Origin of the sequence: Scopulibacillus darangshiensis (genome assembly GCF_004341035.1) — a bacterium.
GTDB lineage: Bacteria > Bacillota > Bacilli > Bacillales > Sporolactobacillaceae > Scopulibacillus > Scopulibacillus darangshiensis.
Genome location: NZ_SLXK01000011.1, coordinates 1 through 57671, shown reverse-complemented (window position 1 = coordinate 57671; position 57671 = coordinate 1). Strand labels below are relative to the sequence as shown.

Below are 57671 nucleotides of genomic sequence, written 5' to 3'. Positions count from 1 at the left end.
CATACATTCAAGGCTATTCCTGAAAAAGATCATGAGCAAACTGTCGTCGTCTTTTCAGCGCACAGCCTTCCGGAGAAGATTATTTCTACAGGTGATCCATATCCCAATCAATTAGAGGAAACAGCAAAGTTGATCAGCGAGGCTGCAAATCTTCAGCATGACGCCATCGGCTGGCAAAGCGCCGGAAATACGCCTGATCCATGGATTGGCCCTGATGTACAAGATTTGACGAGGGACCTGTATGAACAAGAAGGTTACCGGTCATTCATTTATTGTCCTGTTGGTTTTGTCGCTGAACATCTCGAGGTTTTATATGATAATGACTTTGAATGTAAAGTGATTACAGATGAATTAGGTGCGGCTTATTACAGACCTGATATGCCAAATGCGAATCCGGAATTTATTGATTGTCTCACCAATGTTGTGCTTAAGACATTATCCGAGAAAAGCGGCAAGGTCAATGGCTAAGCATGTTGCTGTTATCGGCGGCGGGATTACAGGACTAACCGCAGCTTTTTATCTTCAAAAGCTTGCTGCAAGCAGCCATCTTGATCTTCATGTCACAGTCATCGAGACAAAAGACCAGTTTGGCGGTAAAGTCGAGACGGTACATCGGGACGGTTTTACAATTGAAAGAGGGCCGGATTCCTTTTTGAAGCGAAAAAAGGAAGCGCTCGAGCTTGTGGAAGCTCTTGGACTGGGTGATCAAGTCGTTTCTAACCATACCGGGAAGTCTTATATTCTAAAAAGCGGTGAGCTTCATCCTATTCCCGAAGGCTCAGTAATGGGTGTGCCAACACAATTGAAACCGATGCTGGATTCCGGCCTGCTTTCGGAAGACGGCAAAGCGAGAGCATTAAATGATTTGATCCTGCCGCAGCTGCCGGAGTACGAGGATATGTCTGTTGGTGACTTTTTCTCCGCCCGTCTTGGTGAGGAAATGGTTGACCATATTATCAGTCCGCTTCTCTCTGGAATTTATGCAGGGAACATCTATAAATTAAGCTTAGCTGCAACCCAGCCCCAATTCATTAATGTCGAAAGGGATGCAGGCAGTTTGATCTTGGGTTTCAACGGAAAACAGCCAAAAAAGAAAACGAGTCAGTTTGCGACACTCACAAGCGGATTAGGAACATTAATTGAGCGGCTTGTGGACTCGTTAGATGCCCGTCTGTTGCGGGGGGTCACTGTCAGCCGAATTAAACGTGAAAATCATAAATATGAACTTATACTTAATAATAATGAAAAAATAACCGCTGATATGGTTGTATCCGCTGTTCCAAACGATATTTCCGCTAACCTTTTTTCTGATGCCGCATACCTTAAGAGGGAAAATGCCGATCCGAATACATCAGTTGCAACGGTTGCAATGGCCTTTGATAAAGATGACGTGACACTCGAAAAGGAAGGCACGGGATTCGTCGTATCCCGGAAGGAACCGATCGCGATCACAGCATCGACTTGGACACACCTCAAATGGCCGCATACAGTGCCAGAAGGAAAGGCCTTGGTAAGATGCTATGTTGGAAAAGCCGGTGATGATGCCATCATTGAACAATCCGATGAGGAGCTTATTGCCACATCGCTGCAAAATTTAAGCGGCGTCGTTGATTTCAAGAAGGATCCCCACTTTTCTGTCGTCACCCGGTGGCGGGAAGCGATGCCCCAATATCCTGTCGGCCATAAGCTGTGGCTTGCTGAAATACAAGACAAGCTGCCTCATGATTATCCAGGGGTCTATTTAGCTGGCGCTTCATATGATGGTGTCGGACTGCCCGACTGTATCCGCCAAGGAAAAGGAGCTGCACAAAAAATAATAGAACGTATCAAAACCGGAACTTGAAAACGTTCCGGTTTTTTTAATAGGAAATTTAATTATCCAATCACCTTGCAAACCTAGCTTGTTCAATGGTATATTAATTCTTGTAAAACAATATGACTGAAATGTTCAATTGGTCAAAAACAGGAGATTGCCAATGAGTTTGGATAGAAAAACAAGCATACTTAAGGCAGCAGAGGAGTCCTTTGCCCTTTTTGGCTATAAGGCAACGACAATGGATCAAGTGGCGAGAATCGCCAACGTCGGCAAAGGCACCATATATACATTTTTTAAGAACAAAGAGGAATTATTTGATGACATCATTGAGAAATTAATTCATCAAGCTAAGGACATAGCAACAACAGCCATCCGTCCCGAAGACTCCTTTTTTGATAATCTTCATCGGGCTTTGTACGGCATATTAGCCTTTAGGAAAGAACACCAATTGACGATTAAATTGTCTCAAGAAGTTCGGGAGATCGGGACGCTGCCCGCGAAGAACGCCCTGACAAAATTAGAGGATGCCATTTTGCATTTCATTGAAGGGCACATTAAGACAGCAATGAATAAAGGCGAACTAAAGACATGTGATCCGGCTATGACGGCTTTTATTATGCTTAAACTTTATGTTGCTTTAGTCTTTGAATGGGAACAGCGTCACCAGCCATTAGAAAAGGAGGAAATTGCTCATTTATTTGATCTTTACCTTGTTAAGGGACTTATGAAAAGGTAAAAGATAGCTGCTTGCAAGCGGCTTTTTTTATGTGGTAACTTGACCGTTTGACCAAGATGGTCATTAATTACTAAAGAAAAGAAAGGTGACGTCATGTGAATGCTTTGCGCTTATTTTTCTCAGAAATGGCATCAATCACAAAGAGTCCTAAAGCGATTATTCAAATGATAGGTGTTATGGCGATTCCGGTACTGTATTGCGGCATGTTTCTTTATGCTTTCTGGAATCCTTACGATAAAACCGGCGAGCTCCCGGTAGCGGTTGTTAACCAGGATAAAGGGGCTGTTCTTTCGGGCCAAAAAGTTAAAGTAGGCAATGATTTAGTAGATAATTTAAAGAAGAATGATAGTTTCGATTGGGAGTTCGTATCTGAAAAACAAGCTGAAAAAGGCATGGAAGAAAATAAGTATTTTATGACAATCATGATTCCCAAGGGTTTTTCCAAGGATGCAACAACTATAAAGGATGAAAAAATAACAAAACCTCCCTTATCATACAAACTAAATCGGGGCTACAATTATACCGCGTCAAAAATGAGCGAAACTGGAGTAAAAGAAGTTAAGAATAAAGTCGCAAATGAAATAACGAAATCGTATGTGAAAGCGATGTACGATAAATTGGATCAGCTGACAGATGGTTTGAAAAAAGCTGCGGGCGGAGCAGGCGATCTTTCAGATGGCAGCAATAAAGAATACAATGGGCTGATTGAACTTAAAAAGCATTTCGGGGATCTTATGACCGCAAGCGCAGCCTTAACGAATGGGTCAGTTCAACTCGCCCAAGGCTCTGCTAAGCTGGAAAATGGGCTTGGTGATTTAAATGACGGGACACAAAAGCTTTATAACCAAACCAGTTCCAAAACAGATGATATTGCAAAGCTTGCAACGGGAGCGAATAAGCTTGCCGATAAACTAGATGAACTTAATAAAGGTGTAACGAAAATTTCTAAGGCAAACGGAAAAGTTGTTAATGGAGCCGAGGAAATACAAGCCAACATTAATAAAGCCCTGGATGATGTCAGGGAAAAAATAAATGAATTTGATCAGCTGGAGAAAAAGATCGAAAGCTTTAAACCATTGCTTAATGATCTAACAAATAATACTGATCAACTTGAAAAGGCTCTTACTGATCTAAATGCGGTTATCGATGTCGTTGATCAAAATCAGCCGCAGCTAGATGCCGCCGTGAATCAATTTGTTAAGGAGCATCCCGAGGTAAAGAACGATGAAAATTTCAAAAAGATTATAGAAAAGAAAAATAACATGGATGAGATTCACAATGATTTGAAACACATTCGTTCGGAAATCGGTGATCCAGAGCAAGCAGCAGCGGCTGCCAAAGCACTGACACAAAAATTGGATCAATATTCGAGTATAAAAAATAAGGCATTAACCCAATTTAATCAACTTGAGAACGCAGAAAACCGATTAGTCGGCGGCATGGAGCAGCTTCAAAAGCAAATTGATAAATTGCCGAATGCAACGGCGGCGCTGAAGGAAGGGGCTGACCGGCTTGCAGAAGGAACAGAATCGCTGAATAAAAGCTGGCCGACTCTTATAGGCGGCATCGAACAGCTTGACAATGGCAGCGAAAAGCTGCTTGCCGGCAGTAAGGAACTTAATACGAATATGCAAAAGCTTGCCGACGGGATGGGACAGTTTAGCGATGGCGCGAGCAAAATGAATAGCGGTGTGTCCGAACTCAAGGATGGGGCTGGCAAACTCTATGACGGAAGTTCGGAGCTCGCTGGAAAGCTTCATAATGCGCATGATGAGGCAGCGAAAACACCGACAGATGATGACCATGCGGATATGTTCGCAAAGCCAGTCAGGTTAACGGATGCAACACACACAAATGTTAACAATAACGGCACCGGTTTTACGCCATATTTCTTGTCGCTAGGCTTATTTGTCGGAGCGCTCATGTTGACCGTCATTTATGATTTGAGGGAATCACAGAGACCGCCTCGATCCGGCATAGGACTCGGACTCAGCAAATATATGGTGATGGCTGTGATGGGTATATGTCAGGCCGTGATTGCAGACTTGGTTATATTATTCGGCCTTGGGCTCATGGTTAATAATCCAATGCTGTTTGTTCTGTTCAGTATATTAACAAGCTTGACCTTTATGGCATTAATCCAGTTCTTTGGGGCTGCACTCGGCAATCCGGGGCGTTTCATTGTCGTGATCATTCTTATACTTCAGCTGACAACAAGCGGCGGGTCATACCCGGTGCAATTGATTCCAGAGCCTTTGCAAAGTGTGCCTAAATGGTTGCCAATGACTTACAGTATAGAAGGATTCAGGAATATCATTGCAGGTAATCAGCTGGATATGTTAAAGTCACACGCTTTAGTATTGGCCTGTTTCCTCATAGGTTTTATGATATGTACCATGATATTCTATATTTTCTTTTTCAAAAAAAATAAAGACAATATGGTCAGACATGAGGAGTCCTTGACCGAATAAAAAAAGAGCCTTTCCGCTGATGCGGGAAGGCTCTTTAAGGATAAAAGGTGTGATTTGTCATGCATAAAATCCTGTGGGAGTGCATAAAACCGGGGACCATTTGCCCCCGGTTTTCATATCTGCTTAAGCAAGTTCATTATCCAAAAATTCATCGTTGCCTTTTTTAATATCATCAGTTTCCCAACCGCTGTGGACGCCCCAGTAATAAAAGACGAGGGCGGATATCGCGATGACCAGGAAGTCCCAGCCGAAAGGAATAATATTCAAGCCGCCGAATTTTTCACTGCCGATGAAGGATAAGAAGACCATCCATAGCAGGTGACAAATCATCCAAGCGCCGGCTTTAAAATCGCGCTTAAAGTTTTTAAAATTATATTTAAATTGGTAAAAGAAATAGATAGGCAAACCGATAATCATAATGATCATAACTTTACCAGTCAACGGCCAAGCGCCCCAGTAATAAATCATAGAGGCCGCAATAAAACCAAGCGGAGCAATAATGCGCATGCCTTTGATTCTGAATGGCTTTTTCAAATGTTCACTATGTCTTCGGAACACCATGACAGAGATTGGTCCTGTCATATAAGAAATCAGTGTTGCAATAGAAATAATTGATGATAATTGTCCCCAGCCGCGGAATAGAAACAGAAATACAAAGGACACGACAAGGTTGAACCACATTGCCGGACGTGGAATGCCTGATTTTGCATCGACCGTTCCAAATATTTTTGGGAAATAGCCGTTTTGTTCCAACCCATAAATCATTCTTGCTGTTGTTGCTGTGTATGTGATCCCTGTTCCAGACGGGGATATAAAGGCATCCGCAAATAATAGCAGAACCAACCAGTTAAGGCCCCATGCAAATGCAAGATCTGCGAAAGGTGAACTTAGATTAATGTGTGCCCACCCTGATTTTATAATATCCGGTGTAATAGTTCCGATAAAGGTGATCTGCAGTAGAACATAGATGACACCCGCAATTAATATCGAAGCCACAACACCAAATGGCACTGAGAATTTTGGATTCTTTGCTTCTCCGGCCATGTTAATCGGGCTTTGAAAGCCGTTAAAGGCAAAAACGATACCTGAAATGGAAACCGCTGTAAGAACACCTGACCATCCGTTTGGCATAAATCCGCCATACTGCGTAAAGTTGTCACTGTTATAACCCGAAACTAATAGGCCGATAATGACTAAACCGGGGATGATAAATTTAAAGACAGTAATCGCGGTGTTCACACGTGCAAAGAGTTGAACCGTGAAGTAGTTTACAAAAAAGTAGACAACCACAAGGGCAGCTGAAATCAGTAAACCCGCTGTTGATAATTCTTTGCCGTTAAAGATTGTATGTGCCCAAGCAAAGGGCCAGGAACTCATGTATTGAGCAGAGGCTTCCGCTTCCACGGGAATAACTGACACAATGGCAATCCAGTTTGCCCAGCCTGATAAATAACCGACAAACGAGCCGTGGGAAAATTGGCCGTATCGCACCATCCCGCCCGCTTCGGGAAACATGCCTCCAAGTTCGGCAAAAGTAAGGCCGATTAATAATATAAGAATTGTTCCAAGAATCCAGGCGTAAATGGCGGCAGGTCCGGCAATTTTTGCTGCTTTCCAAGCACCAAATAACCAACCGGAGCCAATAATTGAACCTATGCCGGTCATTGTTAACGCAAAGGTTCCGATATTTCTTTTCATATTATTTTGCATAGTCTCACCTCTTGATGTAATTGTCGAAAATTGCCGAAAAACAAGGACTAATGAACAGTTTATCACGTATTGAAAACGCTGTCTGTAATTACGACTAATGTTAAAAAACTCAAAATAGGTCCATATTTCATAAATCTATCTGAACAAGCCGTCTAATCTGTGGTGTGCATTTCTGTATTATTATCTGGTAAAATAAAGGAATACTATTCATTCATTGTTTGAACTGGAGGATAAATAAGTTGAAATATATTAATAATCAAGGCATCATGGATCCGGCTATCAATTTAGCTATAGAGGAGTACGCTTTAACCGAACTGGATATTAATGAGACATATCTTTTGTTTTACAGCATGAATCCCACAGTGATTGTGGGGAAAAATCAAAATACCGTGGAAGAAATCAATATGGATTATATAAGGGAGCAGGAGGTCAATGTCACACGCCGGCTCTCTGGGGGCGGTGCTGTTTATAACGATGAAGGAGATCTAAGTTTTAGCTTTATTACGAAGGACGATGGCAACAGCTTTCATAACTATAAAAAGTTTACGGAACCAGTCGTCAGGGCGCTGCATCAAATGGGTGTCAAAGCGGAATTACTCGGAAGAAATGACCTTTTGGTAGGCGGGAAGAAAATTTCGGGCAATGCGCAGTTTTCAACGAAAGGGCGGATGTTCAGCCATGGGACATTGCTTTTCGATGTCAACCTTGAAAATGTAGCACGTGCTTTAAACCCCGATGCCGAGAAATACTTATCGAAAGGTATTAAATCAGTCCGAAGCCGTGTCACGAACATAAGAGAGCATTTAGATGTGGATATGGACATTGATCAGTTCAGGCAAATGTTGTTGAAATATGTCTTCGAAACCAACTTCGATGTGCCGGAATACAAACTAAGTGAGCGAGACTGGGGTAACATCCGACAGATCGCGGAGGAAAGATATCGTAATTGGGATTGGGTTTATGGCAAATCCCCCAAATTTAATATGAAGTACTCCCATCGCTTTCCAGGAGCGGGAGGGATAGATATCCGTCTTGATGTGAAGAAAGGTGTTATACAGAACGCCGCCATTTTTGGCGATTTCTTTGGTGTTGGGGATATAACGGATATCGAAAAACTCTTAATTGGAGCCAAATATGAGCGTGATGTGATTGAAGCTAAGCTCTCGGATATTAATTCAGGCCACTACTTTGGAAAAATAAGCAAAGGGGACATTTTAACAATGTTGTTTTAAGAAAGTAGAAACCTCACCTAATCACGGGTGAGGCTTTTTTTTATCTCTCTCGTTCTTAAATATTCAGAACATGTTGACAGTTGCGTCTAAAAAGGATTATCATTTAGATAACATGACACAAATTAATAATATCGATTTTTTTACGTTATATAAAAAGGGATGGGGTGTAAGCATGATCTATAATGCTGAAGTTGAATCAATGTCTCGCGAGGAGATGAAAGCGCTTCAACTGAAAAGATTGAAAGAAACTGCTCAGAGGGTTTATAACAATGTTGCCTTTTACCAGGAAGCTTTTGAAAAGAACCATGTCACGCCGGCTGACATTCAATCATTAGAGGATATCACTCAGCTTCCCTTTACAGTAAAAAAGGACTTGAGAAATCATTATCCATTCGGGTTATTTGCTGCTGGACAGAAAGACATTGTGCGGCTGCACGCGTCCTCGGGAACCAGTGGGAAACCAACTGTTGTCGGTTATACTCGCTCTGACATTGAGGTATGGTCGGAGATCGTCGCAAGAGCAATTGCCGCCGCTGGGGGAAAACCAGGTGAGGTTCTCCATAATGCCTATGGCTATGGGCTTTTCACAGGGGGACTTGGCCTTCATTACGGTTCTGAAAAACTTGGCATGGCAACAGTGCCTGTCTCAGGCGGGAACACCGAAAGGCAGATTCTCCTTATTGAAGATTTCAAACCAACTGTGATCTCCGGTACCCCATCATATATTTTAAATATCATTGAAACAATGGAGCGCCTTGGCAAAGATCCGCGGAAAACAAGTCTTAAATACGGTATTTTTGGTGCTGAGCCATGGTCCTTAGAAATGAGAGCAGAGCTTGAGGAACGTCTTGGCATTAAAGCGGTTGATATTTATGGATTGAGTGAGGTCATGGGACCGGGCGTCGCGATCGAGTGTCATCAAGCTCAGAACGGGCTTCATATTGCCGATGATCACTTTATTGTTGAGGTGATAGACCCTGGTTCGCTGGAACCGCTGCCAGAAGGTCAGGAGGGTGAGCTGGTATTTACTAGTCTTACAAAAGAGGCGACGCCAGTCATCCGTTACCGTACAGGAGATATCGCATCGATAACAACAGAGGCATGTTCATGCGGGAGAACAACGATAAGAATGTCCAGGGTAAAAGGAAGAATTGATGACATGATGATCATTCGCGGTGTCAATGTTTTTCCGTCTGAAATAGAAAACACATTGCTGCAAATCGAAGAGCTTGTCCCGCATTTCCAGATTTCTTTATCAAGAAAGGGCCCGCTCGATATTGCAGAGTTGATGGTCGAAATCGATCCAGCATTTTTTGCGGCGGTTGGAGAGGATTTAGCTCACGAACAAGTCATCCGGTTGAAACATAGAATCATGCACGGATTGAAAAGCCAGTGCCTTGTCAGCATGAATGTGAATATAATGAATCCAGGTTCTATTCCTCGTTCTGAAGGGAAAGCAGTACGAATTATCGATTCCAGAAAGAAGCCGAAAGATAAGGTTCTGTAAATAGGGTTTGTATTTTATATAACGTTATAATATAATTGCGTTAATAATACGTCATATAATGGAGAGTGGATAAAACATGTTGGATCATTTAACATTTGATCAATTAAGTGAAGAGCAAAAATATGACCACTTTATGGACCGGATAAACCGCGATGAAAAAATTGAAGCAGATGATTGGATGCCTGATGACTATCGTATAGCACTTATCCGTTTGATTTCAATGCACGGGATCAGTGAAATAATGGGTGCGCTTCCGGAAAAGGAATGGGTTCCAAAGGCCCCGACACTTCATCGCAAGCTTGCGATCATGGCTAAAGTCCAGGACGAGATGGGACATGGTCAATTGCTGCTTCGTGTTGCTGAAGATTTAATGAAGCCCCTTGGGAAAAACCGTGACAATATTATGAGCGATCTTTTCACCAAACGTCTAAAGTTCCACAATGTCTTTCACATGGCATCACCAACTTGGGGTGATGCGGCTATTATCGCTTGGCTTGTTGACGGAGCTGCGATTATGTCTCAGACGATGATGCTTGATACATCGTACGGACCATACGGCCGTGCGCTGAAGCGCATTTGTCAGGAGGAATCCTTTCATGCAAAGCACGGAGAAAGCCTTGTCCTCTCACTTGCCGAAGGAACCGATCGGCAAAAACAAATGCTTCAGGATGCATTGAACCGCTGGTGGGATGCTTTATTAATGTTTTTTGGTCCCAAATCAAAGCAAGAAACAGGCCATACCAATGTTGATAAAAATATTAAATACAAACTTCGCACGAAAACAAATGAACAATTGAGACAGGAGTTCTTTACAAAATACATTCCAAAGATTGAATTGATCGGGCTCAAGGTACCTGATAAAACGGTTCGTTTTGATGAAGAGTCGAACACATGGCATTATCAGGATCCTGACTGGAATGAATTCAAACAAATCGTATCAGGCAACGGGCCGAAATCTGATGACCGCATACGTTTGAGACAATCATCCTATGAAAATACTGAATGGGTGAGAGAGGCCCTAGGGCACGTCAAAACAGCAGTTGTTTAAGGGGGATAATTAGAATGGATGAACAAAAGAATGGGTTGAATCCTTTCTATGAAGAATTTGAAGTGTTCAGCAAAAAGAAAGAGGATGGACCCTTGCAATATCAGTTCAGTCTCCTAGCACCGAATGAAGAAATGGCAATCGTCTTGGCAAAAGAAAACTTCTTTCGCCGTGAAAAAGCCGTTGATATTTGGGTAGTTAGACGCAACGCCATAAGGAAACTTTCCCAAAGCGAGAAAGAATCGCTGAAAAAGCTTGATAAACATTACCGGGAAACGAAAGGTTATGCTGACCTTAATCAACGATGGCGTAATTTTAAAGAAAAGCAGGATAACGGAACAGATGAGAAGAAGGTGGAAAAGGCATGAGCATTGAATCGAACAAACAAGAATTAACTGAACTGATATATCAGCTTGCAGATGACGATTTTATCCACGCCCATCGCGGCTCTGAATGGCTTGGTCTGGCCCCGCACATTGAGGAGGATGTCGCCTTTTCTTCCATTAATCAAGACACCATGGGACACGCAACAATGTATTATAGAATCCTTTCTGAGCTTGGGGAAGGCAAAGCTGATGATTTATCGCATTTAAGGAAGAAAGAGCAGTTTCGCAATGCCATTATTTTAGAAGAAAAAAACGGTACGGGGGAATATCTTGATTCTCCGAATTACGATTGGGCGTTCACAGTGATCCGCCACCTGTTCTATGATGTGGCAAAAAAGATTCGCCTTGAATCATTAAAACAATCATCCTATGAACCCTTGGCTGATGCTGCAAGAAAAATGTTAACAGAACAATATTATCATCTTTTGCATTGGAAGATTTGGTTCAAACAGCTGATGACAAGTACTGAAGAGGCAAGGGATCGGATGGAAACGGCTATCAAGAGAGTCTGGAAGGATTTCGGGGGAGTGCTCACACTTGGACCGCATGCCGAAAAAATGGTATCGGCGGGGCTTATTGAGGATGAAGCAGCCCTTAGGGAAAGATTTATTGATCAAATCCAAGAGCTGTTCAACGAAGTCAATTATTCGATTGATAACGAACCACTGATGATCCGTGGTGACGGACGAAATGGTGAACATACGGAAGACCTGGAGCATGCTCTGAAAACATTGAGTGAAGTCTACGTGTCAGACCCTCAAGCAACAGGCTGGTAAGGATCATCTTAGAGAAGGAAGGTGTGTTCATGACTTCAACACAAGATCAAGACAGCAGTGACGTTTTGAAAGCGCAGGTCCATCATGTGTTACAGGAAGTGAAAGATCCCGAATTGCCTTCAATCAGTATTGTTGAGCTCGGCATGCTTGAAAGCATTTCAATTGATGGCTATGATGTCACGATCAATCTATTGCCTACCTTTAGCGGCTGTCCGGCGCTTGACTTGATCGAAAAGGATGTCAGGAAGGCTATCAGCGATATTGAAAATATCGGTAAGACGACAATTAGTTTTATATTCAACCCGCCGTGGACGACAGACCGAATTAGCCCCGAAGGCCGTGAAAAGCTAAAAGAATACGGTGTCTCCCCTCCGCCCGCTCATCATATAGAGGGCGAGCCCTGGAAGATAGATTGTCCTTATTGCGGTTCAACATATGTTACAATGGAAAACATTTTTGGCCCTACGGCATGCCGGAGTATTCTCTATTGCAAAAGCTGCAAGAATCCATTTGAAGCAATGAAGCCGGTGGCAACCCTAAATTAAAATCATGATAAAGAGAGGTTGATAGTTTTGATTAAAATGATCGCGCTTTACAAGCAGCCGAAAGATCAAGCAGCATTCGATGAACATTATAAAAATGTTCATACACCGATCACTGAGAAAATTCCTGGACTAAAGAAGATGGAAGTCACAAAAATTATCGGTTCTCCAATGGGAAAAAGCGAATATTACCTGCTTTGTGAAATGTATTACGAAAGCCAGGATGCTTTCAAAGCTGCAATGAAATCTGACGAAGCCAAAGCTTCAGGAAAAGACGTAATGTCTTTCGCCGGTGACATCGTAACGATGATGATCGGCGAGGAAGTCAATGAGTAATCATAAATTTATTAGGGTATGGGAGGAAAACGGCATTGGCCGGATCGAACTTAACCGCACTAAGGTATTAAATGCGATCAACAGGCCGATGGTTACGGAGATCATAACGGCCCTGGAACAGTTTGACCGGGATCACGACGTCTCAGCTATTGTCATAAATGGGGGCGGCCGCGCTTTTGCCGCTGGCGCTGATATTGACGAGATGGCAGGCGACACTCCGGTTTCACTTGAACTCCTTAATCAGTTTGCTGAATGGGACCGTATACAAGGGATTAAGAAGCCAATCATTGCCGCTGTTCATGGCTTTGCCCTAGGCGGGGGCTTTGAACTTGTACTTAGCTGTGATGTGGTTTTTGCCGCAGAAGATGCCAAATTCGGCTTCCCTGAAGTCAAGCTGGGTGTCATGCCTGGTGCTGGCGGCACAGTCAAACTTACGAAGGCGATGGGCAAAGCAAAAGCACTCGAATGGCTTTGGACGGGTGATTCAATGGATGCAGCTGTTGCTGAACGTCATGGATTAATTACTCGGCTAGTGGCGCCCGAAGTCTTACTTGAGGAAGCGCTCGCTTTTGCTGCCAGGTTAGTTCAGCAAGCACCGCTTTCATTGCGCTTGATCAAGGATACGGTGAACAAAGCCATTGATTATAGTGTCTACGAAGGGATGCAGGCTGAACGCAAGAACTTTTACCTACTCTTTGCCTCAAGAGACCAAAAGGAAGGCATGAAGGCTTTTATTGAAAAAAGACCGCCCGAATTTCGCGGTGAATAACTGGGAGGAATGACGCTTGGAGACAGTTGCTTTTGAAGTGGAAAATCATGTTGCATGGGTCACACTGGATCGTCCAGATCGTTTGAATGCATTTAATGACCAAATGAATCGGGACATCATTGCAGCCATTAAGCGTGCGGAAAAGGATGATGACATTCGCGCGGTTGTTATTACAGGTGCAGGCCGTGCGTTCTGTTCAGGTGAAGATCTTAGCGGTGTTCAAGAGGATGCCAATTTTGGCGATATTCTTCGCAAACGCTACAATCCCATGGTACAGCGCCTTGCTAAGTTTGAAAAGCCGTTGATTGCGGCGGTGAATGGCACGGCAGCAGGTGCAGGTATGAGTCTGGCACTCGCTTGTGACTTCCGTTTGGCATCCGAAAAAGCATCTTTTATAGAAGCCTTTATCCATGTGGGGCTTGTTCCGGATTCAGGCAATCTTTATTATTTGCCGCGCCTGGTCGGCTACGCCAAGGCGCTTGAGCTTGCAGTTCTTGGGGAAAAGGTGAGCGCGGAAGAAGCATTGAACCTTGGACTCGTCACCAAAGTTCTTCCTCATGATGACTATAATGCGAGCGTCCAGGCATTCGCGGAAAAGTTAGCGGGCATGCCAACCAAAGCGATCGGATTGATCAAACGATATATGAGACAAAGCTTTGAAACAAATCTCGATCAGATGCTTGAAAACGAAGCATTTGCCCAAAGAACCGCAGGTCAGACAGCAGATCACCAAGCAGGCATCCAGGCCTTTTTATCAAAATCCAAACCCGCATTTACTGGGAAATAAATCACATCTTATGATTAACAAAGGAGCGAATCGATATTATGAGTCAAGCGGTAAAAGAGACATCACATTTTCCGACAGAAATGAAGAGACAAGCCTATAAAATGGTCATAAATGGTGAGGCAGTTGAGGCAGGATCAAAAGACACCATTACAGTATACAACCCTGCAACTGGCGAGGCGATCGCTTCCGTTCCGAAGGCTGACAAAGCCGATGTGGACCGCGCAGTTGAGGCTGCAAGACAAGCATTTGACCACGGGAAGTGGAAGAAGTCCCCGGTTGGCAAGCGATCCCGAGTCCTCAATAAGATTGCTGCTATTATGCGCAAACGTTTCAATGAACTGGTTGAGCTTGAAATTTTGAACAGCGGAAAAACGCTGATGGCGGCGCAAGGTCAAGTTATGCAAGCAATTGAAGACTTTGAATTTTACGCCGGTGCCATTGTGGGCCATCGGGGTGCGGTCAATAACGTCCCAGGACCGTTCTTTAACTACACACAAAAAGAACCGATCGGTGTTGCCGGACAAATTATTCCGTGGAATTACCCAATTATGATGGCGGCATGGAAGATTGCACCTGCGATTGCAACAGGCTGCTCAGTTGTTTTAAAGCCAGCAAGCCTGACACCAATTACCGCAATTATCCTAACTGAAATTTGCCATGAAGCGGGAGTGCCGGCAGGTGTTGTGAACGTGATCACAGGACCTGGTGCCAAAATTGGAACTTACCTTGTTGAGCACGAAGGCATTGACAAAATTGCCTTTACTGGTGAAACAACAACAGGCAAGGACATCATGGCGAAGGCGTCGCAAACACTTAAGCGCGTCACTTTAGAACTTGGCGGTAAATCACCTAACCTTGTTTTTCCTGATGCAGACCTTGACGGTGCGGTTGACGGCTCATTATTCGGTATTTTTTATAACACAGGGCAATCTTGTGAGGCACGCTCGCGTTTGTTTGTTCATGAAAGCATTTATGATCAATTCATGGAAAAATTCATTGGAAAAACGAAAAAGCTGACACTTGGCGATCCAATGTCACAATCAACACATGTCGGTTCGATCATCAGCCAAGCCCAAGTGGATGCCATTCACGATTACGTTGAATCAGCAAAGGCTGAAGGTGCAACGGTTGCAGCCGGCGGCGACCAAGTTAAGGTGGAAGGGTATGAAAATGGTTATTGGTATGCTCCAACCATTATCACAGGTGTGACGAACGACATGAAAGTTGCACAGGAAGAAATTTTCGGCCCCGTCGTTGTGGTCATGAGCTTTAAGGACGAAAAAGAAGCGGTAAAGCTTGCGAATGATACAAAATATGGTTTGGCTGCAGCGATTTGGGCCAAGGACCAAGGTCTTATTAAGCGGGTTTCAGACAAAATCCAAGCGGGGATTATTATGGTTAATACACCATTCTCAGCCTTCCCGGGTACACCATTTGGCGGTTATAAGCAGTCAGGTTTTGGCCGTGAATTAAGCATTGAAAGTCTTGATCTTTATACTGAAACAAAAAGTGTGCTTTCCTATATTGGCGGCAAGCCGCTTAACCCATTTAACCTATAGAGAAAAAATATCAGGGGGGTCAGACTTTACATAGGGGTCTGACCCCAAATGATCATGGAGGGATTAGGCGTGGAAGAGAAACTAGTGGTAGTCGGATCAGGTGTCATGGGCAGGGGTATCGCATATGCCGCGGCAGTCGGCGGATATCATGTGACATTGGTAGATATAGCTGAAGAACCTTTAAACCATGCTAAAGAAGAAATTGATTTGATTTTTCAAAAGGGTATTAATAGGGGAAAAATAAATAAGGAAGCAGCAGCAGAAGCTATGGAAAGGCTGTGTTACCAAACAGATTTGGCTTCATCGGTTCAGGACGCAAACCTAGTCATCGAGGCTGTCCCTGAAAAGATAGAAATAAAGAAATCCGTCTTTGAAACGATAGATAGCAATGCCCCTGAATCATGTTTTCTGGCAACGAACACCTCTACAATGAGTCCGACCGAAATTGGTTCATTTACAAAAAGGCCTCAAGCCGTGATTGCCATGCACTTTTTCAACCCGGTTCATAAAATGCCGTTGGTGGAAATAATTAGGGGTCTGGAAACAAGTGACGAAACGGCTTCATTTGCCCGAGCAGCTGCCAAAAAAATGGGCAAAGAAACCGTTGTTGTTAATGAGTTTCCCGGGTTCGTGACGAGCAGAATCAGCGCTCTTGTCGGGAATGAAGCCTTTTATATGCTGCAGGAAGGTGTTGGCACGCCTGAGGAAATCGATAAGGCAATAAAGCTTGGACTAAATTATCCAATGGGACCATTTGAACTTGTTGATCTTGTCGGATTGGACGCCCGCCTGAATAACCTCCGATATCTGCACCAGACACTAGGTGATAAATACCGTCCGGCGCCGCTCCTCGAAAAGTATGTTAAAGCTGGCAGGTTGGGGAGGAAGACAGGCAAGGGTGTCTATGATTACAGTGAAGGGGTGCGTTCATAATGAATGATGTTGTTATTGTTGACGCTGTTAGAACACCAATCGGCCGATACCGCGGGGCGCTAAAATCCGTTCGCCCCGATGATTTGGCCGCAACAGTTATAAAGGGCTTAATTAGCCGCCAGCCAAAATTGCCAGTGGAAGCTATTGAGGAAGTGATTATGGGAAACGCCAATGGCGCCGGTGAAGAAAACCGAAATGTTGGCAGAATGGCTGCACTCTTGGCGGGACTTCCCGTAAATGTCGCAGGATCAACTGTTAATAGATTGTGCGCTTCCGGACTTGACGCTGTTAATATAGCGGCTAGAGCAATTATGGTCGGAGACGGTGAAATCTATATTGCCGGAGGGACAGAAAGCATGACACGCGCACCGTATGTTATGGCCAAACCGGATGTCGATTTTCCCCGTGGGAATCAAGAGCTTTTTGATACAACAATCGGCTGGCGTTTTGTTAACCACAAACTTCATGATATGTATGGGACGGACAGCATGCCGCAAACAGCTGAAAATGTGGCGAAGCGCTATAATATTTCCCGCGAAGAGCAGGATAAGTTTTCTCTTAACAGTCAAATGAAGGCAAAGGCCGCCATGGAGGAAAACCGCTTTGTAGATGAAATTGTACCTGTTACCTATCAGGATCGCAAAGGGAATCACTTTACAGTGAAAACCGACGAACATCCGCGTGCCAGTACAACCATGGAAAAGCTGGCAAAGTTAAAGCCTTTATTCGAAGGTGGTACGATTACAGCGGGCAATGCCTCAGGGGTAAATGATGGGGCAGCAGCGGTTTTACTCATGAGTGCTGACAAGGCCGACGAATTGGGGATTAAACCGTTAGCACGGTATGTAGCAAGTGCCGCCGCTGCTCTTGAACCTGAAGTGATGGGGCTTGGTCCGATTGGGGCAACACGGAAAGCGTTAAAACGGGCAGGGCTTCATGTAAATGAAATTGATCTCATTGAACTTAACGAAGCGTTCGCCTCACAATCGCTTGAATGTATAAAACAGCTCATGCTTAACCCTGAAAAGGTCAATGTTAGCGGCGGTGCGATTGCTTTCGGCCATCCTCTTGGGGCGAGCGGAGCACGGATCTTGACCACCCTCATTCATGGGATGAAAAAACAAAAAGTACGGCGCGGGTTGGCGACAATGTGTGTCGGTGTCGGCCAAGGCGTTGCGACAATTGTAGAAACCATATAGAATCTGAAAGGGGATCATTATGCCGTCAATTACATTTGAGATAAATAACCATTTAGCCTATGTTACGCTGGATCGTCCAGAAGTATTAAATTGCTTTGATTATTCAACATTATTGGAACTAGAAGAAGTTGTACAAACACTGCACACATCTAAGGATGCTAGAGTGGTCGTCTTCACAGGTGCCGGCGAAAAAGCTTTTAGCGCCGGTGCTGATCTAAAAGAAAGAAAGCAATTAAATGAACAAGAGGTCAGACGCAACGTTAAGAAAATCGGTGATGTCTTCTCACAGATTGCATCATTACCACAGCCGACCATTGCGGCAGTGAATGGTTATGCCTTCGGAGGCGGTTTTGAATTGGCATTAGCCTGTGATTTCCGCATTGCCAGCTCTCATGCTAAATTAGGCCTCACAGAGACAAGCTGGGCAATCATTCCAGGAGCAGGCGGAACACAGCGTTTGCCAAGACTTATAGGCCAGGCTAAGGCTATGGAGCTTGTTTTGACAGCAAGAAAACTATCAGCCGATAAGGCCAAGGATTATGGTATTCTTAATGAGGTTGTTGACAAAGCTGAGTTAATGTCAGCATGCACCCGCTTGGCGGAGGAAATGATGCAAAATGGTCCGATTGCCCTCCAACAGGCGAAATTCGCGATTCGAAATGGCATGAATGTTGATTTGCAAACGGGTTTGCAAATCGAATCCAAAGCATACGAGATGACTATACCGACAAAGGACCGCGTTGAAGCATTAACAGCCTTCAACGAAAAGCGCCCTGCTCAATTTAAAGGGGAATAAAGTATAAAACGTCCGGATAAAAGGATGACATTTGATGAGAAATAGTTTAAATACACGTTCAATGATCTTTACACTATATGGCGATTACATTAGACATTACGGAAGCGAAATTTGGATCGGCAGCTTAATTCGTTTGCTTGAACCTTTTGGACATAACGAGCAATCCGTTCGTGCGGCCATTTCGAGAATGAACAAACAAGGGTGGGTAACCGCAAGAAAAATAGGGAATAAATCGTTTTATTCTTTAACAGACCGGGGGGTCAAGAGAATGGACGAAGCGGCCCACCGTATTTTTAAGCTTAAGCCAGAAAAATGGGATGGACAATGGCGGATGTTCATGTACACCATTCCTGAGGAAAAAAGGAATATTCGTGATGAGCTCCGAAAAGAGCTTGTATGGAGCGGTTTCGGTATGCTGTCAAGCAGCTGTTGGATAACGCCGAATATATTAGATAAACAAGTTGAGGATATCATTCAGAAATATGATATCAACCGGTATGTTCATATATTCACTGCTGAAAATAAAGGACCTCAGAATAATAAGCAGCTTGTCCATGACTGCTGGGATATCGAAGACATTAATAAACGCTATGATCAGTTTATAAAATTTTATAGTGAAAAATATGTCGTTGATAAAAATAAAATTGAAAAAGGCGTTATGAGCGACAAAGAATGCTTTGTTGAAAGAACGAAGCTTGTCCACGAATATCGTAAATTCCTGTTTGTCGACCCGGGGCTTCCTTTGGACTTATTGCCGGAGAAATGGCTGGGGGAATACGCTGGTGCACTGTTCGGTGATTATTACCGGGCGCTGGCTAAGCCTGCTAACCGTTTTTTTGAGCATATTTTTGTCGGAAATAACGGTAAAGCTAAGCGAAGCAAGGAATATGATGTCATGGACCATCCGCTGATTATTGATTGAAAATAATAGGCTGCCGGCAAACATGCAGGCAGCCTAACAATTATTTTTGACTGGCTTTAAATTCTTTTGCCTTTTTCATATAAGTATCAATAGTCAGCTGAATAAGATCAAAGTCCTTGTCATTAAGCTCCCGGACAACTTGACCAGGGGAGCCCATCACCATGGTTCTAGGCGGGATCTTTTTGCCTGGGGGAATCAAGGTGTTTGCCGCAATAAAGGCTTGTTCACCAATCTCAGCCCCATCCAGCACAACTGCACCCATGCCGACTAAAGCGCCGCAGCCGATTTTACAGCCGTGCAGGATAACGTTGTGCCCAATTGAGACCCGGTCTTCTAGAATCAACGGTTGATCTTCATAGAGGTGAAGCGTGCAGTTATCTTGAATATTGCACTGACAGCCGATCGTGATAGGGGCTTCATCGCCGCGAATGACGGTATTGAACCAGACACTGGAATCTTCCCCAATTGTCACGTCACCAATCACCTTGGCACCTTCAGCAATGTACACACTTTCATCAACCGTTGGATGTTTTGAGCGATATGGAATTAACAAGATTAAGAGCCTCCTTTAGGTTGAATAAATTGGTTTGACTAGCTTCAGCTTTTCTTTGATTATAACATGCAAGGATGTGTTTGTATGACAAACCGCATGACGGATATATTAGGTATTCAATACCCTATCTTTCAAGGCGGAATGGGCAACATCAGCGATGCTATACTCGCCGCGGCGGTTTCTAATGCCGGTGCGCTTGGAACGATCGGGGTCGGAACAATGCCTTTGGAAGAAATAAGGGTGAAACTTGCGGCGATGACGAGTCAGACTGTTAAGCCATGGTGTGTCAATATTCCATTGTCCGTTCATCCCAAGACAAGGGCAGTCATTAATATGGTCATTGAGAAGAAAGTTCCGATTGTCTCACTTTCTGCAGGAAATCCCAAGCCTTATATTCCCTTATTCCATGAGAATGGAATCAAGGTGATCTGTGTGACAGCTTCAGTCAGACAAGCCGTGAAAGCTGAAGCAGCAGGGGCAGACATTATCGTGTGTGAAGGATATGAGGCAGCGGGGATTAATTCAAATCTTGAAACAACAACAATGACCCTGGTTCCGCAAATTGCTGATGCTGTGGATGTTCCTGTTGTTGCCGCAGGCGGGATAGCCGACGGCCGAGGGTTAGCCGCTGCCCTTGCTCTAGGGGCAGAGGGTGTCCAAATGGGCACACGTTTTATTGCAACCAAAGAAGCTCCTTATCATGATGCTTATAAGTCCTCGATCCTCACCGCTGAAGATGACGCCACGACTATTGTTGGTCGAAGGTATAAGAGAATCAGGCGGATCATGAAAAACGATTATGCCGATATTTTAATAGACATGGAAAAGAGCGGAACAACCCTTGACATATATGCCGAAAAAACAAATGAGCGGCACCATGTGATCGGTGCCATTGAAGGCAATTTAAAAGAAGGCTTTATTAACAGCGGCCAGATTGCGGGTATGATCCATGATGTGCCATCTGTAAGGGAACTAATAACAGGCATGGTGTCAAGAGCCAAGGAAATATTAAGTCAAAAAAATAATATGCTTTAATCGCCGCTTTACCGCTTAAAAGCGTTACACTAATGTAACGCTTATTTTATTTTCGTTATATAAAGAGGTCATGAAGAATGAAGGTGTGAAAAAATCATAAAATAGAAATTAAGGGCTGTTTACAGTGGGATCTATAGCTTAAAGGGAATTAAAGCATAAAACGTCTATCTCGCCAAATTGACGGATGTTTAACGTTTTGGTATGATTGCGTTATGGAAACGTTATATAAATAAAGTAGTTTTTTACTTCTGAAAATTCATTTTCCAAATGACATGTTTTGAACGATGTTTCTGTTAAGGAGGTATTTTATGAAACCAGGTATGAAGATAGGCCAAAAGGCTACAATCACAGACACCGTGACACAAAAGATGGTCGCACAATTCGAGGGTACAGTCGTTCATCCGGCCTATTCAACCGTTTCGATGGTTTATCACATGGAATGGGCAGCACGCCAGATAATACTTCCCTTTTTAGAAGAGCATGAGGAGGGCATAGGGGGCGCTGTCAACGCCAAACATATTGCACCCACTCCTGTAGGAGAAGACATAACCGTCACAGCAACACTAACAGAGTTAAAAGGGAGAGCTGTGATAACGGAAGTTGAAGTCCATAACAGCAAGGGTCTTGCAGGTAAAGGTGAAGTCACCCAATTTATCCTAAATAAAGATGAGATCACTCATAAATTAGAAAAAGACTCAATAACAAACTAATAAAATATCCACTTTTTTCGCAGAAATGAAAGCGGTTACTTATATTTTGGGGGGATCATAATGTTAGAGTTTGAAAGAATCAAAGATCATGAACAGGTTGTCTTTTGCAATGATCCAAAATCTGGTTTGAAGGCTATTATCGCCATCCATGATACAACGCTCGGACCAGCTCTTGGCGGCTGCAGAATGAGGCCATACGCCACTGTTGATGAAGCGGTTGAGGATGTGTTAAGGCTTTCGAAAGGGATGACATATAAATGCGCCGCAGCGGACATGGATCACGGCGGCGGCAAGTCTGTCATTATTGGCGACCCTTTAAAAGATAAATCACCTGATCTCTTTCGTTCCTTCGGACAATTTGTCGAATCATTGAATGGCCGCTTCTACACGGGAACTGATATGGGGACAACGCCGGAAGATTTTGTCCATTCCCTTAAAGAGACAAAAAACATCGTAGGTATTCCTGAAGCATATGGCGGACACGGTGATTCTTCCGTACCTACGGCCCAAGGAGTTATCTATGGGTTAAAAGCAACCGCCAAGAAGGTTTGGGGAACCGAGGTCTTTCAGGATATGTCATTTGCGATCCAAGGGCTTGGCAAGGTTGGCTTTAAGGTAGCAAAAAAGCTGCTTGAAGATGGCGCCAATCTTTTTGTGACGGACATTAATAAAAGCGTGATCAAGGAGCTTGTTAATCAGGCCGAACACCTGCCAGGCAAGGTTGAAGTTGTTAAAGGTGATGACATTTATTCGGCACCAGCAGATGTTTTCGTGCCTTGTGCACTTGGCGGTGTCATCAATGATGAAACGATTGAAAAATTAAAAGTAAAAGCAGTTGTTGGATCTGCCAACAACCAGCTGCTTGAAGACCGGCTCGGGGATATTCTTAAGGAGCGCGGCATTCTATATGCACCGGATTATATCGTTAACGCAGGCGGATTAATTCAGGTTGCCGATGAGCTTCATCACCCTAACAAAGAGCGTGTACTTCAGCAAACCCGCGCGATCTATGACACTCTTGTCCAAATCTATGATCATGCTGACAGGGAAAATTGGTCAACTGTCCATGCATCAAACGTCTTTTGTGATGAACGGATTGAGAACAGAAAGCAAAGAAATAGTTTCTTTTCAGCGAGTATTCCGCCAAAATGGCAAATCCGATAAAACAGGAGGGGGTCTGCACATGGACGTGACATTTCCCATAAAACAAATTGTGAATGGTGACGGTGACCTAGTTGATGCGTCATACAAAGATAAGCTGACCAAAGACTTTGTCACCAAAGTTTACCAAAAGATGTTATTCGCCAGAATGTTTGACCGGAAATGTGTTAATTTGCAAAGGCAGGGCCGGATTGGAACATATGTGCCATTTGAAGGACAGGAAGCAGCTCAGGTCGGCAGTGCCATGGCATTGTCCGATGATGACTGGATGTTTCCAACTTATCGGGACCACGGTGCAACATTGACATTTGGCCATTCCATGCGCAACGTTCTGATGTATTGGAACGGACGTTATGAAGGTGTATTGCCGCCTAAAGGGAAGAATATTTTCCCGCCGGCCGTCCCTATCGCTTCACAACTGCTCCATGCGACCGGTGCGGCTTGGGCCGAAAAGAAAAAAGGCACTGACCGGGTTGCTATGGCCTACTTTGGAGATGGGGCGACATCAGAAGGGGATTTTCATGAAGGATTGAATTTTGCCAGCGTTTTTCAGGCTCCCGTTATTTTCTTTAACCAAAACAATGGGTTTGCGATCAGTGTGCCGACCGCAAGGCAAATGCATTCAAAAACGATTGCCCAGAAAGCATTGGCTTATGACATGGACGGCGTTCGGATTGATGGCAACGATTTCTTTGCTGTATATTTTACTGCACTTGATGCCGTTGAGAAGGCCCGCAATGGGGACGGTCCAACGTTGATTGAAGCGGTCACATGGCGATACGGCGCCCATACAACATCTGATGATCCGTCCAAATACCGCGATCAAACGGAAAATGATGTCCGCAGGGAAACGAGTGATCCGGTGACGAGAATCGAACGTTTTATGAAAGCGAGCGGCATGTGGGATGAGGCATTAGATGAGCTTGAGAAGAAAGCATCTGAGGAAATTGAAGCAGCTGTCGGTGAAATGGAGAAGGCAGCGCCTGCAGAGCTTAATCACTTATTCGATTATGTCTTCGAAACATCACCATGGCCGATTAGAGAACAAAAGGATCACTATTTAAAATCAAGGGGAGTGAATGCTTAATGGAAACGGCAACGCAGACTCTGCAGAAGCAGTTAACACTTATTCAAGCCATTACGGATGCCCTTGATGTGATGCTTTCTGAAAATGAGGATATCCTTGTTCTCGGTCAGGATGTTGGCCAAAATGGCGGTGTCTTCCGGGCGACAGAAGGCTTGTACGAAAAATATGGCGAAGATCGTATTATAGATACGCCGCTCGCAGAATCTGGCATTATTGGAACGTCAATCGGCATGGCTGTCAATGGCCTCCGTCCGGTTGCGGAAATCCAGTTTTTTGGTTTTATCTATCCAGCCTTTAATCAAATCATGACACATGCCTCCAGGATCCGGAGCCGGACGCTTGGCCGTTTCACCGTACCAATGGTGATCCGGACGCCATATGGTGCAGGTGTAAGAGCACCGGAAATTCATTCCGACAGCATGGAGGCACTATTTACACATATGCCGGGAATTAAAGTCGTCGTGCCGTCAAATCCCTATGATGCAAAAGGGCTCTTGATCGCAAGCATTGAGGATCCTGACCCTGTACTTTTTCTAGAACCAATGAAGATCTACCGCGCGGGACGCAAGGAGGTTCCTGAAGGGAAGTACACCGTTCCGCTTGGCAAGGGCAACGTGTTAAAAGATGGCGAGGATGTTTCCCTTTTTACCTGGGGAGCGATGGTGCCGCTTGCAATGAAGGCGGCAGAACAGATTGAGAAGGAGCAAGGCATCTGTTGTGATGTGATAGATTTGAGAACACTTTATCCTCTTGATCGCGATCTTATTCGGGAGTCCGTGGAGAAAACGGGAAGGGTTGTCATTTTGCATGAAGCGCATCAAACAGGCGGTGTCAGCGGGGATATCATTTCGCTAATCAACGATACAGAAACGGCTTTTCTTTCATTGAAAGCCCCGATTGAGAAAGTGACGGGGTTTGATGTTCCCGTCCCGATGTTCTCCTTGGAGGATCACTATCTGCCTAAGGGTGATGGGATTAAACAAAAAATAGAGCATGTCTATAACTACTAGAAAAGGAGGGCCCGCATGGTTGATGTTAAATTGCATGATATCGGTGAAGGCATGACTGAAGGGGAAGTCATACATTTGTTCGTGAAAATTGGTGATCACGTTGCCATTGATCAGCCGCTCGTTGAAGTACAGACAGATAAAATGACGGCTGAACTGCCTTCACCCGCTGCTGGGACGGTTCAAGACATTCTTGTCGGTCAAGGTGATGTGATCGAAGTTGGCGCAACGATGGTCATCATTGACAATGGGAAAAGCGAAACCATAAAGAATGTGAAAAGGGAAGCTTCTATACAAAAAGTTTCCTCATCGACAAATGATTCAATGGCGGAAAATGTAGCAATTTCCCGTTCCAATGGGCCTCGCCGGATTTTGGCTGCACCTCATACGAGAAAACTGGCGAGAACCATGCAAGTCAATATTGAGAATATTGAAGGAACGGGAAGGCTCGGCCGGATCACGGATGAAGATGTTGAAAGACACGCCTCGGGTATTAGCGTTTTGTCCGAATCAGCCGCGAGCACAGCGTCAGTAGAAGAACCTGTTACTCATTCTGATGAATCCGGTTATGATGACATACCATTTATCGGGCGGCGCAGGGCGATTGCCAAGAAGATGGCGCAATCATTGTATACGATCCCGCATGTGACTCACTTTGACGAAGCAGATGTAACAGATCTATTGAAATTGAAGGCGACGTTAAAAGAATTGGATGCAGACTTTACGAAGGGCTACAATGTATCGCTTGCCGCCTTTTTCATTAAGGCCATTGCCATTGCTTTAAAGGACTTCCCAATTTTTAATGCCAGGCTTGATGAAGAAAGACAAGTTGTCCGCATGGAGAAGGCTGTTCATATGGGTCTCGCTACGGACACAGAGGAAGGCTTAATTGTGCCTGTCATCAAGCATGTTGAAAGGAAGTCATTATTAGCGATCCATAAAGAAATGAAGGATTTGATCAAAAAAGCACAACAAAATCAGTTGAAGCGGGATGAGATGACGGGCAGCACCTTTACAATCAGCAATGTCGGTCCATTAGGAAGTACTGGTGCGACACCAATCATTAACTATCCTGAAGTCGGGCTGATGGCTTTCCATAAGACAAAGAAAATGCCTGTTGTTAATGACAAGGACGACATTGTCATCAGGTCGATGATGAATCTGTCAATGTCATTTGATCACCGGGTGGCGGACGGAGGCAAAGCGGTAGCCTTCACTAACCGGATTATCGAGCTTCTACAGCATCCGGAAATCATGATGTTAGATTTAAAATAGTATAACTTTTTAGAGGCGCACATTCCATTTCTGGGATGTGCTTTTTCTGTGACCTTGATTAGAGTGGAAGGTGCAAGCGTCCTTGAGCGTAAATCAACGACGCCATGTTACTTCCTCCTAATCCATGGCATATCCGGTTGATATGGATCAACAAGTCCCTCTTTATTAAAAAGAGTTTTTTCCCCGCATTTTGCACAAAAAGCCGCGGTTGGCTTGTTGACATGCTTGCATCCTTTAGATACCAATCCAGGTTCATCAGAACAGCGGTTAATGAGCGGAGCGCCGCATTTCGTGCAATATTTATCCTTATCATCTGAAACATGTGCACACCGGACACATTGATGAATATCTTCTTTTTTTTTGTCAGCCAAGGTGGTAGCCTCCGTTTACAAAAAACTGGTGCTTTATTATATGAACAGACGGAGCTAGGCGTGTTGTTGTCCGGTAAAATAGCCGTTTTAATGGTTTATTCTTTAAGAAAGTTTATTTGGTCATTTTCCCGGTTACCACTAATACAATTAATAATACCCCCAATCCATTTATGGAAGGTGATCGGTGATGTGGCTCCGGGTATTTGCAATTTTAATCTCAAGCTTTTTCTGTTTTACAGGGGCATTGTTGGTTATATTACAAGGTTATGAATTAGGCGGTGCAATCATCAGTTTTATAACAGACTGGTTTCAGAACAAAACGAAATAGAAGGCAAGCGGAGTCTCCCGTAGGGGAGCCTTTTTTGCTGCATTTTCCAAAACAAAGGTCGTCAAACTTTTAAAAAAACTATTGGCAAACCAGCGCCAAGTTCTAAACAAGCTATTTTTGGACTAAACTATAATAGGATGTTCGATTTGGTAAGGAGGGTTAATTTGAAGAAGGTCGCATGGTGGTTTCTAGGCCTGTATGTTGTTTATATCATTGGCATGATTCTGTATTTCTTTGTTTGGACGGACCCGGGTGTTCCGGCTAATGTGAAAGGAACCGCTGCTGATCCAGCGCTTTTTATGACACATAAGCAAACCATTCTAAGCCAGGATTATTCAAGGATCCAAGATTTAATTTATTTCTTGACGATGCCGCTCGATTGGGGCATTTACATTTTTATTCTTGTATTTGGCTTTTCTAGATGGTTGAGAAATCGTTCGGAAGAGGTTAGCCGCTTTTCTTTATTACATACAGCGGTCTATTTTCTAGCCTTATCGGTTTTAACATGGGTCATCTCGTTTCCAATTAATTTGGTCAGCCATAAGATCTCGCTCCATTACGGCATTTCCGTTCAATCGTTTCCGAGCTGGTTAAAAGACGATATAACTGGGTTTTGGGTGAATTGGATTATTATGTTTGTGACAGTGGCGGTAATCTATTTCTTTATTAGGAAGAACCCAAGACGATGGTGGCTGCCGGTTTGGTTATTGTCAATACCATTTGTGATTTTCATGACCTACATTCAACCGGTCGTCATAGATCCACTTTATAATGATTTTTACACACTGAAGGACAGCACTTTAAAGCATGAAATCCTCCATCTTGCCGATAAGGCAAACATTCCGGCCGATAATGTCTATGAGGTAGATATGTCCAAGAAGACCAATGCCTTGAATGCCTATGTCAACGGCGTCGGATCGAATTTACGCATTGTTCTCTATGACACCACTGTCCATCGTTTGGACGACCGGGAAGTCTTGTTTGTGATGGCCCATGAGATGGGGCATTATGTAAAGCATCATTTGCTGTGGGGTGTCGCCGGATCAATCGTGATGGCTTTAGTGGGTCTCTTCATTACGGCAAAAATATTGATATGGGCAACCAGCCGTTGGGGCGGAAGACTTGGTATTCGTCATCCCGGGGACATCGCCTCGCTGCCCGTTTTACTTTTAATCATATCGCTGCTGTCTTTTATCGGATCACCGATAGAAAATGCTGTCTCCCGCCATTATGAGCATGAGGCGGATAAGTATGCGATAAGTCTTACACACGACAAGGAGGCAGGTATATCTTCTTTCCAAAAATTAACAGTCGCAGGGCTCAGTGATGTCAACCCGCCGGCACTTGTGAAGTTTTTCATGTACGGTCACCCGACGATGTTGGAAAGAATCCAATTTATAGAGGGTTATAAAGGTAAAAAGTAAATATTTTTTGGAACAGTCATTTTTCAATATGAGAGATGGCTGTTTTTGCGTTGCATTATGGTAAACTTAAAAAAGAGATGTAAGCGGATAGGGGGAATCCGATTGTCGCTTCTTTCGCAATGTAAAATCGTTCAGAGTCTTCCGCGTTATATGGTCATTGAAGAGCTGTCCAAGTCGTTTGGCATAAGAGAATTTTATCTGCTAATAGATGACCTTTGCGAGATGCGGGATAAGCAAAATATCGCTGCAGTTTCCATAGAATTAGATGACAAATGGGCAAACGAGAAAGCGGCTGTTGTCAGACTCGAGGAGGCCGGTTTAACCGTACAAAGCGTCAGGAAAAGCTTTGAAAGGGGTCTAAAAGCTTGGAAGGGGGCATCAGAACAGGCTAAGAAATTGGGGTTGAAAAGCCTGAATAATCTTTCGGAGCATACTTTTTGCTCGGCATGGCAGAAGACGATGGAAGGCTCATTAAATGCTCCGGGATCTTTTTCCGTTAAAGATGGGCTTTTTGAAGGGTTGAAGGAGGAACTGGGTGAGTCATATAAGGATTCCTGTTTGACGGCATTCCTTGGTGATGATTGCATTGGTGTGGCCGTTCCGCATATTGAACCCGGTACACGTGATGAAGGGCGGCTTTTTTACTTCGGCATCTTGCCTGAATTTCGGAGTGAAGGCTTAGGGAATCTGTTGCATGAGCGCTCATTGGATACACTTAAAGCATTAGGTGCCGCCACATATATTGGCACAACTGATGCGGCAAATGAACCAATGCAACGCATATTTGAAAAGAATGGATGCAGGTATACATATGAAAAAACAACATACAAATGGCAAAGGAGAGACAATAATGGATCGAAAATCATATGAGAAACAGCTTGTCGGTGAAAGGGCGGCTGATTATATTCGGGATGGGATGATCGTTGGACTTGGAACAGGTTCAACCATTGCCTTTACGATAAAAAAGCTTGGCGAACGTTTGAAAAGGGAAACCTTGAACATCACTTGTGTTTCGACGTCAAATCAAACATCTGAGCTGGCGAAATCCTTGGGGATTCCTATGAAAGAGTTGAATGAGGTTTCCCATATTGATTTAACCATTGATGGGGTTGATGAGTTTGATCCACAGTTGAACGGTATCAAAGGCGGCGGCGGTGCTTTATTATTTGAGAAAATTGTAGCTAAAGCGTCCAAAAGCAACATTTGGGTTGCTGATGGGAGCAAAGAGGTGGATATATTAGGCGCTTTTCCGCTCCCTGTTGAAGTGCTGCCATTCGGATCCCAGCACACAGCTCGGGCGATAAGGGAAAAAGGTCTTGATCCGAAACTCCGGATGGACGGAGAAAACCCATACCGAACTGACAGCAGGAACTTTATTTTGGATTGCCACATTGGCAAAATCACTGAACCAGAAAGGCTGTCGCAATGGTTGAATGCTCTCCCGGGTGTCATCGAAAATGGCCTTTTCATTAATATTGTAGGTAAAGTTCTTATTCCGGAAGGTGACAATGATGTCAAAGTGATTGGGAAATAGCTTAGATGAGGATGGTGTGGCATGTCGAAGAAAAAGGTAGCCATTTTGTATGGCGGGAAGTCCGCGGAATATGATGTTTCCATTCAAACCGCTTTCTCTATCATCAATGCGATCGATAAAGAGAAGTACGAGATCATGCCCATTCACATATCGCATGAGGGGCAATGGATTGAAGGGACAGCAATTAAAGACAAACTTGAGCATAAGAGCCAGCTTCTGCTAAGCGAAAAGACCGGCAACGAAATGGCTGCAGGCAAGTGGCTGACCCCCGCTGCTGTGAATCCTGTCCAGTCCAAGCCAGATATTATTTTTCCGCTTTTACATGGCCCAAACGGGGAAGATGGTACTGTGCAAGGATTGATGGAGCTGCTAGGCATCGCTTACGTAGGTTCCGGTGTTCTAGGTTCGGCTTCAGGCATGGATAAGGTCATAATGAAGGACCTCTTTAAGGCCCATCAATTGAATCAACCAAAATATCTTTCCGTTACTAAGTATGAGTGGGAACACCGGCAGTCCGATATTTTTGAAAAAATAAAAGCAGCCATCGGGTGTCCTTGCTTCATTAAGCCGGCAAACCTTGGCTCAAGCATTGGCATCAGCCAGTGCTTAGAGGAAAAGGCGATAATAAAAGCAGTCAATGAAGCATTTTGCTTTGATGATAAAGTGATCATTGAGGAGAAAATTATTGGCAGGGAAATTGAAATCGGTGTTCTTGGCAATGATGCGCTTGCTGCTTCTGTGCCAGGGGAAATCAAAACCGGCGGTGAGTTTTACGACTATCAATCAAAATATCAGGATGGCAACAGTACGCTGTTAATCTCTGCCTATTTAACGGAAGAAATAAGAACAGAGGTCGAGCAAACCGCTTTTAAGGCATTTAAAATACTAAATTGCAAAGGCTTGGCGAGAGCTGATTTCTTTATTAGAGACTCTGACCGGAAAGTCATCATCAATGAAATTAATACTATGCCAGGCTTCACACCTTACAGCATGTTCCCGCTTCTTTGGGAGCACAGCGGTTTATCCTATGCAGACCTCATTGACAGACTGATTAATCTAGGGATCGAACGGCATGAGGAGCGCCAAAATATTCGTTACCGCATCGAATAGCGGCATTTAACGTGGTGTAAATGCGTATTTTCACTGAATTCCACACTTGTCTTTTACCATCCTTCTCATTTTGAATATATTAATATTGGACATGAGATAATTCATGTCACACACCTTACCTCCTCGCTGTTTATAGTCATTTGTTACGCCATGTCATGCCTCCTGAAAAGGACAGCCCGCCCAGGCTGTCCTTTTTGTTAATGTTTAGGGGCAGACCCCTAATTTATTTATGACTTAACCTTTTCCTGTTCCACGACACGCTTCATCGCCTTGATTTCCCCTAAATGGTTTGATTCGTGCATGAGGGTAAGCCCGGCTAATTCGCGAAAAGTTTTTAGTCCCATAAAGGGCTCTTCTAATGTTTGGTCCAGCTGATCATCAGAAACTTCCTTGATGCGGCCCAACTGTTCTTTTAACTGTGCCGTTAGCTCCCCTATTGAAGGTACATCGCCTTTCCAATCGGCCGGCTTTGTGCCGTTCCCGAATAATTCAATGTAGTTTGCCGGAAGATGAGTGGATTTGTGCGGGAAGCCAAGCAAAAATTGTTCACCAACGGTTAAGACATGTCCGATGTGCCAATGGATCGTGTTGTTAAAGCCTTCTGGCTGTACATCTGCAATGTTCTCAGGAATCATTTCGACATTCTTAATAAAATAACCCCGGGTCAATTCAAATTGCTTTTGCATAAACTTATTCATATTTTTTCTCCCCTTCCCAAATAATAAACCATCCTAAATATACCATAATCAGAGTGCAGGTGAAGGGTGATAAGACCTATTTTACCGGCGGACACCTGATAGACACTGGCTTTAATGAGAATAAACCCTTAGGCCATAAGTCAAACTAATAAAAGATACAAGGAAGGGGCAAAGGCATCATGGAATCGGAGAAGTCGTTAAAAAAGGAACTTAAAACCATCAATAAGTGGGAGAAAGATCAGGAAAGAATTTTCTTTTGGGAACACATTGGCCGTTTGCCCTTTGTCTTGTTAGATCGTATCACACCTGCTTTTATCCAGAAAAAGTTGAATGTCCTTATAGGGGAAATTGCCAAATTTGTTGATTATGGCGGGCGTTATCTGGTTAGTGAAAAGGCTGTAGAAAAGCGCTTGGGCGTTCAAGGGTCAGAGAGGATCCGCCAATTACCGCTCGCCGAAATGGATGATGCTGCCAGACGGTTAACACATAATAGGGCAACCTTTGCAAGGATTCAGGGGGCAACAACGGGTGTCGGAGGTGCATTTACATTAGCCGCTGACATTCCGATTTTATTAGGCACCTCATTAAAGGTTTTACAGGAAATGGCTCTGATCTATGGCTATGATCCAAGAAATCAAAGTGAGCGGATTTTTATTATTAAATGCTTGCAATTTGCTTATGCCGAAGCAGCCGGGAAGAAGGCAGTCTTAAAGGAAATCCGCCATTTCCGGAGTCTTGATCATGATGAACAAATGATGTCACAGTTTCAAGGCTGGCGGGAAGTATTTAATACCTACCGTGACCACATTGGCTGGAAAAAGCTCCTGCAAGTTATTCCTATAGCCGGGATGATCATTGGTTCATTTTTAAATAAAGGGATGATTGAGAACGTAGCGGAAACCGGGCAAATGTTTTATAAGAAACGCCGCATTGAAGAAAGGTTAAAAAATATCGCTCAAACTGAGCAATATACATGAATGTTTTTTTATAAAAAACTAACACTAATACAGAACACAATCCATTTAAGGTGGTTATAAATATGAAAAAGAAGACAACGATGATGATGCTTGCAGGATTAGGTGTCGGCGCTTGCGCGGTCAGCATGATGAGAAATAACAACGAGCGTGGGAAATTAAAAGGCATGGCAGATGATTCTTTGGAAGAAAGAAGCATATACAAATAAAGGAAAGCCCGATGGGTCCCCATCGGGCTTTTGAAGCAGTTATTTTAGAATGGTTACTTTAATTTGTTTATTACCCCAATTAGTTGCTTTGTCTTTAGATGAAAAGAAGATGTCTATGCGGTTACCATTAATGGCGCCGCCGGTATCAGCAGCAGTCGCGGTACCATAGCCTGGAACATAGACTTTCGTGCCAAGCGGAATGACATTAGGGTCCACAGCGATAACTTTTGCATTAGGATTAGCTTTTAGATCCAAGCCAGTTGCTGTTTTGCCTGAGCATCCAGAACAGTTTGCTGTATAAGCCGTACTATGAACTGAAATGGTCTTGCCTTCGGACTTAGCTGACTTTTGCTTATCCGGTTTAGGGGCAGATTTTTCAGCAGAAACCTTTTTTTCAGGTTGCTTTTCAGGTTCTTGTTTTGGCTGTTTTATTTCGGTTTTTGCAGCATTTGCATCACCTGGCAGCGCATCCTGATCAATGGATAGTCCGAGAGCGTGTTTGGTCTTTGGTCCGACTAAGCCATCGACAGCCAAGTCCTTTTTACCCTGGAAATCTTTAACGGCATTTAGGGTCAATGAGCCAAATAGACCATCAACATTTCCCTTGTAATAACCAAGCTCTTTTAACTTGTCCTGAATGACGGTGACATCATATCCTTCGTCACCGCTCGAAAGCAGTTCAGGTCCGATCGAATCACCAATTTTCAACGCGGAAAATGTTTTTGAACCGACTATACCGTCAACCGATAGGTCATGGTCCTTTTGAAAATCTTTTACTGCTTTTGTTGTAATCGGGCCATAGTAACCGGTCGATTCTGGGTATTGGAAGTAGCCTTTATCTTTAAGTATATGTTGTAGTTGTGCAACGTCGTTATCTTTTGTTCCCGGGTACAATGTTTGGTCGCCTACAGCTGCATGGCTGATGCTTGGGACTGCAAAACCAATACAAGCTGCCATTGATGCCACCGTCGCAAGTTTTCTAAGCAAGTTCATTAAAATACCTCCTTGAGTCATAGACTCGGTAATTACTAGAGTTTTTGTATGTACTAGAATTTCTAGCTTCTAAATTAAAAAACTCTTAATGAGCATTTTAGTAGGTAAACATCACATACGTGTTTTAATGAGGTTACAATTAGATAACAAAAGCAAACATCAGCCAATTGTTCATGATATCTGATGTCTGTTAGCAATATCCAAAATAACTGTTAAATAAGAGTTTTTCGCCATCTCCGGGACAATTGATTTTAGCTTTAATAATTGCGTATACTTAGACATTATAGGGTTTAAGGGGTGCTGCATTATGGAACCAAAGTATGTGAATGAATCAAGAGCGGTAAAATCATCACATGTTTTACCATTAGATACGAATAATCATGGCACGATGTTTGGCGGGAAATTAATGTCTTACATAGATGATATAGCAGCGATTTCTGCGATTCGTCATGCGAGAAATCTTGTTGTGACAGCTTCAACGGATTCAGTCGATTTTCTGAATCCGATAAAAGAGGGCTACTCGGTCTGTCTTGAATCCTTTGTCACATGGACACATCGGACGTCAATGGAGGTTTTCGTAAAAGTCATAGCTGAAAACATGGTGACCGGAGAACGCAAGCTTTGCGCAACATCATTCCTCACTTTTGTTGCATTAGGCAAAGATGGCAAGCCCACTGATGTAGCCAAAGTCATCCCTCAAAGTGATGAAGAAATTATGCTTCATGAAAGCGCGCCGAGCAGAAATGAAATCCGCCGGTTAAGAAGGGATGACAGCAAGCGCTTTGCCAAGATTTTTACGACGAAAAAGCCTTGGGAATAAGATAAGAATGGGGTGATCTGATGGCTCATAACGTATTTGTGTACGGAACATTAAGAAAAGGTGAAAGAAATCATCACTTACTGGCTGATTCGCCATGTATCGCCGAACAGGCTTGGACCAACGGTCAACTGTTTGCAACGGATTCTTATTACCCAGCGATGATTTTAGGGGAAGATTTGGTATACGGTGAAGTGTATACTGTTACGGATGAGATATTGGCACAGCTCGATGAACTTGAGAACCATAAGGGCGACCCGGAAACGGATTTATATGATCGTAAAGCCACTGCCATTCATACAGATTCGGAGACACTTCAGGCTTTTGTTTATCTTTTAGTAGATAAGCAGCATGAAGTACTCGGCGGCCCTATTTTATATAATGATTGGAAAGTACACAGGCTTTTTAATGAAAAAGAGGACTACTTATATTTTGCTTATGGTTCCTGTATGGATGATGACAGGTTCAAAAAGGCAAAAATCGTCCATTGCTTTCAAAACTTAATAGGCCGCGGTGTGTTAGACGGGTATACACTGAAATTCGCGATGAAAGGTGCGAAAGGCGGGGCCGCAGATATCGTCGAGCATGGCGGCGCTGTTGAAGGAAAGGTATATCATATTAATAAGGAAGGGCTTGCCTATTTATTAATCCGTGAGGGTGTCGAGGCCGGCCATTACCGTCCTGCTATTATATCGTGTCACATTAACGGCGAATTGTCTGACAATGTTTTAACCTTTATTGTATGTGACAAAGCCGAAGAGCTTAAGCCGACAGATATTTACGCAAATGAAATATTGCGCGGCGGAACCGGAACACTAAGTGAAGCCTATTTAGCACAGCTTAAAGAAAAGCTGAAAAACCAATTTAATATGTTGTTTGATTAAGAAAGAAAAGCGCAAGCGCCTTGGTCAGCCCCGAAAAGCACTGGAGGGCCTCTGAGGGGGCTGTTGCCGCCGCAAGGGGACCGAAGTGACTCGAGGGGCTAGGCGCTGAAGCTAGACAAAGCTCTCACAACTTTTTTTATTTTTCTTTCATCCGCCTGAATGGCTTTGTTTATCCGCAGCTGTCCACTCACATTTTTACATTATGACATATGATGTAATGTGAGATGTAAAGAAATCTCCAACCAAATAAATTTAAAGGAGCGATTGACGATATGAGTGGTTATGCAGGCGGATACGGTGGCGGCGGCTTCGCGTTAATCGTTGTTTTGTTCATTCTACTAATCATTGTTGGAACAGCTTACGTTTGGTAAGTCGAGCCATCTATAACAAAAGTGCATAAAACAACAAAAAAGGTCACCTAATCGGTGGCCTTTTTACTCATTTATGATCATCTAACCTTGGGAAGCGTCATTGCTCCTAGCCTAGGTCTTAATCTGATATATATTGGGATGATAATCACGGTTAAGATAATGCCCTTGAGTAAATTAAAAGGCAGAACTGCAAAAACGATCAGTGTCAATAAGTTATGGATCGAATGATTGGCAGCATTTGCCGCAGCAACAGCTTGATCTATGCCGAAGCCAAGGAACATCGCATAGCTTGGGAAAATAATAAAGTAGTTGGCAATGCTCATCACAATGGTCATAATAACTGTTCCGAACAAAAGGCCCCCGATTAATGAGCCTGTTGTTTTTCTTTTTCGATAGATCCAAGTCCCGGTAACAATTAACAAAGATCCGGCGATAAAGTTAGCTAATTCGCCAACCGGCACACCTGTCGCAGATCCGATAAGCAAGTAATGCAAAAGGTTTTTCAAGCCTTCTATTACAATGCCCGCAACGGGTCCAAACATGATGGTGCCTACAATGGCTGGCACGTCGCTGAAATCAAGTGTCAAAAACACTGGAAACAAAGGCATCGGAAAAGAGAATACCATAATTAAGAAAGCAATGGCTGACAGCAAGGCAACACTTACTGTTTGCTTCAAAGACGTTGTTTTCATCAGATCACCTCATTTTTCTTTTTTTTTGAGTCTGATGATAGCGTAGAGGTATTTGCCAAAAATAAAGCCCAAGGAATGAATTCCTTGGGCTTTTTGCTTTGAATTGGATTGTAAGTTGGATCTGCAGGTATTTGATTCACCATTTTTCCATATCAAAGAGAACGATGGCGTCAAGATGCCATGCGTCTGTTATTGATACCATGTTGGTGATGCCTGCTTCCCTCGCATAACCTTACGTATCATCCTTCTCCCATCCAGACTTTACTGTCGGCTCTAGAATTTCACTAGATCCTGCCATTAAAATGGCTCGCGGACTTAGAGGTAAGCCTCATCACCGCCGGTCGGGACTTTCACCCTGCCCTGAAGGAACATCTTATTTAGTTATCTTCATTATAATTGAAAGCATAATGATTTGGCAATAAAATTGTTTTCCACTTCATGACAAGTGATATCGGCGCATTTATCGATCCTTTATTTGGGCAAGATAACAGTTAAAATTGTTTGACTTTATTCGGTTTATTGCATAAACTGATATCAGATATAAGTTTTGCACTTAGGAAACTTTTTTGTTAACGGGTTAATTTTGAGCGGGGAGGAAACATGAAGTGAACGAAAAAACATTATCACGAAAATATACCCCAGGAAAAAGAAATACAACACAATCGGCTCACGCTGCATTGCGTGGTGAAATAAAAGGCTTAAAACGATTTATTCCATTTTTAGGGCCAGCGTTTATCGCTGCTGTTGCTTATATAGATCCCGGAAATTTTGCTACCAATATAACGGCTGGTTCAAAATACGGTTATTTACTGTTATGGGTCATCGCCTTTTCTAACTTAATGGCTGTCTTGATTCAATCACTTTCAGCAAAGCTTGGCATTGCCACAGGTATGAATCTGCCTGAAATAGCCGGAAGAAGATTTCCAAAGCCTGTATCATTTTTTCTCTGGATACAAGGTGAGCTTGTTATTATGGCAACGGATCTCGCTGAGTTTATCGGTGCAGCTCTAGGCCTATATCTGTTATTTAACATTCCGATGCTGCCAGCAGCGCTCATTACCGCAGTGGGGTCATTTGCGATATTGGAATTGCAAAGAAGAGGATATCGTGCCTTGGAAGCGGGTATTGCCTCAATGGTCCTCATTGTCGTCTTGGCCTTTGCCTTGCAAACGGTGCTTGCAAAGCCTGACTCGGCAGCCGTATTAGCAGGCTTCTTGCCAAGATTCGAAGGTATCGACAGCATCTTGCTTGCCGCAGGTATTCTTGGAGCGACTGTTATGCCACATGCCATTTACTTGCATTCGTCATTGACACAGAAGCGGGTTATCGGAAGAAATGAACGTGAAAAGCAGCAAATCTTCAGGTTCGAATTCGTTGATATCGTCATCGCGATGATTATTGCCGGAGCCATTAATATGAGTATGTTGATTGTCGCAGGGGCGCTGTTTTTCAAAAACGGACTCGTTGTAGAAGACTTGGATGTTGCCTTTAACGATTTCATTCATTTGGTTGGCCCGCTTGCAGCAGTGCTTTTCGGAATGGGACTCTTGATCGCGGGACTATCTAGTTCCTCAGTAGGAACGATGTCGGGAGATGTCGTCATGCAAGGTTTTATCAGGCGAAGAATCCCTATTTACCTGCGAAGGTTTATCACGATGATCCCGCCGCTCGCTGTGATCGCCCTGGGTGTGAATGCCACTTATGCTCTTGTCATGAGTCAGGTCATTTTATCTTTTGGCATTGCTTTCGCACTTGTTCCACTGGTTATTTTTACGAGCAATAAGGAGATCATGGGCGGACTTGTCAATCATCGCATCACAACGATTATTGCTTGGTGTGTCGCCGCACTCGTCGTTTTCCTCAATTTGTTTTTACTGTATGAAACAATATTTGCCTAAGCAAAAAAAGGGTCAGACCCCTAGGGGTCTGACCCTTTTTTTATAGGCCGTTTTTCCTTATTGGGGGATTAAAATGGTCATTTTGCAGTATACAATGCTTCCGCTTGCAATGAAATTTTAAAAATTTATGGATCCAATTCCTTAAATTTGTACCAAATTTGTATTTACTATCCTATCTTTAAAGTAAATAATTCCCCCAATTTACAATATTCTAACAAACGTTTAAAGTTTTTATTACAGACATCGACAAGCAGAAAAAGAATCGCAGGTGAAAAAATGACGAAGCAATCCAAAAAAAGCTCCAAACCAATAAATAAAAGAGTGATCTTACTCTGTCTTTGCTCTATAACATTCTATTTTTCATCCCAGGTTATGGGTAAGACAAAAGCCATGTTTTCTGATCAGGAAAAATCAATCACCACAATGAGCGCTGCTGCTGTTTTTCCCGATACAGTGGCCAAATTAGTCGAAAGGGCAAGGGATTTATCTGCGGATTTGGCTAACACTCATGTTAATAAGGCGAATCGCAACTTAGTTGATCTAACCCGCAAAGAAGCTAAAGCTATGCTGACTAAATGCCAGACGAGACGTAAGGACATCAAGGAAAAAAGAAAAGAACTGCAAGCCATTTTGGATGAGCTGGAAGAGTACCTAAAGTTAACAAATGCGGCAACATCCAATAAAAAAGCTGTCGACGATAGCTTCGACTATTTGAGGACAGGCCTTAATGAAGTCCAAAAATTAAATGACAAAATAGACCAAAAGGATATTTTAAAACGAATGGATGAGGATATGACTGAACTAAAAGAAAAAATTAAGGGAGGCGGATGAACAAATGAAAAAGGCAATAAAAATCACCCGTGGATTAATCACAACAATAACGGTTGTCGCCATGATTTGTCTCATTGTTATCACTATTTCAGCAAAGGCGAGCGGCGGTGAACCGACGGTGCTTGGTTACCAACTAAAATCAGTGCTTTCAGGATCAATGGAACCGACCTTTCAAACGGGATCAATCATTGCAATTAAACCCGCGGATACTGGCGCGTCCTATAAAAAAGGGGATGTCATTACATTTCGAGCTGATGATAACAAAATCATTACCCACAGAATTATGAAAGTCCAAAAAACAAATGGACAAGCCATATATACAACAAAAGGCGATAACAATGAAGAAGCTGATCAGAATCCGGTACTTTCGCAAAATGTGATTGGCAAATATACAGGCTTTACGATTCCGTATATTGGCTATCTATTAAACTATGCTAATTCCAAGATCGGCGCAGCGCTATTATTAATTATTCCAGGTGTTCTTCTTGTAATATATGCCGTCGCGTCGACGATTGGCGCGGTCAAAGAAATTGAAGGAAAGTAAAAAGAACAATCTGCTTAAAATGATGCTATTTGTTTATTATCCTTAAGTATCCCTATGGGGCTTAAGCGTTTAATAAAAAGAAAATTGAAGGAGGAGATTGATGTGGGTTTTAAGAAAAAATTGGGAGCAGGGATTGTGACAGCATCACTTGGCCTATCTTTAATCGGAGGGGGGACGTTTGCTTATTTCAGCGATTCTGAAGTAACAAATAATGCGTTCGCTGCAGGGACGTTGGATTTATCTATGAATCCAAAAACTGTCATTGATGTCAGTAACCTCAAACCAGGTGATACCATGACACGCGACTTTAAATTAAAAAATGATGGGTCGCTGGATATTAAAACTATCAACCTCTTGACAAATTACTCAGTCGTCGACAAAAAAGGCGACAATGCAGATGTGGACTTTGGCAAACACATCAAAGTCAACTTCTTATGGAACTGGGACAAGGAAAGTGAACCTATCTTTGAAACGACCTTATACGATCTGAAAAAAATGGATCCAGACGTTGTGAAAAAGGACGTTTTTGATCCACTATGGGAGAAAAAAGGCGGGCTTAAAGCGGGTGCCGAAAATGATCTATGGGTCGAATTCGAGTTCGTAGATAATGGAGAAGATCAAAATGTTTTCCAAGGTGACAAGCTCAAGCTTGAATGGACATTTAACGCAATGCAAACAGATGGTGAGGAAAAATAATAATTGAAAATAGGGAGGAATGATTTTATGAAAAAGAAGTTGATTTCGTCTTCTTTAGCTCTATCTATCGCCCTAGGAGGGTTTGCGGCTGTTGGGAATGTATCACATGCAAAGGCAGCACCGAAAGTTGAGTTAAATGACCAGTTCAAAACACCGTCCTATATCATAGAGAAATGGCAGGCGCCAAGAACACTGGCTAAAACCAAATCGCTAAGCAAGAAAGACATAGCCTTTGCTTATCTTAACTATAAAAGCAAGCAGTTGAAGTTAAAGGGCGATATGAAAAATCACTTTAAAGTTGTCAAGGAACACGCAGATAAGAAAACGGATACGTATCATATCAAACTTGTTGAACAATATAAGGGTATTCCGGTTTTTGCAACTGATCAAAAAATTGCTCTTGATGATAATAATAATGTCACATCCTTCTTTGGGCAGGTGATCCCGAATTTAGAGGATAAAAATATCCCGACGAAAGCTTCTATTTCAGGTGACAAGGCGGTATCTATCGCTAAGGAAGACATAGAAAAGGAGATTGGCAAAGTAGATCACTATGATGGTGACGTGAAAAGTAAACTATATGTCTATGAAAAGGATGGAGAGTATTACCTAGCCTATCTTGTCAAAGCATCTCTTTCAGACCCTGCACCAGGCTACTGGCATTATTTTATCGACGCAACAAATGGCAAGGTTATTCATAAAGTCAATGCCATTGATAATATGACAGGTTTTGGTAAAGGCGTATTTGGCGAAAAACAAAAGTTTGAAATAGCCAAAGGGGACGATGGTCAATATTACCTATACGACGGTACTCGCGGCAAAGGCATCCACACTTTTGATGCAAAAGAAATACCGCCTTTTATTTTCAATATCCTGTCAGGCTTGTTTGGTTACACAGGTGAGGAAATAAAGAGTAATCATAAATTTTTCAGTGATCCAGCCGCGGTTGATGCCCATGTCAATGCAGAGAAAGTATATGATTATTACAAGGATACATTTAATCGCAATTCCTTTGATAATGAAGGCGCGCAGCTCATTTCCAGCGTCCATGTCGGCAATGGCTGGAATAATGCCGCATGGAACGGCGTGCTTATGATGTATGGTGATGGTGATGGTACAACATTTACATCATTATCAGGCGGGCTTGACGTCATTGCTCATGAGCTGACACACGCCGTAACGGAAAGATCTGCTAACTTAGTCTATGAGGGTGAACCAGGTGCTTTGAATGAATCCTTGTCGGATATTATGGGAGCCATGGTTGACCGTGACGATTGGCAAATGGGTGAAGATATTTACACACCTGATATAGAGGGCGATGCCTTGCGTTCGTTGAATGACCCGGCCTCCATACCAAATCCGCTTAACCCTTCTGAAGGTTATCCAGATAATTACAGCAAGCGATATACTGGTGATCTGGACCATGGCGGTGTTCACATTAACTCAAGCATTAACAATAAAGCAGCTTATCTCCTTTCCGATGGTGGCACAGCATATGGGGTTACAGTGAAGGGTGTCGGACGCGATGCAGCTGAACAAATCTATTATCGTGCCGTAAATAACTACATGACTGCCAACTCTGACTTCAGCATGATGCGCCAAGCCGCGATCCAAGCAGCGACAGATCTTTATGGTGCTGACTCCTCCCAGGTGGAATCCGTGAAAAAGGCATATGACGCCGTCGGAGTAGAATAAATAAATAAGCGGTAAAGGAAATCCAGCAAAGTCTATTTTAGACCTTGCTGGATTTTTCTAACTGCCGGCATTCATAACATTGCGGGCAATAGCCATAGCCTTATCTAACTTTCTTGTGTTGGCGTAATAATCGAATAATTCCTTTTCAAAACGTTCGACGAAAAACACTTGACCATACATTTTAAAAAAAGGCAATGCATGGTCACTCAGATATTGAAAATATTCACTTTCCTGATTTTCCACCAAATATAAAGGGAGTTTGAAGAGATGCATATAGATTGGATCTTTCATTTTTTCCGCAGCCGCAAGACCTTCCTGGATCAGCGTCAACAATTCCCCTTTTGATAGTAAGTTTGATTTCAAGCAGCTTTGGATATAACCCTCAAGGGAAAGCAAATATCTGCCCGTGCCCTTCTTCTTTAAGCCCATCGATTGTTTGTATATTTTACTAGCTGATGTATACTCCTTCACTCTAAAATATTCAAGGGCCAAATTATGTAGAATGATGGCCTTCCTTTCGGGGTCGTTGCATAGGTCGCAACTTTGAATTAAAGCGTCGTATTTTTTTATCCTGTCTTTAAAACTGTGATGCTTGTCCCGACTGTGTATAATCAAAATCACCATTTGCACATCGATCATTCTGAGGAAGTTGTTCGTTTCTTTAAAAAATTGAAGAGCCTTTTCAGCACATGTGTACGCCATCAGATTCGCGTTGTCAGCGTGATAAGATATGGCTAAATGATAATAATACTCCCTGTTTTTGTATTCGTTATTGTTAATCGTTCTCAAGATTTCGATCGCCTTTTGATATTCCTGATTGCATATATGTAAGATGCCCATGACGTGTTTGAATAAATGACCCTCATTTGAAGGAAGGTTGCTATGATCCTTTTGAAGCTGCCTTATGATTTTATAGGCTTCGGCAATCCTTCCATGAAGGTGGTGATACCTTACCTGAATCAATTTGTAAAGGATTTTAAAATCTGATATGTGGATTAATTCGTTCCTCTCAAGTTCATCAATGATTGAATCGGCTTCTTGAATTCTTTGCATGATAATCGCTTCGTGTAATAGATCCAGTTTTTGTTTTATATTTTTAAAGGCGTTCATTTCTTGATTGATATTGATGTTAAGCCGCTCGGATAAAAGTAAAATAATTTCTGGTGAGTAGTGGGTTTGACCGAGTTCGATTTTACTTATATGCGTGACTGAACAAATCCCCCTTCCAAGTTCTTCTTGTGTTATTCCCGCATTCTCACGATAATATTTAATGATTTTGCCCTCATTCATACATAAACCCCCTTAATTACTGCTGGTTATTCCGTGAAAAAGGTGAACCAGGATCTTTAGGAGATAACACTGTTGATTGTATTAAGTCAATTATACATTGCCTTCCTTAAATTTTAAAATAATGGAAATAAAAATATGGATATAGAATAATTGACAAGATGGAAAGAGGGCAGTACAATATATCTTAGTGGTAAGATAGTAATTAATAAGATATTAATGAAATAAATAATATTGTGAAAGGAGTAGTGGAATGTTTGAACGATCTAGTCTTATGGAACTAGAAAAGGTGTTTGGCAAGGTTATGAAAAAGATGGAGAACACATGGCAGAAAAACGCAAACCGTAAGTTTACAAGATCACATGTCAGGGTGCTCTATATCCTTAAAGCCGAGGGTCCAAAGCGGGCGTCGTATCTGGCAAATCATCTTGACATTACTTCGGGCGGAATTACAGGGATTACCGATAAGCTTGTTAAAGAAGGTTACGTGCATAGAAAAAGGGATGAAAATGACCGCAGAGTCGTCTTTTTTAGTATTACAGATAAAGGGGAAACCGCTTTGGAAGAAATGGAAGCCTTCAGAAAGCGTTTCATGGAGGACTTTTTTAATGGTTTATCAGAAGAGGATATTCGGAATTTAATTCAAATATATAAGAAAATATTGGCTAATGTTAACAACGGGGAAGAAGGATAAGGTCCTAAAACCCCTTTTATGTATAAGGAGATGGAGTAATTAAAATGAGTCAAACAACAACTGAATCAGTTCGACAAATTAAGAAGGGGCCAGTTCTCGGAGTTATTCTTCTGGGGGCATTTGTGGCGCTTTTGAACCAGACCTTAATGAATGTCGCTTTGCCGCCAATTATGAAGGATTTAAATATTACGGCGAGTACAGCCCAATGGATCACCACAGGTTTTATGCTGGTTAACGGTGTGCTTATTCCAATCACTGCGTTTTTGATGGAACGATTTTCAACGCGGCAACTATTTTTAACAGCAATCACGTTGTTTGCTGCTGGTACGCTTATTTGTGCGATCGCACCGGGATTTACAGTGTTAATTTTGGGAAGGGTCGTACAAGCAGCCGGAGCCGGTATTATCATGCCGTTATTAACAACTGTGGTCTTGGCGCTTTTCCCGGTTGAAAAACGAGGCGGCGCGATGGGTTTGATCGGTGTAGCAATGGTCTTTGCTCCGGCTATCGGTCCAACCCTTTCCGGCTGGGTCGTTGAGAACTATTCTTGGAGAGTTTTATTTTATATCGTTTTGCCAATTGCGGTGATCGATATCATATTTGCCTTTATCTTCCTTAAGAACGTTACGAAACAGACATTTCCGAAGATTGATATTTTAGCTGTTATGTTATCAACGCTAGGGTTTGGGGGAATCTTATATGGCTTCAGTACTGCCGGCAACAATGGCTGGACGAGTCTTCCCGTTGTAGCCACTCTTGCTGTAGGCTTTGTCAGCTTGTCTCTTTTCGTATGGCGAGAATTAGTTTCGGAAAAACCAATGCTTGATTTCAGGGTTTTCAAAAGCGGCATCTTTTCCCTTACGACAGTCATCAATATCATGGTGACAGTCGCCATGTTTGCGCCAATGCTGCTAATCCCGATCTACTTGCAAAACATTCTTGGTTTCAGTCCGCTGGAATCAGGGTTGATGCTTTTGCCGGGGGCGATTATTATGGGGATCATGTCGCCGATTACAGGTAAAATTTTTGATAAGGTAGGGGCCAGATGGCTGGCCGTCGTTGGGCTCTTGATAACCGTCGTGACAACCTTTATGTTTACCCAGCTGTCGGACTCTACAAGCTATTTATATCTCCTTGTGGTCTACTCGATTCGGATGTTCGGGATGTCGATGTTAATGATGCCGATTATGACTGCAGGTCTTAATGCACTTCCGCAAAGATTGAATCCGCATGGCACAGCGATGGTAAACACCGTTCGGGCAGTCGCGGGTGCGATCGGCACAGCTTTCCTGGTTACTGTGATGACAAAGCAAACGGAAAACAGCATGAAGGATGTTATCCTTTCACATCACCTTAATCCAGCTGATAAATCCGAGTTAGCTAAGGCTGTTAATCTCGCGCAAATCAATGGGATTAATGACGCTTTCATGGTGGCAACCGCCTTTGCGGTCGTCGCGTTGATTTTGGCTTTCTTTATAAGACGAAATAAAACACCAGAAGAAGAGACGAAATCAAACATAAGACAATCCCATAAGGTGGCTCTCGATCGAGCCTAATCAATTAAAGGAAACCGCCGGAATATTTTCCTGGCGGTTTCTTTGCGGCTTGAGAGGAAAATCATACTTGGCAGCGAAAAATAATAAAAAGAGGATGTTTTTGGCAATTGAATAGGCTTGCGTAACAAGGGGCGGAAGAAATTTCGCCTTTTTTGGTGTGAACATGGCGTGTTGACAAAAGTTCTTATTGCTACTTAGTCATGTTGTATGTAAAATAAGTAAAAATGTAAATAATAAAGGGGGAAAACTACAAACAAGGAGTGAGTCATGTTGACAGATCCCAATGAAAAAGAACTAGTAGAAGGACTCGTTGAAAGCGGCTATACGGATGAAGAAATATGCGGGGCACTCGGTCTTAGCGAGGATGAATATTTAAATCTTTTAAACGAATAATTAAGGAGCCATTGGGGCTCTTTTTTGTTTGTTTGGGAAAACAGGGTTCTACGGGTATCAAAAGGGGCGAATGATGCCCGTGGAACTGGCTTTGTTTAATTTGGCTTTCTTCGGCCGCTTTTTTTTCGTAGGAAAGCGACAAGAAGTAACAAAAGTGGTATGAGCGTTTGAACGACAAGTGAAAAGAAAGGGAAGATGGTGCTGTTATAACTAGATGATTCCGTCTCGTTTGCCACCCCCCAAATACTGAATAACATAGTTAGAAAGCCTAATGGAAAAACGAGGGGCCTGTAATTAGAAAGCCCCAGCAACTGGGCGGTGGACAGAACAATCGCATAATAAACGACTGAGAATTTGACGAACGTACCTGCTACCCAAATGGCCATTACGATCGATTCAAGATGCTGCAAAAAATCAGCGATGCTGATATATCGGCTCGCGGTTAGGAGCGGATATGTAAAACTCGCTGTGATACTGCCCATTAGAAATAGTATAACAAGGTTTGTTACGACAAATGTAAACATAATAGCAAATACGGAGATCAGCCCCCATTTCCTCCCTTTGTTAACATCTTTTAAAAAGGGGAGGAGAAAGGCTGTAAGCAAGAATTCAGCAAACCAACTCTGGGGTGTTATGGCCCCTTTAATCGAGGGCATAAGGCCATTCCCCATAACGGGAAAGAGGTTTTTAAAATCCAGATCCGGCAGAAGCAGAATAATAATGATCAATAGAAATAAGACATAAAGAGGGATGAAAAACTGAGATGTCCTTCCCACTACCTCTATACCTCCGTGAACGGCAAAGGCACAGACAAGGATCATGGTGGAGATGATCACAATTAACGGGGTCTCGGTAAAAAAGGAACCCGCCACAAAATCCGCATATATTCGTATACCTCCTGCATTCATTCGAATATAAAAGAACAAAAAAATGAGACCTAGGACTTTACCTGGGATTTTGCCAATGACGTTTACACTATACTCAATAAGTGTCTGCTTAGGATACAACTTGTGAAGTTGAAAGGCGGTACACACCGCAAGAATGCCGGCAAGCGATGCCAAAATTGGGGATAGCCACATATCCTGTTTGGCATACTTTGCCGTAATACCGGGAATAAAAATAATTCCGGTGCCAACAACGACAAGGTACATCATGATCGCCATTTGGAAGGCGGAAATCCTTCCTTTTTCAATCATTAAAAACGACCCCTTTATTATTTTTCCATGTAGCGTCCGAGCGGCTGAAAAATAGCCTTAATCACATCAGTTGGCCCAGGCATTTCCGGAAAGAAAACGAGGAGAACGGCGAGAAGCCATCCCGCCCCAGTTAACACCACAACCGTGGCTTTCTCCTTCTTCGAACCTTGTTTTAATTTTGGCCATTCATATAAGATTATTAACGCAACAACGAATGTTATCCCAAGGATAGATCCCCAAATCATTTTTTCACCTCATTTTTCGGTATGCCTTGTGGTTCGGTAGACATTCCCGGTCTGCGAATATGTGCTTTACTGTCAATTTTGACTTCTATCTCAGGGAATTTCTCACTCCAATGACCTTTTACTTTTTCCCACTCATTCGGATATTTGCGGTGAAAGGCTTCGCCGAAACCAAAGACGTCTATCCTCATATCTTTTTGAACGAGATTAAGGGTCATGCGAATCCGTTGATTAATTCTTTGGGCTAATTGTTTTTCAAGGTCCTTCACAATTTTTGGATCCATCAGGTTTAATGCTGTGTCGTTTTCTACCGCGTCATCTTCCGTTGTAATTTTGGCTATCATTTGCCACTTGCCATCAACGATCTTTGGTACAAGTTTCGTTTTAGAGCGGAGAAGATTAAATGAAATGGAGCCTTTTGTGTTTTTTGGCTCAATCGTCACGGTTGCTAAATGAACATCATCTCTAAGCCATAATAAACCTCTGGTTAATTTATCATTTATACTGCCCTTCATTTTGTCCTTTTTAAAAACAGCCGTTCCATTAACCCGTAACCCTTCAGTGGGATTAATTTCAAGCCAGGGAAGGGCTGCCGAATCTGCTCCACTGTTTAACATTTGTAAAAGGTCTTTTACGGTCACACTCATCCCGATTTTAAAATTGGCTAATTCCCTTGCTATTTCCGCCGAGCTTCGTTCCAATTCCGGGATCACTTCTAGAATATCGATGGCTTTTCCAGTGCTGACAAATGTATAGGCTCTTAGCCTTGGCTCTGGATGGCGGGCGAAGAAATCAATATCCTTGCGAATCCCATCCTTTGCCAATGCTTCACCGAAAATAACCACACGATTATGTCCCCAGAAAATTTTACGAGAAACTTTTTCCTGTAATCGGGACATCGCATCGTAAATTGTTGAACCTGTTGCTTTTTTGACGATCGTAGGCTTTCCTGAACCGCCGCCTCCTGTTCCCTGTTGGGTGCCGCCCATTGCTTTAGGAATAGAAAGCTGTACAGAAAGTTGAATTTTATTATCATCCGTTTTATCAATGCCTGTTCCGAGCACAAGGGCTAAATCATTGATTTCCGTTCGGTCCCAGCACCCCGTCAGCAGAAGCATAAAGAAACAAAGGCAGATACAAAGCAGAATATTGGTGAGTTTTCGAAAATAAAGGTTAATCATTTCTTGTGCTCCCCACTTTTGTCCCCCTTTTTCTTCTTATTTTCCCCAAGATCAACAACAATATTGGGATTGCAACTTGCATCGTAAGGGCATTAAAGACCCAGGTTGTTGTAAGGTAATGGACCATTTCTATAAGGTTAGGGGCTGTCCAAAGGCTAAAAATCACTAATAAAAAACCGAGCGGTAAAACAAGCGTCCGATAGTCAGACATGTTTAACCATTGCGCCGTTCCTAGTACAAGGGCATAATAGAATACAGAAATTTTGACAAACGTTCCGGCAACCCAAATGGCCATGACAATGGATTCCAAGTGTTGGAGAAAGTCCGCCACATCGATATACCGGGCAGCACTCATCACTGGGTATGTGAAGCTGTCTGTAATGGAGCCGAATAAAAATAGTGCGGACATATTGGTTACCACCATCGTAATCATGACGGTGAACACCGATATAAAGCCCCATTTCAATCCCTTTCCCCGATCATGCAGAAAAGGGAGGAGAAAGGCGATAAGCGTATATTCACTAAACCAACTCGCCGGGACCACGGATCCCATGAACGACGGCATGATTCCTTTATCCATTATTGGGAACATATTCTTTGGCTCTAAGTCCGGAACAAGCAGAATAAAAATGAACAGTAAGAGGATGACGACCAACGGAACGAATATTTGGGCAGATCTTGCAATAACTTCCGCTCCACCTCGTACAGAGAAGGCACAGACAAGCGCCATGCTTCCAATAACAACGATCATTGGTGTTTTAGAGAGAAAGTTCCCAACAACAAACTCCCCATATTCCCTGAATACAATGCCATTCGTTTGTAAGTAAAAGAACAAATAGGCAAAACCAAGGATTTTTCCAGGAATGAGGCCGATAATTTTCTCGCTGTATTCAATTAAAGTCATTTTTGGATAGAGTTTGTTTAACTGGACCGCCAAAAAGACATTTAAAAAACCAATGGAAGATGCCAAGATAGGTGACAACCACATATCACGTTCTGCAAATTTTCCGGTAATAGACGGGACTAGAAGAATAGCTGTAGCTAAAATGGTTGGATACATCATGATAGCCATCTGGAATGATGAAATTCTGCTCTTTTCGATCATGTCGTGTCACCTCTATCCGGCTAAAAAGACTGCTCACTTTTCTTTCCCTTTCTTCGGGCCGGGTTTTTGGTCTGGGGGCTGCCGGTATCTGTTATATCCCCCTGTGAAATGCGGCCTTGTCCTTAGACTCCACCATGGTGCTCTTATCAGCACATCCTTCATACCGGAGGCGTTCATCGGTGCCATTGGACTAAGATATGGCACACCAAAAGAACGCAGTGTACAGAGGTGTACGATGATTGTAATGATCCCTAACATAATTCCGAGCAAACCGAGCGTCCCGGCAAGAAAGATCATAGGAAAACGCAGCATTCTAATTGCAATTGCCGCGGAGTAACGGGGAATGGTGAAAGAAGCAATACCCGTAAAAGAAACCACAATGACCATAGGAGCGGAAATTATTCCGGCTTGAACAGCCGATTCACCAATTACCAAGGCACCAACAATACTGACGGCGGACCCGACTTGTTTGGGGAGCCTTAAGCCTGCTTCACGCAAAGCCTCAAATGTGATTTCCATGATCAAGGCTTCCACGAGGGCCGGAAAGGGAACCTGCTCTCGGGATGCCGCCACACTAATGATAAGAGTGGTTGGCAGCATCTCTTGATGAAAGGTGAGCACAGCTACATATAAAGAAGGAAGCAAAAGAGACATGACAACCAAAAAATAGCGCAGCCAGCGAATTAACGATGCAATCAGAAACCTCGAATAATAATCTTCATTTGATTGGAAAAATGAATAAAGCGTCGTTGGAGCAATCATGACAAATGGCGTGCCATCCACCATAATAACAACACGTCCTTCAAGGAGGTTGGCGGCGGCTACATCAGGGCGTTCTGTCGTTAACAATTGAGGAAAAGGAGAATACGGATTATCTTCGATGAATTCCTCTATTATCCCGCTTTCTAATACCCCGTCAATGTCAATTCGCTTCAATCTGTTATTGACTTCTTCGAGTAAAGTCTTATTTACAATCCCATCCATATAAGCGATAATAACTTTTGTTTTGGTATAGCGTCCGACTTCCATTGCCTGCATTTTAAACTCGGGACTTCTAATTTTCCTTCGAAGCATCGAACTGTTAACTTGTAAGGTTTCAATAAATCCTTCACGAGGGCCGCGAATAACTTGTTCAGCGGACGGTTCCTCAACTGACCGCTGTTCCCATTTTGAGAGATCTAACGAAAAACCCGTTGCCCTCCCGTCGATTAATATCACCGGATTGCCTATTGATATTTGATCAACACAATCGGAAAACGTGGCCAGTTCCTTTACATTGGAAACTGCTATCCTTTTTTTTAATAATGTTTTAATGTCATCGTACTCAGTTGATTCCTGCATAAGCGGCGAAAGGACATTATCGTCTATTTCTTCGGTGTTGGCGAGTCCTTCTATATAAACAAGAATTGCTTTTCCTTTCCCAGCAATGAAAAAAGGGCGAAAGACAACATCAGAACAATTTTTATAAATATCACGCAGGTTTTGGACGTTGTTATTAAAGCTATTGGAAAGTGAATCTTGTTCTTTTTTTTCATATTCTGTTTTCTGCATTTTCCTTCCCTTTTCAGATTTCCGCCAACTTCTTTTCAACACGGTCATCCTTTCCCATTAATCCTGATAAAAACACCATTTGTTGTAGCTTTGTTTTATGTAGGGAAATTTATACTGTTAAATAAAAAAGGGTAAAAAAGGAACCAGAGTCGTTATTCAGGACAAGTTCATAAAAAAGACACGGATGTGTAAAGTCATCGATATTTTTAAATGAAAGGCCGGGCGGGGTGTATAGTATAACCTGAGGAGTGATGATATTGTCAAAACGTCATCCAGAATCAATGGAAAAGAAAAAGAATTACTTTATAAAAAAATTATTAGATTACGGTGTTTATAAAGCTAAAGGCCGGCAGCTATACGAATTAACAATCGGTGAGCTGGAAAGGGAATATAGAAGAACGAAATTAAAAAAATCGTTTCATGGTTGATTCATAAAAAACAAGTTCCGTAATGGCCATCTAAAACAAGCGGAAAAAGTGGCAAGTGAAAAGGGATGCCATAATATGAAGCTTATCACAACGAATATTAATTTACATGCGCTCGGGTTCTATCAAAAGAGGGGTTATAGGATTGTAAAAATCATTCAAAATGCGGTTCCAAAAGCTAGAGAAATAAAGCCGGGAATTCCTTTGGTTGCCGAAAACGGCATTCCCATTTGTGATGAAATTCTATTGAAGAACACTTTAGGTAAGAAAAAGCCTAGATTTTAAAATCTAGGCTTTTCTCAGTTAATCAGAAAGTATAACTTTCTGACGCACATAAGTGCACTGGCTAAAGACGTAACATCCTGTTACAACGCCAGTACTAGCACGTCCTGTGCGTCGCAACTACGCCTCTGTCTTTGCCAAAGGCTCGCCAATCGACGAGTTTTCTTTAATATTTAGCTGTGTTTTTTTTCAATTTTGTTTTCTATCTTTTCAAGGGCTTTCTGGTCTTTTGAAATTTCTAATCTATTTTTGTTTACGAGTGCTTTAAGCGAAACTTTCTTTCTCATCGTTAATTCCACCTTTCTTATCTATTATTATACACGACATTAGCCCTATTTTGTTATAAAAATTTGAATATTTAGTGACCATTAATCTGTTTTCAAGATATAGTGGTTTATCTTGGTTACAATTGGCATAAAATAGTGACGGGAGGTGCAATAATGCCAGAATCGAACATAAAAGTGAATGACAACGGACCATATGTTGTTACTGGGTCTTTTGAATTAGTTGACGCCGAAGGACATGCCTTTGAGACGAAAAAGGCTGTATCCCTTTGCCGCTGTGGCCATTCCTCGAACAAACCATTTTGCGACGGGACCCACAAAGACATTCATTTTGAAAGTGCGCCGCGTGCCGGCGAATAATGATGACACTATAGCCCCCGCTCTTTGTTTTTGCGGGGGCTATTTGTATTTAACTGATTCGATAATTTATTAGGTGCCTACCTCTTTCCATGCACTAAAAAAGTGTTATAATACTTAAAAATATACTTTGGGGTGGATAAATAACAATGCATGCACTAGCTAAACAATTGAACGATACAATTCAGGATGAAAACCCATATGTCTATTCAATGCTTTCCGATTTAGGAAAACAAATCTATTATCCTAAGGAAGGTATACTGAGCCAGTCCGCTGAGGCAAAACAAAAAGCGAACAAGTTTAACGCAACTATAGGCATTGCCTTGGAAAATAATGAACCAATGCATTTACAAGTCATTCAAGACACGTTATCTTCTTTCGCGCCGAAAGACATTTATAATTATGCACCGCCAGCAGGAAAGCCAGAATTAAGAACAGCATGGCGCAACAAAATGCTTAGTGAAAATCCATCACTTAAAGGCAAAGAGTTTGGGAATCCGATCGTAACCAATGCCCTTACTCATGGTCTAAGCATCACTGCTGATTTATTTGTAGATGAAGGTGACAGCATTATTATCCCTGACAAAAACTGGGAAAATTATAAATTGACTTTCGGGATCCGCAGAAAGGCCGAGATCATTAGTTATCCATTTTACGATAAAAATGAAAAGTTTAATGCTGCGGGTCTGCGCCAAGCCGTCTTGAATCAGAAACATAAAGGCAAAGCGATTGTTATATTGAATTTCCCGAACAATCCAACGGGTTATACACCTGGAATAGAAGAGGGCAAAGAAATTTTGGCTGCCCTTAAAGACGCGGCTGAAAGCGGAATGAACATTGTCGTCATCACGGATGACGCTTACTTTGGACTGTTTTTTGAAGACTCATTGCAAGAATCCCTTTTCGGTGGGCTATCCCAGCTTCACCCGCGGATCCTGCCTATTAAAATCGACGGGGCTACAAAGGAAGAATATATTTGGGGATTCCGTGTCGGGTTTCTAACATACGCTTCACAAAGTGACAAACTTTTGAATGCATTGGAACAGAAAACAATGGGGATTATCAGAGCGACCATTTCCAGCGGTCCGCATCCGTCACAAACCTTTGTTTTGCACGCTTTGAATTCACCGGAATTTCACGAGCAAAAACAGGAAAAGTTTGTGATTATGAAAAGAAGAGCTAATCTTGTAAAAGAAGTACTCGATGATGAAAAGTATAATAATGTATGGGAGTATTATCCTTTTAATTCCGGGTATTTCATGTGCTTGAAATTAAAAACGGTTGACGCTGAATCACTTCGCATGCACTTGCTTGATTATTACGGTATTGGAACCATTGCATTAGGCGAAACGGATTTGCGTGTTGCCTTTTCTTGTATTGAAGAAGAGGATATCGAGGAATTGTTCTCCTTAATTTACCAAAGCGTTAAAGAAGTGGAACAAAAAACAGTCAATAAAGTCCAAATGTAATGATTACAGGAAAAACCGAGCGCCTTTTGCTCGGTTTTTCTTAGTTACACAGGCTTAATCCTATGACGGTATCTCCTTATACGGCCCTTTATTAGCCAAACGCATAAGCTTGGCTGCCATTTGTTTTGCGGTATAAGGCAAATCATTTTCAAGCCACCACATAATCACACCAAAAAAAGCCGAGCCAATATACCTCTCAACAATTTCCCTTTGAACCGTAAGCCCTTGGTCATCAGGCTCCACACTTGCCAACCCCGAAGATATATATTCCGTTAAAATACTCATCACTTTTAATGAAAAATGAGGCATTACTTTCCCCTTCAACATAACGAGGTAAAAATCACTGTGTTGTCCAATTTGTTCAAACAGCTGAACAAATGTAGGGTGCGGTTGTGTGCCACGGAAATCAAAGGATTCGGATACTTCTCCTATGGATGCAACACTGTCAGTTAATTCTTCAAGCAATTCGTCCGTGCTTTGTTTCATTAAGTCGTCCTTATCGCTGTAATGCAAATAAAAGGTGACCCTATTTAGGGTCGCTCGTTCGGTAATATCTCGAACCGTGATAAGGTTATAATCATTTTCCATTATCAACGATATGAGCGCGTCCTTTAACAGCTGGCGTGTTCGTTTTACACGGGGATCTAATCGTTTTTCTTTTTTCACTTTTTTAACCACCTAATATACAAATTACTGCAATATGTTGATTAAACAACAAATGTAGTTTTACTGTCAAACTTTCTATATTTAAAGCAGATAAATTGTAAACCATTAGCACGAGTGATATATTATAGACATGGTGTTAATAATACTACATCATGTAAATTAAAATGAAAACAGAGGTGATGGTCATGGCTAAAACTGAGAAAATTGCAGTGATAACTGGTGCCGGAAGTGGCATGGGCCGTGCTGCCAGTTTAAAATTAGCTGAAAATGATATGAAACTCGTATTGGTGGACTTCAATAAACAAACAGGTGAAGAGACTCTCAACCTTATAAAGAAAAATGGCGGTGAGGCGATCTTTGTAAAGGCTGATGTAACCAAAAGCGAAGATGTACAGCATTATGTTAATCGAGCTGTTGAAACATATGGCCGAATCGACGTATTTTTTAACAATGCTGGTGTCATCCAAAAACCGTATCTGTTTGCCGATATTCCAGATGAAGAATATGATCGCGTGACATCCGTCAATTTTAAAGGTGTCTTTTTCGGAATGAAGTATGTTCTAAAGGTTATGGAAAAGCAGGGTTCCGGGGTGATCATCAATAATTCTTCAAGCTCAGGATTACGTGTGGAGCACAGTCTCGCACTTTATTCAGCGAGCAAGCACGCAGTCTTAGGTTTGACAAAGGCTGCTGCAAAGGAATATGCGGACAAAGGCATTCGGGTAAACGCAATCTGTCCGGGCGGTGTTGAAACGAATTTAGTGAAGGACTTCCAGGAAACTTGGGAAGAAACCGGAAATGTTCCGCAAATCGATTATCCCCCAATGGGAAGGATGGGCAATCCGGAGGAAATTGCGAATGTCGTTGCTTTTCTTTCCGGCCCCGGATCAAGTTACATGACGGGTTCGATTATTGCGGTGGAAGGCGGCCTTACTTTATAAGGGGTTAAGGGGCAATACCTTTTTTAGTGGCGGGAAAAATATACAAATGTGATATGAAAGGGATGTTGTTTTATGGGGCGCATGGACGGAAAGGTTGCTATCATTACCGGTGCCGCTAATGGACAGGGGGCTGCGGAAGCTGTTCTTTTTGCAAAGGAAGGCGGCAAAGTCGTCGCAACCGATATACAAGAAGAGGCTGTTCAACAACTCGTGGATGATATTAATGCGGATGGCGGAGAAGCGATCGCCATTACACATAATGTAGCTTCCGAGAAAGAGTGGAGACGCGTTGTTGCAAAAGCGGCAGAAACATTTGGCAAAGTGGATGTTCTTGTCAATAATGCAGGCGTAAGTGAACCAAAGACGTTATTAAATATTACAATGGAACAATGGCAGCGGGTTATGGATATTAATTTGACAGGCTGCGTCTTAGGAATGAAATATACGATTCCGGAAATGCAAAAAGCGGGCGGCGGCTCAGTAATTAACATTTCTTCAATCGGCGGTCTCGTTGGTATGGCAGGGACAAGCCCATACACTGCTGCAAAAGGTGCGCTGCGTTCATTATCGAAGGCAGCGGCAGTCGAGTATGCAAAGCAAAATGTCCGGGTCAATTCAGTGCACCCAGGAATTATTGTGACCCCAATGATTGAAGAGCATTTTGATGATCAAGCGAAGCAATACTATACAAGCTTGACGCAATTGCCCCGTTTGGGTAAACCAGAAGATATCGCTTACGGTGTCCTTTATTTAGCATCAGACGAATCATCTTTCATGACCGGTTCCGAAATGGTCATTGACGGTGGTTGGACCGCGCTATAAATATTGCGGCCGTAAGTCTTGAAGGCAGTTTATTTTAGAACGTCGACATGATCGGCGTTCTTTTTTTGGGGGTTAATAACCTTGAAAAAGTTATAATGAAATATTTGAAGAAGTTACCATGGGAGAATTGGACTGAAGTGTATGGTCAATGTCATAAAAGCCCTCTGAAGTGAATGGATCATCTCAGAGGGTTTTTTGCGATTAAACCGCTGGTGCTCCTATAATATTGGTAACATTTAGATAAATGTCATGTTATAATAAAATTATCAATGGACCGGCTTCACATGAGGGGTTTGGGCAGCGCTATTTGACCTTCTGTCTGTCTCGTTTGGGAGACTTCCCAGGAGGGAGGTGTTGCCTATGGATAGTACGACGTTTCATACCTTATCCTTGATGATTTCATTTGGGATGTTGGTAGCGTTTATTGTATCCAACCACAAAAAATAACCCCTCATGTGCTTTAGCCAGGCGATGAGGGATTATTTTGTCCTAAAGTCTGCCTTGCCCCTCTTGTTGGGGTTTGGTCTATTGTGACCGATGATGTAACCGCATCGTCGGTCTTCTTTATTGTATTTAGCTTCTAAATTCATTATACAACAAATCTAAATAAAATAAACCTTTGTGTTTTGTCTGATATAGTGGCTGCTATTAAAAGAATTATACGAACGTATAAATGGAGGAAATCTCTGAAAAGGACGCATTTGACACTCCCGAGGACGCAATCGCCGCTCAAAAGGACGCAGAGCCCATGCCGAAGACGCAATGATTATCGAACTCGACGCAGAAATCCCTGAGGAGGAC

Annotated in this window: 60 protein-coding genes, 2 pseudogenes and 1 riboswitch (1 of these 63 running past the window's edge); of the genes and pseudogenes, 47 read left to right on the top strand and 15 right to left on the bottom strand. The window is 42.7% G+C overall.

Annotated elements, in window-relative coordinates:
- The 4 genes from hemH to EV207_RS09445 form a co-directional block, all read left to right on the top strand.
- Positions 1 to 468, top strand: the 3' end of a protein-coding gene (gene hemH, locus EV207_RS09460; RefSeq protein WP_132745919.1) for a ferrochelatase. It extends 486 nt beyond the left edge of the window; only the last 468 of its 954 coding nucleotides appear in the window; the start codon falls outside the window, past its left edge; the stop codon is at positions 466 to 468.
- Positions 461 to 1843, top strand: coding sequence for a protoporphyrinogen oxidase (gene hemY, locus EV207_RS09455; RefSeq protein WP_132745918.1), 1383 nt, complete (start codon positions 461 to 463; stop codon positions 1841 to 1843). Before hemH ends, hemY begins: the two co-directional genes overlap by 8 nt.
- Before the next feature lie 133 nt (positions 1844 to 1976).
- Positions 1977 to 2552, top strand: coding sequence for a TetR/AcrR family transcriptional regulator (locus tag EV207_RS09450; protein ID WP_132745917.1), 576 nt, complete (start codon positions 1977 to 1979; stop codon positions 2550 to 2552).
- A gap of 95 nt (positions 2553 to 2647) precedes the next feature.
- Entirely contained in the window at positions 2648 to 5023 is a 2376-nt protein-coding gene (locus tag EV207_RS09445) for a YhgE/Pip domain-containing protein (RefSeq protein WP_132745916.1), read from the top strand.
- A gap of 123 nt (positions 5024 to 5146) precedes the next feature.
- On the opposite strand, the gene EV207_RS09440 is transcribed toward EV207_RS09445, so the two are convergent.
- On the bottom strand, positions 5147 to 6733 hold the full coding sequence (locus EV207_RS09440) for an APC family permease (RefSeq protein WP_132745915.1): 1587 nt from the start codon (positions 6731 to 6733) through the stop codon (positions 5147 to 5149).
- A gap of 239 nt (positions 6734 to 6972) precedes the next feature.
- On the opposite strand from EV207_RS09440, the gene lplA reads away from it, so the two are divergent.
- From lplA to paaX, 14 genes are all read left to right on the top strand, one after another.
- Positions 6973 to 7965 carry a lipoate--protein ligase gene (lplA, locus tag EV207_RS09435; RefSeq protein ID WP_132745914.1) on the top strand — a complete coding sequence of 331 codons (993 nt, stop codon included), beginning with the start codon at positions 6973 to 6975 and terminating at the stop codon, positions 7963 to 7965.
- A 172-nt stretch (positions 7966 to 8137) separates the two neighbouring features.
- Complete coding sequence (locus tag EV207_RS09430) at positions 8138 to 9472, top strand: phenylacetate--CoA ligase family protein (RefSeq protein WP_132745913.1); 1335 nt, start codon at positions 8138 to 8140, stop codon at positions 9470 to 9472.
- Between the two features lie 76 nt (positions 9473 to 9548).
- Complete coding sequence (gene paaA, locus EV207_RS09425) at positions 9549 to 10520, top strand: 1,2-phenylacetyl-CoA epoxidase subunit PaaA (RefSeq protein ID WP_132745912.1); 972 nt, start codon at positions 9549 to 9551, stop codon at positions 10518 to 10520.
- A gap of 14 nt (positions 10521 to 10534) precedes the next feature.
- Entirely contained in the window at positions 10535 to 10885 is a 351-nt protein-coding gene (gene paaB / locus EV207_RS09420; RefSeq protein WP_132745911.1) for a 1,2-phenylacetyl-CoA epoxidase subunit PaaB, read from the top strand.
- Entirely contained in the window at positions 10882 to 11679 is a 798-nt protein-coding gene (gene paaC / locus EV207_RS09415) for a 1,2-phenylacetyl-CoA epoxidase subunit PaaC (RefSeq protein ID WP_132745910.1), read from the top strand. Before paaB ends, paaC begins: the two co-directional genes overlap by 4 nt.
- Positions 11680 to 11708: 29 nt before the next feature.
- On the top strand, positions 11709 to 12224 hold the full coding sequence (paaD, locus tag EV207_RS09410) for a 1,2-phenylacetyl-CoA epoxidase subunit PaaD (RefSeq protein WP_132745909.1): 516 nt from the start codon (positions 11709 to 11711) through the stop codon (positions 12222 to 12224).
- 27 nt (positions 12225 to 12251) lie between these two features.
- Positions 12252 to 12557: an EthD family reductase gene (locus tag EV207_RS09405; RefSeq protein WP_132745908.1), complete on the top strand. Its 306-nt coding sequence runs from the start codon at positions 12252 to 12254 to the stop codon at positions 12555 to 12557.
- Complete coding sequence (locus EV207_RS09400; RefSeq protein WP_132745907.1) at positions 12550 to 13326, top strand: enoyl-CoA hydratase-related protein; 777 nt, start codon at positions 12550 to 12552, stop codon at positions 13324 to 13326. Before EV207_RS09405 ends, EV207_RS09400 begins: the two co-directional genes overlap by 8 nt.
- 16 nt (positions 13327 to 13342) lie before the next feature.
- Complete coding sequence (locus EV207_RS09395; RefSeq protein ID WP_132745906.1) at positions 13343 to 14113, top strand: enoyl-CoA hydratase-related protein; 771 nt, start codon at positions 13343 to 13345, stop codon at positions 14111 to 14113.
- Positions 14114 to 14151: 38 nt separating this feature from the next.
- On the top strand, positions 14152 to 15672 hold the full coding sequence (locus EV207_RS09390; protein ID WP_132745905.1) for an aldehyde dehydrogenase family protein: 1521 nt from the start codon (positions 14152 to 14154) through the stop codon (positions 15670 to 15672).
- A gap of 69 nt (positions 15673 to 15741) precedes the next feature.
- Complete coding sequence (locus tag EV207_RS09385) at positions 15742 to 16605, top strand: 3-hydroxyacyl-CoA dehydrogenase (protein WP_132745904.1); 864 nt, start codon at positions 15742 to 15744, stop codon at positions 16603 to 16605.
- Entirely contained in the window at positions 16605 to 17804 is a 1200-nt protein-coding gene (locus EV207_RS09380; RefSeq protein ID WP_132745903.1) for a thiolase family protein, read from the top strand. The genes EV207_RS09385 and EV207_RS09380 overlap by 1 nt, the downstream gene beginning before the upstream one ends.
- Positions 17805 to 17823: 19 nt before the next feature.
- Positions 17824 to 18600 carry an enoyl-CoA hydratase-related protein gene (locus EV207_RS09375; RefSeq protein ID WP_132745902.1) on the top strand — a complete coding sequence of 259 codons (777 nt, stop codon included), beginning with the start codon at positions 17824 to 17826 and terminating at the stop codon, positions 18598 to 18600.
- 34 nt (positions 18601 to 18634) lie between these two features.
- A complete protein-coding gene (gene paaX, locus EV207_RS09370) occupies positions 18635 to 19522 on the top strand; it encodes a phenylacetic acid degradation operon negative regulatory protein PaaX (protein ID WP_132745901.1) in 888 nt (295 codons plus the stop codon).
- A gap of 40 nt (positions 19523 to 19562) precedes the next feature.
- Here paaX and EV207_RS09365 read toward each other — a convergent pair whose 3' ends face one another.
- Positions 19563 to 20075, bottom strand: a complete 513-nt coding sequence (locus EV207_RS09365) for a gamma carbonic anhydrase family protein (RefSeq protein WP_132745900.1) — start codon at positions 20073 to 20075, stop codon at positions 19563 to 19565.
- An 84-nt stretch (positions 20076 to 20159) separates the two neighbouring features.
- Between EV207_RS09365 and EV207_RS09360 the strand changes: the two genes are divergently transcribed.
- From EV207_RS09360 to EV207_RS09335, 6 genes are all read left to right on the top strand, one after another.
- The gene (locus EV207_RS09360; protein ID WP_132745899.1) at positions 20160 to 21110 is read left to right on the top strand and encodes an NAD(P)H-dependent flavin oxidoreductase; all 951 of its coding nucleotides are present in this window, start codon (positions 20160 to 20162) and stop codon (positions 21108 to 21110) included.
- Between the two features lie 308 nt (positions 21111 to 21418).
- Positions 21419 to 21820, top strand: a complete 402-nt coding sequence (locus EV207_RS09355; RefSeq protein WP_132745898.1) for a thioesterase family protein — start codon at positions 21419 to 21421, stop codon at positions 21818 to 21820.
- A 60-nt stretch (positions 21821 to 21880) separates the two neighbouring features.
- Positions 21881 to 22984, top strand: a complete 1104-nt coding sequence (locus tag EV207_RS09350; RefSeq protein WP_132745897.1) for a Leu/Phe/Val dehydrogenase — start codon at positions 21881 to 21883, stop codon at positions 22982 to 22984.
- 19 nt (positions 22985 to 23003) lie between these two features.
- Positions 23004 to 24068: a pyruvate dehydrogenase (acetyl-transferring) E1 component subunit alpha gene (pdhA, locus tag EV207_RS09345; protein ID WP_132745896.1), complete on the top strand. Its 1065-nt coding sequence runs from the start codon at positions 23004 to 23006 to the stop codon at positions 24066 to 24068.
- Entirely contained in the window at positions 24068 to 25078 is a 1011-nt protein-coding gene (locus EV207_RS09340) for an alpha-ketoacid dehydrogenase subunit beta (RefSeq protein ID WP_132745895.1), read from the top strand. The genes pdhA and EV207_RS09340 overlap by 1 nt, the downstream gene beginning before the upstream one ends.
- 15 nt (positions 25079 to 25093) lie before the next feature.
- On the top strand, positions 25094 to 26350 hold the full coding sequence (locus EV207_RS09335; protein ID WP_132745894.1) for a dihydrolipoamide acetyltransferase family protein: 1257 nt from the start codon (positions 25094 to 25096) through the stop codon (positions 26348 to 26350).
- Between the two features lie 107 nt (positions 26351 to 26457).
- Here EV207_RS09335 and EV207_RS09330 read toward each other — a convergent pair whose 3' ends face one another.
- Entirely contained in the window at positions 26458 to 26721 is a 264-nt protein-coding gene (locus tag EV207_RS09330; protein ID WP_132745893.1) for a zinc ribbon domain-containing protein, read from the bottom strand.
- A 492-nt stretch (positions 26722 to 27213) separates the two neighbouring features.
- Between EV207_RS09330 and EV207_RS09325 the strand changes: the two genes are divergently transcribed.
- The 4 genes from EV207_RS09325 to EV207_RS09310 all read left to right on the top strand — a co-directional run bounded on the left by EV207_RS09325 (position 27214) and on the right by EV207_RS09310 (position 31117).
- Positions 27214 to 28473, top strand: a complete 1260-nt coding sequence (locus EV207_RS09325; RefSeq protein WP_243647007.1) for a M48 family metallopeptidase — start codon at positions 27214 to 27216, stop codon at positions 28471 to 28473.
- Positions 28474 to 28575: 102 nt separating this feature from the next.
- On the top strand, positions 28576 to 29343 hold the full coding sequence (locus tag EV207_RS09320; RefSeq protein WP_165886892.1) for a GNAT family N-acetyltransferase: 768 nt from the start codon (positions 28576 to 28578) through the stop codon (positions 29341 to 29343).
- A complete protein-coding gene (rpiA, locus tag EV207_RS09315) occupies positions 29324 to 30007 on the top strand; it encodes a ribose-5-phosphate isomerase RpiA (protein WP_132745890.1) in 684 nt (227 codons plus the stop codon). Before EV207_RS09320 ends, rpiA begins: the two co-directional genes overlap by 20 nt.
- Before the next feature lie 21 nt (positions 30008 to 30028).
- Positions 30029 to 31117, top strand: a complete 1089-nt coding sequence (locus EV207_RS09310; RefSeq protein ID WP_132745889.1) for a D-alanine--D-alanine ligase — start codon at positions 30029 to 30031, stop codon at positions 31115 to 31117.
- A gap of 227 nt (positions 31118 to 31344) precedes the next feature.
- On the opposite strand, the gene EV207_RS09305 is transcribed toward EV207_RS09310, so the two are convergent.
- A complete protein-coding gene (locus tag EV207_RS09305) occupies positions 31345 to 31815 on the bottom strand; it encodes a DinB family protein (protein WP_132745888.1) in 471 nt (156 codons plus the stop codon).
- A 179-nt stretch (positions 31816 to 31994) separates the two neighbouring features.
- On the opposite strand from EV207_RS09305, the gene EV207_RS09300 reads away from it, so the two are divergent.
- On the top strand, positions 31995 to 32792 hold the full coding sequence (locus tag EV207_RS09300) for an EcsC family protein (protein ID WP_132745887.1): 798 nt from the start codon (positions 31995 to 31997) through the stop codon (positions 32790 to 32792).
- Between the two features lie 62 nt (positions 32793 to 32854).
- On the top strand, positions 32855 to 32998 hold the full coding sequence (locus EV207_RS23000; RefSeq protein WP_165886891.1) for a hypothetical protein: 144 nt from the start codon (positions 32855 to 32857) through the stop codon (positions 32996 to 32998).
- A 39-nt stretch (positions 32999 to 33037) separates the two neighbouring features.
- On the opposite strand, the pseudogene EV207_RS23785 reads toward EV207_RS23000, so the two are convergent.
- A pseudogene (locus EV207_RS23785) lies at positions 33038 to 33337 on the bottom strand (3D domain-containing protein); the annotation flags it as partial.
- 162 nt (positions 33338 to 33499) lie between these two features.
- Positions 33500 to 33955, bottom strand: a pseudogene (locus tag EV207_RS23780) (peptidoglycan-binding domain-containing protein); the annotation flags it as partial.
- 343 nt (positions 33956 to 34298) lie between these two features.
- On the opposite strand from EV207_RS23780, the gene EV207_RS09290 reads away from it, so the two are divergent.
- The 3 genes from EV207_RS09290 to EV207_RS09280 all read left to right on the top strand — a co-directional run bounded on the left by EV207_RS09290 (position 34299) and on the right by EV207_RS09280 (position 36063).
- The gene (locus tag EV207_RS09290; RefSeq protein ID WP_132745885.1) at positions 34299 to 34811 is read left to right on the top strand and encodes an acyl-CoA thioesterase; all 513 of its coding nucleotides are present in this window, start codon (positions 34299 to 34301) and stop codon (positions 34809 to 34811) included.
- 20 nt (positions 34812 to 34831) lie between these two features.
- Positions 34832 to 35692 carry a gamma-glutamylcyclotransferase family protein gene (locus tag EV207_RS09285; protein ID WP_132745884.1) on the top strand — a complete coding sequence of 287 codons (861 nt, stop codon included), beginning with the start codon at positions 34832 to 34834 and terminating at the stop codon, positions 35690 to 35692.
- 272 nt (positions 35693 to 35964) lie between these two features.
- Complete coding sequence (locus EV207_RS09280) at positions 35965 to 36063, top strand: YjcZ family sporulation protein (protein ID WP_132745883.1); 99 nt, start codon at positions 35965 to 35967, stop codon at positions 36061 to 36063.
- A gap of 77 nt (positions 36064 to 36140) precedes the next feature.
- Here EV207_RS09280 and EV207_RS09275 read toward each other — a convergent pair whose 3' ends face one another.
- Positions 36141 to 36758 (bottom strand): ECF transporter S component, encoded by a 618-nt coding sequence (locus EV207_RS09275; protein WP_132745882.1) that lies wholly within the window; start codon positions 36756 to 36758, stop codon positions 36141 to 36143.
- A 235-nt stretch (positions 36759 to 36993) separates the two neighbouring features.
- Positions 36994 to 37127: riboswitch (FMN riboswitch) on the bottom strand.
- A gap of 233 nt (positions 37128 to 37360) precedes the next feature.
- Here EV207_RS09275 and EV207_RS09270 point away from each other — a divergent pair.
- The 5 genes from EV207_RS09270 to EV207_RS09250 all read left to right on the top strand — a co-directional run bounded on the left by EV207_RS09270 (position 37361) and on the right by EV207_RS09250 (position 42419).
- Positions 37361 to 38653, top strand: coding sequence for an Nramp family divalent metal transporter (locus EV207_RS09270; RefSeq protein WP_132745881.1), 1293 nt, complete (start codon positions 37361 to 37363; stop codon positions 38651 to 38653).
- 276 nt (positions 38654 to 38929) lie between these two features.
- The gene (locus tag EV207_RS09265) at positions 38930 to 39484 is read left to right on the top strand and encodes a DUF4047 domain-containing protein (protein WP_132745880.1); all 555 of its coding nucleotides are present in this window, start codon (positions 38930 to 38932) and stop codon (positions 39482 to 39484) included.
- A 4-nt stretch (positions 39485 to 39488) separates the two neighbouring features.
- Positions 39489 to 40028, top strand: a complete 540-nt coding sequence (sipW, locus tag EV207_RS09260) for a signal peptidase I SipW (RefSeq protein ID WP_132745879.1) — start codon at positions 39489 to 39491, stop codon at positions 40026 to 40028.
- A 102-nt stretch (positions 40029 to 40130) separates the two neighbouring features.
- A complete protein-coding gene (locus EV207_RS09255) occupies positions 40131 to 40724 on the top strand; it encodes a CalY family protein (RefSeq protein ID WP_132745878.1) in 594 nt (197 codons plus the stop codon).
- Between the two features lie 27 nt (positions 40725 to 40751).
- Positions 40752 to 42419 (top strand): M4 family metallopeptidase, encoded by a 1668-nt coding sequence (locus EV207_RS09250; RefSeq protein ID WP_132745877.1) that lies wholly within the window; start codon positions 40752 to 40754, stop codon positions 42417 to 42419.
- Positions 42420 to 42476: 57 nt separating this feature from the next.
- Here the strand turns inward: EV207_RS09250 and EV207_RS09245 are convergent, their stop codons facing one another.
- Positions 42477 to 43709 (bottom strand): helix-turn-helix domain-containing protein, encoded by a 1233-nt coding sequence (locus EV207_RS09245; RefSeq protein WP_132745876.1) that lies wholly within the window; start codon positions 43707 to 43709, stop codon positions 42477 to 42479.
- Positions 43710 to 43959: 250 nt separating this feature from the next.
- Between EV207_RS09245 and EV207_RS09240 the strand changes: the two genes are divergently transcribed.
- The 3 genes from EV207_RS09240 (at position 43960) to EV207_RS23720 (ending at position 46349) form a co-directional block, all read left to right on the top strand.
- Positions 43960 to 44400: a MarR family winged helix-turn-helix transcriptional regulator gene (locus EV207_RS09240; RefSeq protein WP_132745875.1), complete on the top strand. Its 441-nt coding sequence runs from the start codon at positions 43960 to 43962 to the stop codon at positions 44398 to 44400.
- Positions 44401 to 44444: 44 nt separating this feature from the next.
- On the top strand, positions 44445 to 45956 hold the full coding sequence (locus tag EV207_RS09235) for a DHA2 family efflux MFS transporter permease subunit (protein WP_132745874.1): 1512 nt from the start codon (positions 44445 to 44447) through the stop codon (positions 45954 to 45956).
- A 267-nt stretch (positions 45957 to 46223) separates the two neighbouring features.
- The gene (locus EV207_RS23720) at positions 46224 to 46349 is read left to right on the top strand and encodes a hypothetical protein (protein ID WP_279389186.1); all 126 of its coding nucleotides are present in this window, start codon (positions 46224 to 46226) and stop codon (positions 46347 to 46349) included.
- Between the two features lie 95 nt (positions 46350 to 46444).
- On the opposite strand, the gene EV207_RS09230 is transcribed toward EV207_RS23720, so the two are convergent.
- Genes EV207_RS09230 through EV207_RS09210 form a run of 5 tightly spaced genes read right to left on the bottom strand, consistent with a single transcriptional unit; the run spans position 46445 to position 51672 of the window.
- Positions 46445 to 47545 (bottom strand): GerAB/ArcD/ProY family transporter, encoded by a 1101-nt coding sequence (locus EV207_RS09230; protein WP_207902941.1) that lies wholly within the window; start codon positions 47543 to 47545, stop codon positions 46445 to 46447.
- 17 nt (positions 47546 to 47562) lie between these two features.
- Positions 47563 to 47790 carry a hypothetical protein gene (locus EV207_RS09225; protein WP_132745873.1) on the bottom strand — a complete coding sequence of 76 codons (228 nt, stop codon included), beginning with the start codon at positions 47788 to 47790 and terminating at the stop codon, positions 47563 to 47565.
- Positions 47787 to 48968, bottom strand: a complete 1182-nt coding sequence (locus tag EV207_RS09220; RefSeq protein WP_132745872.1) for a Ger(x)C family spore germination protein — start codon at positions 48966 to 48968, stop codon at positions 47787 to 47789. Before EV207_RS09220 ends, EV207_RS09225 begins: the two co-directional genes overlap by 4 nt.
- Positions 48961 to 50073, bottom strand: a complete 1113-nt coding sequence (locus EV207_RS09215) for a GerAB/ArcD/ProY family transporter (RefSeq protein WP_207902940.1) — start codon at positions 50071 to 50073, stop codon at positions 48961 to 48963. The genes EV207_RS09220 and EV207_RS09215 overlap by 8 nt, the downstream gene beginning before the upstream one ends.
- Positions 50074 to 50106: 33 nt before the next feature.
- The gene (locus EV207_RS09210; RefSeq protein WP_132745871.1) at positions 50107 to 51672 is read right to left on the bottom strand and encodes a spore germination protein; all 1566 of its coding nucleotides are present in this window, start codon (positions 51670 to 51672) and stop codon (positions 50107 to 50109) included.
- Between the two features lie 209 nt (positions 51673 to 51881).
- Here EV207_RS09210 and EV207_RS09205 point away from each other — a divergent pair, with 209 nt between their 5' ends.
- Together EV207_RS09205 and EV207_RS09200 are read left to right on the top strand one after the other, a co-directional pair.
- The gene (locus EV207_RS09205) at positions 51882 to 52052 is read left to right on the top strand and encodes a Fur-regulated basic protein FbpA (RefSeq protein WP_243647006.1); all 171 of its coding nucleotides are present in this window, start codon (positions 51882 to 51884) and stop codon (positions 52050 to 52052) included.
- A gap of 3 nt (positions 52053 to 52055) precedes the next feature.
- A complete protein-coding gene (locus EV207_RS09200) occupies positions 52056 to 52334 on the top strand; it encodes a GNAT family N-acetyltransferase (RefSeq protein ID WP_341539800.1) in 279 nt (92 codons plus the stop codon).
- A 170-nt stretch (positions 52335 to 52504) separates the two neighbouring features.
- On the opposite strand, the gene EV207_RS09195 is transcribed toward EV207_RS09200, so the two are convergent.
- Positions 52505 to 52618, bottom strand: a complete 114-nt coding sequence (locus EV207_RS09195) for an FbpB family small basic protein (protein WP_132745868.1) — start codon at positions 52616 to 52618, stop codon at positions 52505 to 52507.
- 153 nt (positions 52619 to 52771) lie between these two features.
- Between EV207_RS09195 and EV207_RS09190 the strand changes: the two genes are divergently transcribed.
- Positions 52772 to 52975, top strand: a complete 204-nt coding sequence (locus tag EV207_RS09190; RefSeq protein WP_132745867.1) for a CDGSH iron-sulfur domain-containing protein — start codon at positions 52772 to 52774, stop codon at positions 52973 to 52975.
- Between the two features lie 146 nt (positions 52976 to 53121).
- Positions 53122 to 54441 (top strand): aminotransferase class I/II-fold pyridoxal phosphate-dependent enzyme, encoded by a 1320-nt coding sequence (locus EV207_RS09185; protein ID WP_132745866.1) that lies wholly within the window; start codon positions 53122 to 53124, stop codon positions 54439 to 54441.
- 60 nt (positions 54442 to 54501) lie between these two features.
- Here EV207_RS09185 and EV207_RS09180 read toward each other — a convergent pair whose 3' ends face one another.
- The gene (locus EV207_RS09180) at positions 54502 to 55107 is read right to left on the bottom strand and encodes a TetR/AcrR family transcriptional regulator (protein WP_132745865.1); all 606 of its coding nucleotides are present in this window, start codon (positions 55105 to 55107) and stop codon (positions 54502 to 54504) included.
- Between the two features lie 185 nt (positions 55108 to 55292).
- Between EV207_RS09180 and EV207_RS09175 the strand changes: the two genes are divergently transcribed.
- On the top strand, positions 55293 to 56048 hold the full coding sequence (locus EV207_RS09175) for an SDR family NAD(P)-dependent oxidoreductase (protein ID WP_132745864.1): 756 nt from the start codon (positions 55293 to 55295) through the stop codon (positions 56046 to 56048).
- Positions 56049 to 56120: 72 nt separating this feature from the next.
- Positions 56121 to 56870: an SDR family NAD(P)-dependent oxidoreductase gene (locus EV207_RS09170; RefSeq protein WP_132745863.1), complete on the top strand. Its 750-nt coding sequence runs from the start codon at positions 56121 to 56123 to the stop codon at positions 56868 to 56870.
- Positions 56871 to 57671: the final 801 nt, after the last annotated feature.

What these genes read in the sequence shown, in the direction of transcription:
- EV207_RS09305 (WP_132745888.1), bottom strand. Translation starts at nt 31,815, where the DNA reads ATGAATAAGTTTATGCAAAAGCAATTTGAATTGACCCGGGGTTATTTT.
- EV207_RS23000 (WP_165886891.1), top strand. Translation starts at nt 32,855, where the DNA reads ATGAAAAAGAAGACAACGATGATGATGCTTGCAGGATTAGGTGTCGGC.
- EV207_RS09335 (WP_132745894.1), top strand. Translation starts at nt 25,094, where the DNA reads ATGGTTGATGTTAAATTGCATGATATCGGTGAAGGCATGACTGAAGGG.
- EV207_RS09235 (WP_132745874.1), top strand. Translation starts at nt 44,445, where the DNA reads ATGAGTCAAACAACAACTGAATCAGTTCGACAAATTAAGAAGGGGCCA.
- EV207_RS09360 (WP_132745899.1), top strand. Translation starts at nt 20,160, where the DNA reads ATGACAAACCGCATGACGGATATATTAGGTATTCAATACCCTATCTTT.
- EV207_RS09265 (WP_132745880.1), top strand. Translation starts at nt 38,930, where the DNA reads ATGACGAAGCAATCCAAAAAAAGCTCCAAACCAATAAATAAAAGAGTG.
- EV207_RS09215 (WP_207902940.1), bottom strand. Translation starts at nt 50,073, where the DNA reads ATGATCGAAAAGAGCAGAATTTCATCATTCCAGATGGCTATCATGATG.
- EV207_RS09195 (WP_132745868.1), bottom strand. Translation starts at nt 52,618, where the DNA reads ATGAGAAAGAAAGTTTCGCTTAAAGCACTCGTAAACAAAAATAGATTA.
- paaA (WP_132745912.1), top strand. Translation starts at nt 9,549, where the DNA reads ATGTTGGATCATTTAACATTTGATCAATTAAGTGAAGAGCAAAAATAT.
- EV207_RS09225 (WP_132745873.1), bottom strand. Translation starts at nt 47,790, where the DNA reads ATGATTTGGGGATCTATCCTTGGGATAACATTCGTTGTTGCGTTAATA.
- EV207_RS09340 (WP_132745895.1), top strand. Translation starts at nt 24,068, where the DNA reads ATGGAAACGGCAACGCAGACTCTGCAGAAGCAGTTAACACTTATTCAA.
- EV207_RS09210 (WP_132745871.1), bottom strand. Translation starts at nt 51,672, where the DNA reads ATGACCGTGTTGAAAAGAAGTTGGCGGAAATCTGAAAAGGGAAGGAAA.
- EV207_RS09450 (WP_132745917.1), top strand. Translation starts at nt 1,977, where the DNA reads ATGAGTTTGGATAGAAAAACAAGCATACTTAAGGCAGCAGAGGAGTCC.
- EV207_RS09170 (WP_132745863.1), top strand. Translation starts at nt 56,121, where the DNA reads ATGGGGCGCATGGACGGAAAGGTTGCTATCATTACCGGTGCCGCTAAT.
- sipW (WP_132745879.1), top strand. Translation starts at nt 39,489, where the DNA reads ATGAAAAAGGCAATAAAAATCACCCGTGGATTAATCACAACAATAACG.
- hemY (WP_132745918.1), top strand. Translation starts at nt 461, where the DNA reads ATGGCTAAGCATGTTGCTGTTATCGGCGGCGGGATTACAGGACTAACC.
- EV207_RS09440 (WP_132745915.1), bottom strand. Translation starts at nt 6,733, where the DNA reads ATGCAAAATAATATGAAAAGAAATATCGGAACCTTTGCGTTAACAATG.
- EV207_RS09430 (WP_132745913.1), top strand. Translation starts at nt 8,138, where the DNA reads ATGATCTATAATGCTGAAGTTGAATCAATGTCTCGCGAGGAGATGAAA.
- paaB (WP_132745911.1), top strand. Translation starts at nt 10,535, where the DNA reads ATGGATGAACAAAAGAATGGGTTGAATCCTTTCTATGAAGAATTTGAA.
- EV207_RS09175 (WP_132745864.1), top strand. Translation starts at nt 55,293, where the DNA reads ATGGCTAAAACTGAGAAAATTGCAGTGATAACTGGTGCCGGAAGTGGC.
- EV207_RS09300 (WP_132745887.1), top strand. Translation starts at nt 31,995, where the DNA reads ATGGAATCGGAGAAGTCGTTAAAAAAGGAACTTAAAACCATCAATAAG.
- EV207_RS09245 (WP_132745876.1), bottom strand. Translation starts at nt 43,709, where the DNA reads ATGAATGAGGGCAAAATCATTAAATATTATCGTGAGAATGCGGGAATA.
- EV207_RS09350 (WP_132745897.1), top strand. Translation starts at nt 21,881, where the DNA reads ATGTTAGAGTTTGAAAGAATCAAAGATCATGAACAGGTTGTCTTTTGC.
- rpiA (WP_132745890.1), top strand. Translation starts at nt 29,324, where the DNA reads ATGGATCGAAAATCATATGAGAAACAGCTTGTCGGTGAAAGGGCGGCT.
- paaD (WP_132745909.1), top strand. Translation starts at nt 11,709, where the DNA reads ATGACTTCAACACAAGATCAAGACAGCAGTGACGTTTTGAAAGCGCAG.
- EV207_RS09230 (WP_207902941.1), bottom strand. Translation starts at nt 47,545, where the DNA reads ATGATTGAAAAAGGAAGGATTTCCGCCTTCCAAATGGCGATCATGATG.
- EV207_RS09185 (WP_132745866.1), top strand. Translation starts at nt 53,122, where the DNA reads ATGCATGCACTAGCTAAACAATTGAACGATACAATTCAGGATGAAAAC.
- EV207_RS09190 (WP_132745867.1), top strand. Translation starts at nt 52,772, where the DNA reads ATGCCAGAATCGAACATAAAAGTGAATGACAACGGACCATATGTTGTT.
- EV207_RS09250 (WP_132745877.1), top strand. Translation starts at nt 40,752, where the DNA reads ATGAAAAAGAAGTTGATTTCGTCTTCTTTAGCTCTATCTATCGCCCTA.
- EV207_RS09390 (WP_132745905.1), top strand. Translation starts at nt 14,152, where the DNA reads ATGAGTCAAGCGGTAAAAGAGACATCACATTTTCCGACAGAAATGAAG.
- pdhA (WP_132745896.1), top strand. Translation starts at nt 23,004, where the DNA reads ATGGACGTGACATTTCCCATAAAACAAATTGTGAATGGTGACGGTGAC.
- paaX (WP_132745901.1), top strand. Translation starts at nt 18,635, where the DNA reads ATGAGAAATAGTTTAAATACACGTTCAATGATCTTTACACTATATGGC.
- EV207_RS09355 (WP_132745898.1), top strand. Translation starts at nt 21,419, where the DNA reads ATGAAACCAGGTATGAAGATAGGCCAAAAGGCTACAATCACAGACACC.
- EV207_RS09285 (WP_132745884.1), top strand. Translation starts at nt 34,832, where the DNA reads ATGGCTCATAACGTATTTGTGTACGGAACATTAAGAAAAGGTGAAAGA.
- paaC (WP_132745910.1), top strand. Translation starts at nt 10,882, where the DNA reads ATGAGCATTGAATCGAACAAACAAGAATTAACTGAACTGATATATCAG.
- EV207_RS09375 (WP_132745902.1), top strand. Translation starts at nt 17,824, where the DNA reads ATGCCGTCAATTACATTTGAGATAAATAACCATTTAGCCTATGTTACG.
- EV207_RS09310 (WP_132745889.1), top strand. Translation starts at nt 30,029, where the DNA reads ATGTCGAAGAAAAAGGTAGCCATTTTGTATGGCGGGAAGTCCGCGGAA.
- EV207_RS09220 (WP_132745872.1), bottom strand. Translation starts at nt 48,968, where the DNA reads ATGATTAACCTTTATTTTCGAAAACTCACCAATATTCTGCTTTGTATC.
- EV207_RS09380 (WP_132745903.1), top strand. Translation starts at nt 16,605, where the DNA reads ATGAATGATGTTGTTATTGTTGACGCTGTTAGAACACCAATCGGCCGA.
- EV207_RS23720 (WP_279389186.1), top strand. Translation starts at nt 46,224, where the DNA reads ATGTTGACAGATCCCAATGAAAAAGAACTAGTAGAAGGACTCGTTGAA.
- EV207_RS09290 (WP_132745885.1), top strand. Translation starts at nt 34,299, where the DNA reads ATGGAACCAAAGTATGTGAATGAATCAAGAGCGGTAAAATCATCACAT.
- EV207_RS09280 (WP_132745883.1), top strand. Translation starts at nt 35,965, where the DNA reads ATGAGTGGTTATGCAGGCGGATACGGTGGCGGCGGCTTCGCGTTAATC.
- EV207_RS09240 (WP_132745875.1), top strand. Translation starts at nt 43,960, where the DNA reads ATGTTTGAACGATCTAGTCTTATGGAACTAGAAAAGGTGTTTGGCAAG.
- EV207_RS09400 (WP_132745907.1), top strand. Translation starts at nt 12,550, where the DNA reads ATGAGTAATCATAAATTTATTAGGGTATGGGAGGAAAACGGCATTGGC.